The organism is Paenibacillus sp. MER 180 (genome assembly GCF_023713665.1).
In the GTDB taxonomy this organism is placed as follows: Bacteria; Bacillota; Bacilli; order Paenibacillales; family Paenibacillaceae; genus Paenibacillus_B; species Paenibacillus_B suaedae.
On sequence record NZ_JAMAVT010000025.1, the window covers coordinates 1 to 57,671 of the forward strand.

59 protein-coding genes, 1 rRNA gene and 1 other annotated feature (1 of these 61 running past the window's edge) are annotated in these 57,671 nt (G+C 47.0%); of the genes, 59 read left to right on the forward strand and 1 reads right to left on the reverse strand.

Features of this window, described 5'->3' with window-relative positions:
- Positions 1 to 8 precede the first annotated feature (8 nt).
- The 9 genes from rrf to pssA all read left to right on the forward strand — a co-directional run bounded on the left by rrf (position 9) and on the right by pssA (position 15,458).
- A 5S ribosomal RNA gene (gene rrf / locus M3661_RS26670) occupies positions 9 to 125 on the forward strand.
- Between the two features lie 249 nt (positions 126 to 374).
- Positions 375 to 6,746 (forward strand): type I pullulanase, encoded by a 6,372-nt coding sequence (gene pulA, locus M3661_RS26675; protein WP_251490009.1) that lies wholly within the window; start codon positions 375 to 377, stop codon positions 6,744 to 6,746.
- A gap of 560 nt (positions 6,747 to 7,306) precedes the next feature.
- Positions 7,307 to 7,768: a CtsR family transcriptional regulator gene (locus M3661_RS26680; protein ID WP_021252491.1), complete on the forward strand. Its 462-nt coding sequence runs from the start codon at positions 7,307 to 7,309 to the stop codon at positions 7,766 to 7,768.
- 50 nt (positions 7,769 to 7,818) lie between these two features.
- Entirely contained in the window at positions 7,819 to 8,364 is a 546-nt protein-coding gene (gene mcsA, locus M3661_RS26685) for a protein-arginine kinase activator protein McsA (protein ID WP_065291729.1), read from the forward strand.
- An 81-nt stretch (positions 8,365 to 8,445) separates the two neighbouring features.
- Positions 8,446 to 9,513 (forward strand): protein-arginine kinase McsB, encoded by a 1,068-nt coding sequence (mcsB, locus tag M3661_RS26690; protein ID WP_072732038.1) that lies wholly within the window; start codon positions 8,446 to 8,448, stop codon positions 9,511 to 9,513.
- A gap of 23 nt (positions 9,514 to 9,536) precedes the next feature.
- A complete protein-coding gene (gene clpC / locus M3661_RS26695; protein ID WP_021252488.1) occupies positions 9,537 to 11,984 on the forward strand; it encodes an ATP-dependent protease ATP-binding subunit ClpC in 2,448 nt (815 codons plus the stop codon).
- 233 nt (positions 11,985 to 12,217) lie between these two features.
- Complete coding sequence (radA, locus tag M3661_RS26700; protein ID WP_021252487.1) at positions 12,218 to 13,585, forward strand: DNA repair protein RadA; 1,368 nt, start codon at positions 12,218 to 12,220, stop codon at positions 13,583 to 13,585.
- Positions 13,586 to 13,601: 16 nt separating this feature from the next.
- On the forward strand, positions 13,602 to 14,675 hold the full coding sequence (gene disA, locus M3661_RS26705) for a DNA integrity scanning diadenylate cyclase DisA (RefSeq protein WP_021252486.1): 1,074 nt from the start codon (positions 13,602 to 13,604) through the stop codon (positions 14,673 to 14,675).
- A 54-nt stretch (positions 14,676 to 14,729) separates the two neighbouring features.
- Positions 14,730 to 15,458, forward strand: a complete 729-nt coding sequence (gene pssA / locus M3661_RS26710) for a CDP-diacylglycerol--serine O-phosphatidyltransferase (RefSeq protein WP_065291726.1) — start codon at positions 14,730 to 14,732, stop codon at positions 15,456 to 15,458.
- A 119-nt stretch (positions 15,459 to 15,577) separates the two neighbouring features.
- Here the strand turns inward: pssA and M3661_RS26715 are convergent, their stop codons facing one another.
- Positions 15,578 to 15,973 (reverse strand): nucleoside triphosphate pyrophosphohydrolase family protein, encoded by a 396-nt coding sequence (locus tag M3661_RS26715; protein ID WP_072732037.1) that lies wholly within the window; start codon positions 15,971 to 15,973, stop codon positions 15,578 to 15,580.
- 229 nt (positions 15,974 to 16,202) lie between these two features.
- Here M3661_RS26715 and M3661_RS26720 point away from each other — a divergent pair, with 229 nt between their 5' ends.
- The 50 genes from M3661_RS26720 to M3661_RS26965 form a co-directional block, all read left to right on the forward strand.
- Complete coding sequence (locus tag M3661_RS26720) at positions 16,203 to 17,288, forward strand: PIN/TRAM domain-containing protein (RefSeq protein ID WP_021252483.1); 1,086 nt, start codon at positions 16,203 to 16,205, stop codon at positions 17,286 to 17,288.
- Positions 17,289 to 17,330: 42 nt separating this feature from the next.
- Positions 17,331 to 18,029 (forward strand): 2-C-methyl-D-erythritol 4-phosphate cytidylyltransferase, encoded by a 699-nt coding sequence (gene ispD, locus M3661_RS26725; protein ID WP_251490011.1) that lies wholly within the window; start codon positions 17,331 to 17,333, stop codon positions 18,027 to 18,029.
- A 41-nt stretch (positions 18,030 to 18,070) separates the two neighbouring features.
- Positions 18,071 to 18,553, forward strand: coding sequence for a 2-C-methyl-D-erythritol 2,4-cyclodiphosphate synthase (gene ispF, locus M3661_RS26730; RefSeq protein WP_028532528.1), 483 nt, complete (start codon positions 18,071 to 18,073; stop codon positions 18,551 to 18,553).
- A gap of 43 nt (positions 18,554 to 18,596) precedes the next feature.
- Complete coding sequence (gene gltX, locus M3661_RS26735) at positions 18,597 to 20,045, forward strand: glutamate--tRNA ligase (protein WP_028532527.1); 1,449 nt, start codon at positions 18,597 to 18,599, stop codon at positions 20,043 to 20,045.
- 623 nt (positions 20,046 to 20,668) lie between these two features.
- On the forward strand, positions 20,669 to 21,415 hold the full coding sequence (cysE, locus tag M3661_RS26740; RefSeq protein ID WP_251490013.1) for a serine O-acetyltransferase: 747 nt from the start codon (positions 20,669 to 20,671) through the stop codon (positions 21,413 to 21,415).
- A gap of 29 nt (positions 21,416 to 21,444) precedes the next feature.
- Entirely contained in the window at positions 21,445 to 22,860 is a 1,416-nt protein-coding gene (cysS, locus tag M3661_RS26745; protein ID WP_142546703.1) for a cysteine--tRNA ligase, read from the forward strand.
- A 43-nt stretch (positions 22,861 to 22,903) separates the two neighbouring features.
- Positions 22,904 to 23,383, forward strand: coding sequence for a Mini-ribonuclease 3 (locus M3661_RS26750; protein ID WP_028532525.1), 480 nt, complete (start codon positions 22,904 to 22,906; stop codon positions 23,381 to 23,383).
- A 34-nt stretch (positions 23,384 to 23,417) separates the two neighbouring features.
- Positions 23,418 to 24,161, forward strand: coding sequence for a 23S rRNA (guanosine(2251)-2'-O)-methyltransferase RlmB (gene rlmB, locus M3661_RS26755; RefSeq protein WP_028532524.1), 744 nt, complete (start codon positions 23,418 to 23,420; stop codon positions 24,159 to 24,161).
- An 11-nt stretch (positions 24,162 to 24,172) separates the two neighbouring features.
- On the forward strand, positions 24,173 to 24,712 hold the full coding sequence (locus M3661_RS26760) for an NYN domain-containing protein (protein WP_021252475.1): 540 nt from the start codon (positions 24,173 to 24,175) through the stop codon (positions 24,710 to 24,712).
- 206 nt (positions 24,713 to 24,918) lie between these two features.
- A complete protein-coding gene (gene sigH / locus M3661_RS26765) occupies positions 24,919 to 25,578 on the forward strand; it encodes an RNA polymerase sporulation sigma factor SigH (RefSeq protein ID WP_021252474.1) in 660 nt (219 codons plus the stop codon).
- 475 nt (positions 25,579 to 26,053) lie between these two features.
- Positions 26,054 to 26,203 (forward strand): 50S ribosomal protein L33, encoded by a 150-nt coding sequence (gene rpmG / locus M3661_RS26770; protein ID WP_019420680.1) that lies wholly within the window; start codon positions 26,054 to 26,056, stop codon positions 26,201 to 26,203.
- A 38-nt stretch (positions 26,204 to 26,241) separates the two neighbouring features.
- Positions 26,242 to 26,433, forward strand: a complete 192-nt coding sequence (gene secE / locus M3661_RS26775; RefSeq protein ID WP_028532522.1) for a preprotein translocase subunit SecE — start codon at positions 26,242 to 26,244, stop codon at positions 26,431 to 26,433.
- A 23-nt stretch (positions 26,434 to 26,456) separates the two neighbouring features.
- Positions 26,457 to 26,990 (forward strand): transcription termination/antitermination protein NusG, encoded by a 534-nt coding sequence (gene nusG, locus M3661_RS26780; RefSeq protein ID WP_021252472.1) that lies wholly within the window; start codon positions 26,457 to 26,459, stop codon positions 26,988 to 26,990.
- A 76-nt stretch (positions 26,991 to 27,066) separates the two neighbouring features.
- Positions 27,067 to 27,492, forward strand: coding sequence for a 50S ribosomal protein L11 (gene rplK / locus M3661_RS26785; protein ID WP_021252471.1), 426 nt, complete (start codon positions 27,067 to 27,069; stop codon positions 27,490 to 27,492).
- A 62-nt stretch (positions 27,493 to 27,554) separates the two neighbouring features.
- Complete coding sequence (gene rplA, locus M3661_RS26790) at positions 27,555 to 28,247, forward strand: 50S ribosomal protein L1 (protein WP_021252470.1); 693 nt, start codon at positions 27,555 to 27,557, stop codon at positions 28,245 to 28,247.
- 104 nt (positions 28,248 to 28,351) lie between these two features.
- Positions 28,352 to 28,517: a sequence feature (ribosomal protein L10 leader region), on the forward strand.
- Between the two features lie 61 nt (positions 28,518 to 28,578).
- The gene (gene rplJ, locus M3661_RS26795; RefSeq protein ID WP_251490016.1) at positions 28,579 to 29,082 is read left to right on the forward strand and encodes a 50S ribosomal protein L10; all 504 of its coding nucleotides are present in this window, start codon (positions 28,579 to 28,581) and stop codon (positions 29,080 to 29,082) included.
- A 46-nt stretch (positions 29,083 to 29,128) separates the two neighbouring features.
- Positions 29,129 to 29,494 carry a 50S ribosomal protein L7/L12 gene (rplL, locus tag M3661_RS26800; RefSeq protein ID WP_021252468.1) on the forward strand — a complete coding sequence of 122 codons (366 nt, stop codon included), beginning with the start codon at positions 29,129 to 29,131 and terminating at the stop codon, positions 29,492 to 29,494.
- A gap of 181 nt (positions 29,495 to 29,675) precedes the next feature.
- Positions 29,676 to 30,290, forward strand: coding sequence for a class I SAM-dependent methyltransferase (locus tag M3661_RS26805; RefSeq protein WP_251490018.1), 615 nt, complete (start codon positions 29,676 to 29,678; stop codon positions 30,288 to 30,290).
- A gap of 366 nt (positions 30,291 to 30,656) precedes the next feature.
- The gene (rpoB, locus tag M3661_RS26810) at positions 30,657 to 34,199 is read left to right on the forward strand and encodes a DNA-directed RNA polymerase subunit beta (RefSeq protein WP_021252466.1); all 3,543 of its coding nucleotides are present in this window, start codon (positions 30,657 to 30,659) and stop codon (positions 34,197 to 34,199) included.
- A gap of 152 nt (positions 34,200 to 34,351) precedes the next feature.
- Positions 34,352 to 37,975, forward strand: a complete 3,624-nt coding sequence (gene rpoC, locus M3661_RS26815; RefSeq protein WP_021252465.1) for a DNA-directed RNA polymerase subunit beta' — start codon at positions 34,352 to 34,354, stop codon at positions 37,973 to 37,975.
- A gap of 185 nt (positions 37,976 to 38,160) precedes the next feature.
- Positions 38,161 to 38,415 carry a ribosomal L7Ae/L30e/S12e/Gadd45 family protein gene (locus tag M3661_RS26820; protein ID WP_021252464.1) on the forward strand — a complete coding sequence of 85 codons (255 nt, stop codon included), beginning with the start codon at positions 38,161 to 38,163 and terminating at the stop codon, positions 38,413 to 38,415.
- 135 nt (positions 38,416 to 38,550) lie between these two features.
- A complete protein-coding gene (gene rpsL / locus M3661_RS26825; RefSeq protein WP_005544563.1) occupies positions 38,551 to 38,970 on the forward strand; it encodes a 30S ribosomal protein S12 in 420 nt (139 codons plus the stop codon).
- Positions 38,971 to 39,002: 32 nt separating this feature from the next.
- Positions 39,003 to 39,473 (forward strand): 30S ribosomal protein S7, encoded by a 471-nt coding sequence (rpsG, locus tag M3661_RS26830; RefSeq protein ID WP_021252463.1) that lies wholly within the window; start codon positions 39,003 to 39,005, stop codon positions 39,471 to 39,473.
- Between the two features lie 62 nt (positions 39,474 to 39,535).
- A complete protein-coding gene (gene fusA, locus M3661_RS26835; RefSeq protein WP_021252462.1) occupies positions 39,536 to 41,611 on the forward strand; it encodes an elongation factor G in 2,076 nt (691 codons plus the stop codon).
- Positions 41,612 to 41,716: 105 nt separating this feature from the next.
- Positions 41,717 to 42,910 (forward strand): elongation factor Tu, encoded by a 1,194-nt coding sequence (tuf, locus tag M3661_RS26840; RefSeq protein ID WP_021252461.1) that lies wholly within the window; start codon positions 41,717 to 41,719, stop codon positions 42,908 to 42,910.
- 243 nt (positions 42,911 to 43,153) lie between these two features.
- Positions 43,154 to 44,488 (forward strand): globin-coupled sensor protein, encoded by a 1,335-nt coding sequence (locus M3661_RS26845; protein WP_251490019.1) that lies wholly within the window; start codon positions 43,154 to 43,156, stop codon positions 44,486 to 44,488.
- A 134-nt stretch (positions 44,489 to 44,622) separates the two neighbouring features.
- Positions 44,623 to 45,861, forward strand: coding sequence for a hypothetical protein (locus M3661_RS26850; protein ID WP_251490021.1), 1,239 nt, complete (start codon positions 44,623 to 44,625; stop codon positions 45,859 to 45,861).
- A gap of 321 nt (positions 45,862 to 46,182) precedes the next feature.
- Positions 46,183 to 46,491, forward strand: a complete 309-nt coding sequence (rpsJ, locus tag M3661_RS26855) for a 30S ribosomal protein S10 (RefSeq protein ID WP_005544556.1) — start codon at positions 46,183 to 46,185, stop codon at positions 46,489 to 46,491.
- Between the two features lie 87 nt (positions 46,492 to 46,578).
- Positions 46,579 to 47,202: a 50S ribosomal protein L3 gene (rplC, locus tag M3661_RS26860; protein ID WP_021252458.1), complete on the forward strand. Its 624-nt coding sequence runs from the start codon at positions 46,579 to 46,581 to the stop codon at positions 47,200 to 47,202.
- A gap of 25 nt (positions 47,203 to 47,227) precedes the next feature.
- Positions 47,228 to 47,851, forward strand: a complete 624-nt coding sequence (gene rplD, locus M3661_RS26865; RefSeq protein WP_251490023.1) for a 50S ribosomal protein L4 — start codon at positions 47,228 to 47,230, stop codon at positions 47,849 to 47,851.
- Positions 47,851 to 48,141 (forward strand): 50S ribosomal protein L23, encoded by a 291-nt coding sequence (gene rplW, locus M3661_RS26870; RefSeq protein WP_005544549.1) that lies wholly within the window; start codon positions 47,851 to 47,853, stop codon positions 48,139 to 48,141. The genes rplD and rplW overlap by 1 nt, the downstream gene beginning before the upstream one ends.
- A gap of 31 nt (positions 48,142 to 48,172) precedes the next feature.
- On the forward strand, positions 48,173 to 49,003 hold the full coding sequence (gene rplB, locus M3661_RS26875; RefSeq protein WP_021252456.1) for a 50S ribosomal protein L2: 831 nt from the start codon (positions 48,173 to 48,175) through the stop codon (positions 49,001 to 49,003).
- Positions 49,004 to 49,073: 70 nt separating this feature from the next.
- On the forward strand, positions 49,074 to 49,352 hold the full coding sequence (gene rpsS / locus M3661_RS26880) for a 30S ribosomal protein S19 (RefSeq protein WP_021252455.1): 279 nt from the start codon (positions 49,074 to 49,076) through the stop codon (positions 49,350 to 49,352).
- A 33-nt stretch (positions 49,353 to 49,385) separates the two neighbouring features.
- A complete protein-coding gene (rplV, locus tag M3661_RS26885) occupies positions 49,386 to 49,718 on the forward strand; it encodes a 50S ribosomal protein L22 (RefSeq protein WP_021252454.1) in 333 nt (110 codons plus the stop codon).
- Positions 49,719 to 49,731: 13 nt separating this feature from the next.
- On the forward strand, positions 49,732 to 50,397 hold the full coding sequence (rpsC, locus tag M3661_RS26890; RefSeq protein WP_021259841.1) for a 30S ribosomal protein S3: 666 nt from the start codon (positions 49,732 to 49,734) through the stop codon (positions 50,395 to 50,397).
- A gap of 2 nt (positions 50,398 to 50,399) precedes the next feature.
- Positions 50,400 to 50,834: a 50S ribosomal protein L16 gene (gene rplP / locus M3661_RS26895; protein WP_021252452.1), complete on the forward strand. Its 435-nt coding sequence runs from the start codon at positions 50,400 to 50,402 to the stop codon at positions 50,832 to 50,834.
- A complete protein-coding gene (rpmC, locus tag M3661_RS26900) occupies positions 50,824 to 51,024 on the forward strand; it encodes a 50S ribosomal protein L29 (RefSeq protein WP_005544540.1) in 201 nt (66 codons plus the stop codon). The genes rplP and rpmC overlap by 11 nt, the downstream gene beginning before the upstream one ends.
- 63 nt (positions 51,025 to 51,087) lie before the next feature.
- Entirely contained in the window at positions 51,088 to 51,354 is a 267-nt protein-coding gene (gene rpsQ / locus M3661_RS26905) for a 30S ribosomal protein S17 (RefSeq protein WP_005544539.1), read from the forward strand.
- Positions 51,355 to 51,389: 35 nt separating this feature from the next.
- Positions 51,390 to 51,758 carry a 50S ribosomal protein L14 gene (gene rplN / locus M3661_RS26910; RefSeq protein ID WP_021252451.1) on the forward strand — a complete coding sequence of 123 codons (369 nt, stop codon included), beginning with the start codon at positions 51,390 to 51,392 and terminating at the stop codon, positions 51,756 to 51,758.
- A gap of 39 nt (positions 51,759 to 51,797) precedes the next feature.
- On the forward strand, positions 51,798 to 52,148 hold the full coding sequence (gene rplX, locus M3661_RS26915; protein ID WP_005544537.1) for a 50S ribosomal protein L24: 351 nt from the start codon (positions 51,798 to 51,800) through the stop codon (positions 52,146 to 52,148).
- A gap of 27 nt (positions 52,149 to 52,175) precedes the next feature.
- Entirely contained in the window at positions 52,176 to 52,718 is a 543-nt protein-coding gene (gene rplE, locus M3661_RS26920; RefSeq protein WP_021252449.1) for a 50S ribosomal protein L5, read from the forward strand.
- A 90-nt stretch (positions 52,719 to 52,808) separates the two neighbouring features.
- A complete protein-coding gene (locus M3661_RS26925; protein ID WP_005544535.1) occupies positions 52,809 to 52,994 on the forward strand; it encodes a type Z 30S ribosomal protein S14 in 186 nt (61 codons plus the stop codon).
- 32 nt (positions 52,995 to 53,026) lie between these two features.
- Complete coding sequence (rpsH, locus tag M3661_RS26930) at positions 53,027 to 53,425, forward strand: 30S ribosomal protein S8 (RefSeq protein ID WP_005544534.1); 399 nt, start codon at positions 53,027 to 53,029, stop codon at positions 53,423 to 53,425.
- A gap of 31 nt (positions 53,426 to 53,456) precedes the next feature.
- Positions 53,457 to 53,999, forward strand: a complete 543-nt coding sequence (gene rplF, locus M3661_RS26935; RefSeq protein WP_021252448.1) for a 50S ribosomal protein L6 — start codon at positions 53,457 to 53,459, stop codon at positions 53,997 to 53,999.
- A gap of 64 nt (positions 54,000 to 54,063) precedes the next feature.
- A complete protein-coding gene (gene rplR, locus M3661_RS26940) occupies positions 54,064 to 54,432 on the forward strand; it encodes a 50S ribosomal protein L18 (RefSeq protein ID WP_021252447.1) in 369 nt (122 codons plus the stop codon).
- Between the two features lie 25 nt (positions 54,433 to 54,457).
- On the forward strand, positions 54,458 to 54,955 hold the full coding sequence (gene rpsE / locus M3661_RS26945) for a 30S ribosomal protein S5 (RefSeq protein WP_021252446.1): 498 nt from the start codon (positions 54,458 to 54,460) through the stop codon (positions 54,953 to 54,955).
- Between the two features lie 13 nt (positions 54,956 to 54,968).
- Positions 54,969 to 55,154, forward strand: coding sequence for a 50S ribosomal protein L30 (gene rpmD, locus M3661_RS26950; protein WP_005544529.1), 186 nt, complete (start codon positions 54,969 to 54,971; stop codon positions 55,152 to 55,154).
- A 94-nt stretch (positions 55,155 to 55,248) separates the two neighbouring features.
- Positions 55,249 to 55,689 carry a 50S ribosomal protein L15 gene (rplO, locus tag M3661_RS26955; protein ID WP_021252445.1) on the forward strand — a complete coding sequence of 147 codons (441 nt, stop codon included), beginning with the start codon at positions 55,249 to 55,251 and terminating at the stop codon, positions 55,687 to 55,689.
- Positions 55,689 to 56,987, forward strand: a complete 1,299-nt coding sequence (secY, locus tag M3661_RS26960; protein WP_065291715.1) for a preprotein translocase subunit SecY — start codon at positions 55,689 to 55,691, stop codon at positions 56,985 to 56,987. Before rplO ends, secY begins: the two co-directional genes overlap by 1 nt.
- 142 nt (positions 56,988 to 57,129) lie before the next feature.
- Positions 57,130 to 57,671 carry the 5' portion of an adenylate kinase gene (locus M3661_RS26965; protein WP_021252443.1) on the forward strand. Its footprint extends 103 nt past the window's final position, so 542 of the gene's 645 nt are visible here — the first part of the coding sequence; its start codon is at positions 57,130 to 57,132; its stop codon lies off the right edge, out of view.

Sequence of the window (57,671 nt, forward strand, 5' to 3'; positions counted from 1 at the left end):
CAATGCTGTTTGGTGGCGATGGCGGAGGGGTTCCACGCGTACCCATCCCGAACACGACCGTTAAGCCCTCCAGCGCCGATGGTACTTGGACCGCAGGGTCCCGGGAGAGTAGGACGTCGCCAAGCAACGAAAGACCACTGTTGAGATATCTCGACGGTGGTCTTTTTGTATATAAGGACTTAGGCTAGGTCTTAAGGATGGTTGACAGGGAATAAACGAACCAGTATGCTTGATTTTGCAAGCGTTTACATTAAGGGTGATTTATCTATGGAGGTATTGCACCACTACATAATTAGGTAAAGACAATCAATCTAGCATCATTATTCTTTGTTATTTATGCAAACGTTTGCATTTATTTGGAGAGGAGTAATGTCATGAGGAAATGGAAGGCTTCGATCTCTGGTATGTTAATTGGTGTCATGCTAATCAGCTTGATGCCAGTATGGGGAGGAGGGATGACTTATGCATTTTCTACATCTACAGTCCAAGACTCCTTAGGCGAGAAGAAGCAGCAACTACAGCCCCAATCAGCAGAAAAGACAACGGCAGAAGATGCATTGAAGGCTGTTGATTGGAATATGGTGAAGCCATTAGGCTCGTCATCGACAGCAGGCTGGAATAGTGCCAAGTTGGATCAGATGAAATTGACAAGCGATGCAAAGTATTTGTATTTCCGTGTCGATGCAGCTCATGCTGAGTCATGGCAGTATCTTGATATCGCTTTGCAGATCAATGATTTTGATTCCGGAGTCGCAACCAATCCTTATCAACGACAATTCAATTATAACCATACACAGCTGAAGCCGAAGTTCCATATCGTGATGGAAGCGAAACAAGGCGGCGAGGTGGCTGTATATGAGAGTGCCTCATCAACGCCTTTGCTTCATACAGGAGATTTGCAAGGGGCTTCCTTCCAAGTTACAGACCAAGCCAAAGTGATGACAGGGGCAATTCCTCTGAACAAGCTTCAATTGAAGCTGAATGACACCGTCAAAGCGATTGTTGTTCTTAGCGGTGATCGCGCGGATGAGCATGGTGTATTCGATGTCATTCCCGAAACGGCAGACAATGAAATTGCGACAGGCTGGAATATGAAACAGAACCCGAACGGCTTATCTACCTATTGCGAGCCATTTACGGTTACTTTTGCTCCAATCATTGATGGGGTTAAAGACAGTCTCTGGGACGATGTGGCGGCACTTGGGACATCTGTAACAGAGAGCACATATGGCGATACGAAACTAGGTGCAATCAAACTGATCAATGATAGTAAGAAGCTGTATATATGGGTAGATGCACAATTGCCGAATTGGGGAGATAAGGGGCAGTATATTGATATTGCCCTCAATGTGAATCAGGTTGATTCAGGCAATGCGGACAACCCATGGAAAGCGAAATATAATTTTAGCGGTACAACAGAGAAGCCGCAGTATCATCTTATGATGCGTTTGAAACAAGACAATGAAATAGAAGGCGCTGCTTTATATGAGGCCTCGGATTACAATACCCCCATTTTATCCACATGGGGAGATCGTAAAGGAGCAGAATTCGCTGTATCCAGACAGTCAGGATTTGAAGCGTCTATACCACTGCATCAGCTCAAGCTAAAAAATCATGACGTTTTGCGTCCAATTGTTGTTCTAAGCGGAAATGAGGACACGCATGGTGCATTCAATGTAATACCAGAAGATCCGGGGAATACACGAGCAAGTAGTTGGAATGAATCATCGAACCCGAATGTACAACGTGTATATGCCGGAAATTACGAGATAAAGGGGATGAGTGACACTCTGGAGCTGATTAGCACAGATCCGGCTAATAAACAGCAGCATGTAGCAGTTAATAAGCCGATTATCGTCACCTTCTCCGAACAAATTGAGATGAATGGGCAAGGCATCACACTTGAGGATAAGCTAGGTGCGGCCCAACCAATAGATGTGACGATAAAGGAGCAGCAGTTGGTCGTTACACCGAGTCAACCGCTGCGCTATGATACAGAGTATAAGGTTGTTATACCAGCGGGAGTGGCAACGGGGAAAGACACGAATACACCGAACACAGCATATGAGTTTTCCTTTACAACGAAGGCTCAGCCTTCTATGCATGCTGCATGGATGGATCAGGATCATGAAGTTCGCGTTACATTGAAGGACATTGTTCCGAACTTGGATTACTCCGCATTTGCCGCATATGAAGGTACAACCAAATTGGAGGGCATATCCTCTCAGGGCGCAGATGAGAAATCTGTGAAGATCCATTTGTCCAATCCGGTTGATGATGTGTCAAAGGCATATACAGTACGCTATGAAGGAAATACACAGAACATGTATCGGGATATGCCGATCAAGATGCGTGGTATTTTGGATAGCTACGTATATGCTGGGGATGACTTAGGTGTTACGTATCATTCGACTTCAAGCAGCTTCAAAGTATGGGCGCCTACGGCTGCACAAGCTTCGTTAGCCTTGTACGATAGAGCGGACATGGCGAATGACGTGCCTAGCAGGGAAGTCTCGATGCGTAAGGATGCAGCTACAGGGGTATGGGCCGCTAACGTGAATGGCAACTTGCATGGAACCTATTACATGTACAAGCTGCAATTCCCGGATGGCAGTATTGCGTATGCACTTGATCCATATGCGAGATCGGCATCGGTGAATAGTGGGAAATCGGCAATTATTGATCTTGCAGCAACCAATCCGAAGAACTGGGACGGAGATCGGAAGCCCCCATTCCTGAATCCAACAGACGCTGTCATATACGAATTGCATGTCCGTGATTTTTCAATTCATGAGAATTCAGGAGTATCCCCAGCAAGTCGAGGCAAGTTTACTGCCTTTACGGAAACGGGAACGACTTTGCCTGGAAAGCCAGATATAAAGACAGGGATCGACCATTTGAAAGAGCTTGGTATCACGCATGTTCACTTGCTTCCGACCTATGACTTCGGTTCGGTAAATGAGAAGCTGGTGGATGATCCAAGTTCGAAAGAACGAAAATTCAATTGGGGCTATGATCCGGTAAACTATAACATGCCTGAGGGTTCCTATACGACCAATGCAGAACAGGAGGACCCAGCGAAGCGAATTCGTGAGTTCAAGGCAATGGTGCAAGCGCTTCATGACCAAGGCATTCGGGTCGTGCTGGATGTCGTGTACAATCATACATTTGTAACCGGCCTGGAATCGGATATGTCGGTATTTGATAAGATTGTACCGGGTTATTTCTATCGGAGCGATGAGCAAGGCAACTTCACTAACGGCTCCGGTGTAGGGAATGAAGTAGCAACAGAGAGACCGATGGTTAGCAAATACGTGCAGGACTCCGTGAAATACTGGGCTGAGGAGTACAATGTAGACGGATTCCGCTTCGACTTGATGAAGCTAGTCGATCTGCAGACAACACGCGCCATCGTGCGTGAGCTGAGAGAGATTGATCCAAGCATCATAATCTATGGCGAGCCGTGGTCGGGAGGCAGCACACCGCTTGCTGCGGAATTGCAGATTGAGAAAGGCAAGCAGCGCGGAGAAGGATTCGCTGTATTCAATGACAATATTCGCGGGGCAATAAAGGGTGGAAGTGACGACGCTTCCAAAGGATTCGCAACAGGAGCCGAAGGCAAAGAAGCGGATGTGGTGAAAGGTCTGCTTGGTGCAATCACAGACTTTACGGCCTCTCCGACAGAGACGATTAACTATGTAACCGCACATGATAACTTGAATTTGTGGGATAAGGTGCTGAAGACGCAGGGGAAAGATATTGATATAAAACGCAATCCGTTCGCAACCTTGACGGAGTCAAATGTAATGGATAACGAGACCGTTAAGCGTTCTTTGCTTGCAAATGGCATTGTTCTTACGGCACAAGGCATTCCGTTCCTTCATGCAGGAGATGAGCTGCTTCGCAGCAAGTTCGGAGATCATAACAGCTATGAGAGCCCAGATGAGATTAATCAGATCGTATGGAAACAGAAGGCGGAGTACAAGCCAGTATTCGATTATTTGAAAGGTCTTATCGAGCTGCGAGCAGCACATCCAGCATTCCGCATGACAACGAAGGATGAGGTGAAATCGAACTTACAAGTGTATCGCCAAGAAGGTCAAGTTATCGCATTCAAGCTGAATAACTATGCAAATGGGGATACGTGGCGCAATATCGCCGTCATTTATAACGGTTCGTCTGCTCCACAAGAAGTTGCACTGCCTACTGCGGAAGAATGGAGTGTGGTTGTTGACCATACGTCAGCTGGTGTGGAGACGATACGTACGGTGAAGGGCGGCAAGGTAGAAGTAGCCGGATTGTCCATGATGGTGTTGTACGATCAGGAGAATGGCTATACACCGATAGCGTCAAAGCTTGAAGTAGCGCCTGCTACGCTTGGGTTAGAGCCAGGCACAAGCACTCGTTTGACAGCAGTGGTGCGTGATCAGAAGGAACGTCCAATGTTTACTGAGAATGTATCATGGTCAACATCCGATGCTGCTGTGGCTGTCATCAACAGTGGAGGCAAAGTAACGGCAGTGAAGGAAGGAGCCGCAGTTCTTACCGCAACCTCGGGCAATTTGAAAGCACAGGTAAATGTGACAGTAGCGAAGCTTGTTCCTACGACGCTGTCCATTAACGGTGCAGATTCAATTTTTGAGGGTCGCACATCACCATTTACAGTTGCTATCAAGGATCAATTCGGACAGACGATGTCTGGTGCAGCTGCGGAGTGGAGTACGTCGGATGCATCAGTGGCTAGAATAGACCGTGCTGGGAAGGTAACAGGCGTGAAGGAAGGAACAGCGGTCATTACAGCTCGGGTTGGAACAGCAGAGGCCTCGAAGAAGGTAGTGGTTAAGCCTTTCCTGAAGCGCTATGTACAAATCAACTATGTTCGTCCAGACGCGAAATACGACAACTGGGGATTATGGGTATGGCAGACAGGTGTAAAAGATGACGGTCATGAGTTCCAGCATTTTGACAAAGGAATGGCGACTGCCATGATTGAAATCGCTCCAGAGTCTGAATCGATTGGGTTTATCGTCAAACGGGGCAACTGGGAAGAGAAAGATATCGATGCCAATCGCTTCATTAAGACGAGTGTGGATGACACGCTAACCAAGGTGTATGTATATAGTGGGCAGGAATCATTTCGGACGCTGCCTTCAGTAGCTGGCCCGGTTCAAGGGAAGAGTCAGGTTGCGTTCTATTATCGGGATGAAGCGTTGTTTGCGAGTGGAGCGCAGGATCGGATCACGCAGGCTGATATTGCGATCAACGGCAAGTCTTACTCGATGACGTACGATGCAGAAAACGAATGGTTCATCTACGTAATGAAGAACGCAGCGAAAGGCGATTATACGTACAAATTCTTCATTACCAAGGATGGAGTAACAAACGAACTGAATGATCCGCACAATACTGTAAACGGGCGCTCGATTGTCGTCGTGAGAGACCCAGGAACAGACCCAGGTACGAAGCCAGAAACGGGCACTGACACAGGAAGCGGCTCTGAAAACGAAAATGGCAGCAATGAACGAAACGGCGGGGCTGCTCAAGGGGGAACAGAAGAGTCATTTAAGGGAATGACCGTCACGAAAGATGGCGTTCGTTATGAGCCAACAACGTTGAATCTTCTGAAGAATGCTGACGGAACGACGACAGTTGAGCTGTTCATTCGAAATGAAGATATGGAAGAGATGTCTCGTTTGACGGGTTCGGCAACAGGAATGAGAACTTGGACAATTGCAGCGCCGTCGGAGTCAGAAGACGTTCGTATTCGAATCCCGATGAAGAAATTGAGTCAGGCAATGAAGGAACATACGCAATTGAACATTGTGGTACGCTCGGGAGCAGGCAGCTATCAACTTCCGATGAAACAGCTAGCAGATCTGAGCAATGGGAATGCATCACAATTGCTGACCGTGCACATGATGAAGCCTTCGGCTGAATTGCTGAAGGTGCTTACATCTGCAACATCCACACAGCCAGGTGCTCATTTGATGGCAGCTGTTCAGTTCCAGTTGCGTTTGGAGCAGGATGGGAAGCAGGAGCCAATTGCTGATCGTGCAGGCATTCTTACAACGGGCTCTATCCGACTGCCGAGCAGCCAAAGTGCTGGGAAGATGACAGCTGTAAAGTATAATGCAAAGACAAAGACATTCTCATTCGTTCCGTCCTGGATGGAGCGCACTGAGGGCGAATCGAATTCGATAATGAACATGAAGCACGATTATAACGGTATCTTCGCAGTACTCAAGTATGGACCGAGCTTCCATGATTTGAATGGCCATTGGGCGAAAGAAAATATGGAGCTGCTAGCTTCTAAGTTCATTATTCAAGGCAGAGGAAATGGACAGTTTGCCCCGAATGATATGGTAACTCGAGCAGAATTCACGTCCATGCTTGTGCGGGCGTTAGGCTATGGCGATGTCCAAGGACAGAAACTGTCCAAGGATGCCTTCATGGATGTGCCAGCATCAGCTTGGTATGCAGATGCACTTGTGACTGCGGTGCAACTGAAGCTTGTTGAGGGGGATGGTGACGGATCATTCCATCCGAATGCATCCATTACTCGAGAGGAATTGGCACAAATGCTTGTCAATGCTGCTCGTCTTGAAGGTCATCATCTGGAACTCTCAACTGGGTTCCTTAATGGCTACCAAGACCGCACGCTGCGTCCTAGCGGCAACGCTACACGAGCAGAAGCGGGAGTTGCATTGACCAGACTTCTCCTTGCTCTACAATATATTGCTGAATAGCACGACCATCACTCCCGTGTCATCCGTAAGGACGGCAGCGGGAGTTTTTATACTGGAACGAACGCAGGCATTCATTAGCTTGTTTCAATATGTTATTCACATGTGCATAATTGGACGAACATTGCGGTAAAATGTACACCATGCATATTTCTCAATGAACAAGCTGTGGAGAAGGGATAAATGAGTCTCCTTATGCACATTTAACCCATCATTTATCCACGAGTGTGGAGAAGTTCCCAGGTATCCACATATAGAGTTTCACGAATAGGGCTTACCATCAACCGTGTAATTGAATATATTGCGTAATTGAGATGGAATGAGCGTGTGCTTTTTAACCAAGAAGAAGGTTATCCACATCATCGTGTAGAATAGCTGATGAAATCGATCTAAAATAGTTGCAAAATCAAACGAGTGCGCTATAATAAAAATAAAGTCAAAGAAAGTCAAAGTCAGATTAATAGTCAAAAAAGTTCAAAATATTGCGCCAAACTAGAATAAGTGAGGCTTATATTTGGTTAAACCTAATATAGAGACTGCTGCAGGCGGAAAGGGGGGAGAAGATGCGCAACATTTCCGACCTAATCGAGCACTACTTGAAGCATATATTACTTGAGAGTTCGGAAGGTGCCGTTGAGATTCAGCGCAATGACTTGGCAGAACAATTCTCTTGTGTTCCATCGCAGATTAACTATGTGATCAGCACACGCTTTACGTTGGAGAAGGGTTATGTTGTTGAGAGCAAACGTGGAGGTGGAGGGTATATTCGCATTCAGCGAATTGACTTGCCAGCCCATCAAGCGATTCATAATCATTTGTGCGAATCCATTGGGGAGCAGATTGAGCAGAGCGCCGCTGAAGGTCTTATCTATCAACTAGAAGAAGCGGAATTCATCTCCCGCCGGGAAGCGAATCTGCTGCGGGCTGCTGTTTCTCGGGACAATATAACAGTAAAGCTTCCCTACCGCGACGAGATACGTGCCCGGCTGCTAAGGTCGATGCTGCTGGCACTGCTTAGCAAGTAGAGATGTAAGTATGTAAGATGGATGCTACCTATAAAGGAGGAGAGACGGTTATGGTGTGTCAACAATGTGGTCAGAAACCGGCTACCCTGCATTTTACGAAAATCATTAATGGACAGAAGACGGAGTTTCACATTTGTGAATCATGTGCCCGGGAAAAAGGCGAATGGATTCCAGGCACGGCGAACGGATTCTCCATCCATAATTTATTGTCGGGATTGCTTGATTTTGATCTGACAGGCAGCAAACAGGGAGCTAAGGAAGATGCGAAGCCACAGCCTATGCGCTGTGAGAAGTGCGGACTGACTTATGCACAGTTCGGTAAGCTCGGCCGCTTTGGCTGTGATGAATGCTACACCTTTTTCGGTGAGCGCTTAGATCCGCTATTGAAGCGGGTACATGGCAATACCGTTCACGTTGGCAAAATTCCGAAGCGTGGGGGAGGCCGAATTCAGCGCAGACGCGAGCTGGAAGAATTGAAGAAGCAGCTGCAGTTCAGTATTTTGCGTGAAGAGTTCGAAGAGGCCGCAACCTTGCGTGACCGTATTCGCGAGTTGGAGAAGCAGCCGCCAAGCGGTTCGGAGAGAAGCAGTTCATAGCAGTTCATAGCACCTAGGATACAAGCGCTATCGAGAGAGTAAGATGACAATAAGCAGTGCGAATTGGAAGGAGATGACGAGATGACAGAGCGACGATTTATTGAAGAAGCCCTAAGCGATTGGATGCGCGGCACGGGTCCAGATTCCGATATCGTCATCAGCAGCCGTATCCGTATAGCACGGAATATTAGCGGACTGCCGTTCCCACTCTTGGCTACGAATCAACAATCGGCCGAGGTGTTGGATCGTTTGTCAGCAGTCATGAAAGACCCGGAATTTGCGCAATTGAATCACTTTCATGAATTAGAGCTGGCAGAGCTTAGCGATACAGAGAAGCAAGTTCTAGTAGAGAAGCATTTGATATCCCCGAGTTTGGCAAATGAGTCCCGCAATGGCGCGGTCATTGTCAGTGAGGATGAGTCGATAAGCATCATGATTAACGAGGAAGATCATCTTCGTATTCAATGCCTATCTCCAGGGCTGCAAATTCGTGAGGCTTGGGAGCAGGCTAACCGCATCGATGATGTGTTTGAATCGCAAATCGACTACGCCTTCGATGAAAAGAGAGGTTTCTTAACGAGCTGCCCGACGAATGTGGGAACAGGAATACGGGCATCGGTGATGATGCATTTGCCAGCATTGGTAATGACACAGCAGATTAACCTCATGCTTCAGGCCGTTACCCAAGTTGGATTGGCGGTTAGAGGCATATACGGAGAAGGAAGCGAAGCGATCGGCAACCTGTTCCAAATATCAAATCAGATTACATTAGGCCAATCCGAATCTGAGATTATTGATAATTTGTACAGTGTTGTGAAGCAATTAATCGAGCATGAGAAGGCAGCTCGTGAACAGCTGCTGACAAGCAATAGCATGCGGCTTACGGATCGCATTTGCCGCTCATATGGAATTTTGAAGCATGCAGTTATTATGGATTCAAAAGAAGCCGCACAGCGGTTGTCCGACATTAGGCTTGGTTCTGACCTTGGCATCCTGCAGCATATTCAATCGTCACAACTGAATGAATTATTGGTCATGACACAGCCAGGCTTCTTACAATATAAATACAACACGACATTATCTCAAGAAGATCGGGATTCATATCGCGCGAAGATGATTCGCGAGACGTTATCCAAATCTAAATCATAATGTAATATGGAGGTGCAACACTTATGATGTTCGGTAGATTCACAGAACGTGCGCAGAAAGTATTGGCTTTGGCACAAGAAGAAGCAGTACGACTCGGGCATAACAATATCGGAACGGAGCATATTCTGCTTGGACTTATTCGCGAAGGGGAAGGCATCGCAGCTAAGGCACTTGTAGCGCTTGGCCTTGGATTGGAGAAGATTCAGGACGAAGTCGAAACCTTGATCGGGCGCGGTCAAGAACAGCCACTCAATATTGCATATACCCCGCGTGCGAAGAAAGTGATTGAGCTGTCCATGGATGAAGCGCGCAAGCTTGGCCACACTTATGTGGGTACAGAGCACATTCTGCTTGGCTTGATCCGGGAAGGAGAAGGCGTAGCAGCACGGGTGTTGAACAACCTTGGCATTAGCTTGAACAAGGCACGCCAACAAGTGCTGCAGCTGCTTGGAAGCAGCGAAGCGGTATCCAGCCATCATGGACAGTCGCAAAATGTAAGCACACCGACACTGGACAGCTTAGCTCGTGATCTGACAGCAGTAGCGAAGGAAGGCAATCTTGATCCGGTTATCGGCCGTTCGAAGGAAATTGAGCGCGTCATTCAAGTGCTTAGCCGCCGTACGAAGAACAACCCCGTACTTATCGGAGAGCCTGGGGTTGGTAAGACGGCCGTAGCAGAAGGTCTGGCACAGAAGATTATTAACAATGAAATTCCAGAGACGCTTCGCGATAAGCGTGTTATGACGCTTGATATGGGTTCGGTTGTAGCCGGAACGAAATACCGGGGTGAATTCGAGGATCGCCTGAAGAAGATCATGGATGAAATCCGCCAAGCAGGCAATGTCATCCTGTTCATCGATGAATTGCATACGCTCATCGGTGCCGGCGGTGCTGAAGGCGCCATTGATGCATCGAACATTTTGAAGCCTGCATTGGCTCGTGGAGAGCTGCAGTGCATTGGGGCGACAACACTTGATGAGTACCGCAAATATATCGAGAAGGATGCAGCGCTCGAACGCCGCTTCCAGCCGATTACGGTTGACCAGCCTACTCCAGAGGAAGCAATCCAGATCTTGACTGGGCTGCGTGATCGTTATGAAGCCCATCACCGTGTGAAAATTACTGATGAGGCAATTGAGCAAGCGGTGAAGCTCTCGGATCGGTATATTACAGACCGCTTCCTGCCGGATAAGGCAATTGACTTGATTGATGAAGCGAGCTCGAAAGTTCGCCTTCATTCGTATACAGTACCACCAAATTTGAAAGAGCTTGAAGCACGTTTGGAAGACATCCGCAAAGAGAAGGACGCATCTGTGCAAAGCCAAGAATTCGAGAAGGCTGCTGCGCTGCGTGATACGGAGCAGAAGATGCGCGAAGAACTGGAGACCGTTCGCAACCAGTGGAAAGAGAAGCAGGGACGCGTGGATTCTGAAGTTACGCCAGAGGATATTGCTCAAGTCGTAGCGAGCTGGACCGGGATTCCGGTATTGAAGCTGAAGGAAGAAGAGACAGAGCGCTTGCTCAAGATGGAAGAGATTCTTCATGAGCGTGTCATCGGCCAAGATGAAGCGGTGAAAGCAGTGAGTCGTGCAATCCGCCGTGCGCGTGCAGGGTTGAAGGATCCGAAGCGTCCGATGGGCTCCTTCATCTTCCTTGGCCCAACTGGGGTAGGTAAGACTGAGCTTGCTCGTGCCTTGGCCGAATCTTTGTTCGGTGATGAGAATGCGGTAATCCGAATTGATATGTCCGAATACATGGAGAAGCATTCGACAGCTCGTCTCGTCGGAGCACCTCCGGGATATGTCGGCTATGAAGAGGGCGGCCAATTGACGGAGAAGGTTCGCCGTAAGCCATACTCAGTCGTCTTGTTGGACGAAATCGAGAAGGCACATCCAGAAGTATTCAACATTTTGCTTCAAGTGTTGGAAGATGGCCGTCTCACCGATTCGAAGGGACGTGTAGTTGACTTCCGTAACACGCTTATTATCCTGACATCCAACGTAGGTGCCGAAGCAATTAAGCGTAATTCTACGCTTGGCTTCACTGCAGTTGATGATGCAGGCAAAGACTACAACAACATGAAGGATAAAGTGATGGGTGAATTGAAGAAGAGCTTCCGCCCAGAATTCTTGAACCGGATTGATGAAATTATCGTGTTCCACTCCTTGGAGCAGAAGCACATCGCTGAAATCGTATCCTTGATGGCTGGTGAGCTTCGCAAGCGTCTGAAGGAACAGGATGTTGATTTCCAATTGACAGACAATGCGAAGAATTTCCTCGCGAAGGAAGGCTTTGATCCAGCGTATGGCGCCCGTCCATTGCGTAGAGCGATTCAGAAGCATATCGAGGATCGCCTGTCAGAGGAATTGTTGAAGGGTAATGTCAGCAAGGGCGATGCCGTCGTCATCGACGAGAAAGATGGCGAGCTGCTCGTCCTGCGCAACAACGAGGTTAACACAGCACATGTATAATGAACTGTAGTATTTAGGAAAGAATCGTACTTTCTCCCTCCCGGAGGAAGGTACGGTTCTTTTTTTCTTCGTTATTTATTGCTCCACATATGCCTGTTTCTGCTTGCGATATGCTAAAGCACTTTATCCTCCTTCTTAAAAATGGTAAACTAATGAGTAATGAGTAACGAGGTACCTGTTTGCGGACATGGCGACCGACGACTTGCAGCATATTGATTAGGAGTGTCGGCTTCATGGCCAAAGTGAAAACGAAATTTTTCTGTACGGAATGTGGATACGAAACACCGAAATGGATGGGGAAATGCCCTGGCTGCGGTGAGTGGAATACGATGGTGGAAGAGCGGGAGACAGTCATTAAGACAGCAGGTGTGCATTCTTCCTTGATTCAAACGAAAGAAAAGCCGCAATCTATCATACACATAGAAAGTGGACGCGAACCTAGACTCACTACGACACTTAGTGAGTTGAACCGCGTACTGGGCGGCGGTGTTGTTCCTGGATCACTTATTCTAGTGGGGGGCGACCCGGGTATCGGGAAGTCAACACTTCTACTGCAGACTTCCAATGCACTGGCTGCCAGCGGCCTCAAGGTGCTGTACGTATCTGGTGAGGAATCGATGCGTCAGACGAAGCTGCGGGCAGATCGTCTTGGTGTCTTGTCGGAGAACTTATTCGTCCTCAGTGAGACGAATCTGCAATATATCGAGGAGGCGCTTGAGGCGGCGCAGCCTGACTTCCTCGTTATCGACTCCATCCAGACCGTCTTTCAACCTTCGGTGGAATCAGCTCCCGGCAGTGTTGCACAAGTACGCGAATGTACAAGCACATTCATGCGCATCGCTAAAGGGAAGGGCATCGCAACTGTCCTTGTTGGACATGTGACGAAGGAAGGTGCGATTGCCGGTCCACGGCTGCTGGAGCATATGGTCGATTGTGTCCTTTATTTCGAAGGAGAGCGGCATCATTCCTATCGCATTTTGCGGGCTGTAAAGAACCGGTTCGGTTCGACCAATGAGATAGGAATCTTCGAGATGACGGAGGGCGGACTTGTCGAGGTGAAGAACCCATCCGAGATGTTCCTGCAGGAGAGACCGCTAGGCGTTGCAGGATCCACGGTTGTAGCCAGCCTTGAGGGAACCCGTCCCGTCCTTGTTGAGATGCAGGCGCTCGTATCGGCGACGAACTTCCCTTCTCCGCGGAGGATGGCGACAGGGATTGATCATCATCGTCTGGCGCTTATTATTGCGGTGCTGGAGAAGCGAATGGGAATGTTCCTGCAGAATCAGGATGCATACGTGAATGTAGCGGGTGGAATTAAGCTTGATGAGCCAGCTGTTGACTTGGCTATGGCGGTTGCAATTGCTTCGAGCTTCCGAGATATGCCGACACAACCATTCGATGTTGTCTTTGGCGAAGTGGGGTTAACCGGTGAAGTGCGTGGGGTATCTCGTGCAGAACAGCGAGTGAAGGAAGCAGAGAAGCTTGGATTCAAGCGCATTATATTACCAGAGAAGAGCTTGCGCGGCTGGAAGCCGCCTGCCAATATTGAGATTATTGGAGTAAATACGGTTGCTGAAGCATTAGCTGTGGCGTTAGGTTAGGGGGCATAGATATAGAATGAAGGAAAGCCAACTGGATATTATGAACGACCTGCTGCGGATGGTCGCACCAGGAACGCCTTTCCGCGACGGGCTTGAGAATGTGCTGCGCGCGAAGACAGGGGCACTTATTGTCGTTGGATACAGTCCAGAAGTAATGGAAGTTGTAGACGGGGGATTCTCCATTAACTGTGACTTCTCACCGAGCTACTTGTACGAACTAGCCAAGATGGACGGCGCCATTATCTTGAGTGAAGACATTAAGCGGATATTATATGCGAACACACAGCTCATTCCGGATTCCTCCATTCCATCTACGGAGACAGGCATCCGGCACCGGACAGCGGAGCGGGTAGCGAAGCAGACGGGGAAGCTGGTAGTCTCCATCTCCCAGCGCCGGAATGTCATTACACTGTACCAAGGCAGTCTGCGTTATGCACTTAAGGAGATTGGCGTTATTCTCACGAAGGCGAACCAAGCGATTCAGACATTGGAAAAATATAAGGTTGTGCTTGTACAAGGCATGACAAATTTAACTGCATCCGAGTTCGAAGAATTGGTTACCTTATACGATGTCGTAAACGTTGTGCAACGTATTGAGATGGTGTTACGTATTAAGATGGAGATCAAGCGTTACATCAACGAACTGGGAACAGAGGGACGTCTTATCAGCATGCAGCTCGAAGAGCTTGTAAGCAACACCGAAGAAGACGCTTGGCTGCTGTTGAAGGATTATGCCCGGGACGGAAGCGATGAGAAGGTACGTGAGATCATAGCCCAACTTAAGAAATGCACGGCAGATGAACTGCTTGATACCCATCATTTAATAAGACTGCTCGGTTACCCGACGACGAGCACGATTCAGGAAGAATCCGTTTCGCCGCGCGGTTACCGCGTTCTTAGCAAGATACCAAGACTTCCTAATGTCATTATTCACAACTTAGTCGAAACCTTCCAATACCTCCCTCATGTCATGATGGCAACGATTGAGGAATTGGATGAAGTAGACGGCATTGGCGAAGTTCGCGCTCGTGCGATTAAGGAAGGGCTTAAGCGGATTCAGGAGCAGGTCTTCATTGACAGGCAAATTTGATTTTCCTACAATGAAAGGACGTACGTTGGGCATAGTAAAATTAGAGGTGAACCTATGATTACAAAGTCCATTCCGAGCTTGTTTACGATCGGTAACTTGTTTCTCGGAATCATTTCCATCATGCTTGCGTTTCACGATGACTACAACTTAGCAGCTCTTATGATTATTATTGCCATGTTGCTCGACGGATTGGATGGGCGTGTAGCAAGAGCATTGAACGCACAGAGTGAATTCGGCAAGGAGCTTGACTCCCTATCCGATGTGATTTCATTCGGTGTAGCGCCAGCCTTTATTATGTATGCCGTCGCTTTTACAGATAGTAACCCGGTGCTGGCTTGCATCGTTACCGCAATCTTCCCGATTTGTGGTGCGCTGCGACTTGCACGCTTCAACGTTAAGGATGGTATTCCGGGGTATTTCATCGGCTTGCCAATCCCAGCGGCTGGCGGTGTGGCATGTACACTTGCCTTGTTCCATGAGAACATCCCAGCGGCTTATCTTATGATAGCGATGATTTTATTATCTTACTTAATGGTTAGTACTGTGAAATATCCGAACTTCAAGAAAGTCGGTATTCCGAAGAAGGCCATCTGGATTACGCCTTTTGTTATTGCAGGGGCAGTAGCGATCGCGGTATGGCAGCCAGAACAGACACCGAAGCTGATTTTTGTGCCGTTGGTACTGTATGCGCTGCTTGGTTTAAAAAAAAACGTTAGAATGCTGAATCGCCGCCGCAAGAAACAGCTTGATGCGGAAGAGTGGTACCAGTCGAAGCATTCTTAAGCGAATAAACCCAAAAGAAAAGCACTTGCAGTCCATAATTGGGCGGCAGGTGCTTTTTGTGTTGTATATGATTTCCGTTCCAATTATCTTGTATCAATTTTCAGTTCTTCTTCATTCCATTAGGACAGGTTGAATATCCCGAGAGTTTGGCACTTGCTCGATTCCTGTTTGACGACATCGTCAAGATCAATATCAAGCAGATTGCACAGGGCAGACATATAGAATAGGTGCTTGCCAAGCTCGCTCTTCACAACATCCTTGCAGTTCTCGCATAAGTGACCTTGAACATGTGATTCAAGAGATTGCTTCGCTTGATCCATATCCATGTCGTCATGGTAGGGCTGCCGCTTCGCATGCAGCTCCAAGCAGCCACATTCTGTTATGGCTTTCGTTACCGCGCGGTTTACCGAGGCGTCAGACTGTCCGTATTTCGAAAGAATGTCCAGCAAGCTTCGGTGTCTTAACAATAAATCGCCAACTTGATCCTGCAAAGATTGCAAACTGGAAGTACTCATTACTCATCCACCTCTATTCATGGAATCGTGGTTCGGCCCGAGCCATACTGCTCAAGGGACTCACGTTATTTCAGCTCTCCCCATTCCGTACTACTCCCCTATTATACGACTAGGATTTCCTACATTTCAACTTCGCCTCGAATTTAAAAATGTAAGAATGGACGATTAGGAGCGAGAGGGTTGGGCCATAATTGTAAAGATATTCAAATTAGATAAGGAGGTGGACTTCGTGTTCAGACGATTATTTTATGCGGTTGCAGGATTGATCGGAGCATGGAGTGGGACAGAGTTCCATCGGTATTGGAATATGCAGACAATGGAGTTTTCGTCATTATCCAACCCTGGAATAACTTCTAACGGACTGTTATGGGCACTTGGCGGGGCATTTTGCTTTATTGTGATGGGTCGTGCACTTTTTACGCCATTGGCACGGTTATGGGGCAGCTTGGAAGAACGCATGGTAAATATGTCAGCAGGGATGCTGGTGATTGGAGCTTCTGGCGCATTGATGGGACTGTCCTTTGGGGGGTTGCTTGTACCGCTATTTGAGCCGTTTGGGACAGTAGGGCGTATGGTATCGGTTTGTATGATTGTCCTGCTGTCAGCAGCAGGGTTGCAAGCAGCACTTATGAAGCAGGATGAGATTGTAAAGTGGGTCTCCGCCTTCCGCATGCCTGAACGAGGTGAAGAGAAGAGCAGAGGAATGGAAGAACATAAGATCTTGGATACAAGCGTCATCATTGATGGTCGCATCGCAGATATATGCAAGACCGGATTCATTGAAGGGACAATCGTCATTCCTGAATTCGTCTTAGAGGAGTTGCAGCATATCGCGGATTCGTCGGACTTGCTCAAGCGGAACCGTGGACGCAGAGGGTTGGACATTCTGAATAAAATTCAAAAAGAACTGGAAGTAAAAGTACTCATTTATGAAGGAGACTTTGACGAAATCTCGGAGGTAGACAGCAAGCTGGTTAAGCTCGCGAAGCTGCTAAAGGGGAAAGTCGTAACGAATGATTTCAACTTGAACAAGGTATGTGAGCTGCAGGGAGTATCAGTGCTCAATATTAACGATCTAGCCAACGCTGTGAAGCCAGTGGTTCTCCCAGGAGAAGAGATTGTTGTTCAAGTCATCAAGGATGGTAAGGAACATGGTCAAGGTGTAGCCTACTTGGATGATGGTACGATGATCGTCGTTGAGGGCGGCAGAGATTATATCGGCATGACGATGGAGGTTCTGGTGACCAGTGTACTTCAGACGTCAGCAGGACGAATGATATTTGCTAAGCCAAAACTGTTGGAAAAAGCCCAATAAACAGGTATGATGGGGATACTACCATCATGGGGGTTAGTAAGGATGGACAGAGGGTTTGGCGTGGTCATAGTCGCTGCTGGCAGAGGCACGCGCATGGGCACGGAAGAGAGTAAGCAGTATTTGCATTTACAGGATAAGCCAGTAATCATCCATACCGTAGAGCGGTTTCAGTCCATGGAGGAGTGCGAATCGATCGCATGGGTAACCACGGAACAGGATTATGCGCGCTGCGAAGCATGGGTGAAACAATACGGATTGCATAAGGTTCAAGACATCGTTACAGGAGGCAAGGAACGTCAGCATTCAGTATATGCTGGCTTGCAGGCTCTGAAAGCGCGTGGACTCGAATATGTGTGCATCCATGATGGTGTACGGCCCTTTGTAGAGCCGGGCAGAGTAAGCGCATGTTACGATGCGGCCCGGCAGCACAGAGCGGCCGTATTGGCCGTTCCGGTCAAGGATACCATTAAGCAGGTGGACAAGTCCGGTATTATTACGGCAACACCCGATCGCAGCAGCTTATGGGCGATTCAGACACCACAGGCTTTCCGGCTTGCTGATGTAATGGCTGCTCATGAGCTCGCGGAGCAGGAGCAATTCGTGGGAACGGATGATGCGATGCTTGTTGAGCGGATGGGAATTGCTGTTCACGTAGTGGAGGGGAGCTACACGAACATTAAGCTAACGACGCCGGATGATCTGGATTGGGCTGCATGGTGGCTGTCTCGTCTTGAAGCTTAGCGAAATTGAATGTTGAGGCAGAAGGAGAGGGAGGCTTACGTATGATTAGAGTGGGACAGGGATTCGACGTGCACCAGTTAGTAGAGGGACGGCCGTGCATTATTGGCGGCGTTCATATTCCTTACGAGAAGGGATTGCTTGGGCATTCAGATGCTGATGTGCTTCTGCATACGGTAAGTGATGCAATTCTGGGCGCACTAGGATTAGGGGATATCGGCAAGCATTTTCCAGATACGGATCCTGCATTCAAGGATGCGGACAGCATGAAGCTGTTAGAGCATGTATGGCAGCTAGCTGTTGAGCGCGGTTATCGACTTGGCAACATCGATTGCACGATTATTGCACAGAAACCGAAGATGCTGCCGCATATTCCAGCGATGGTAGCGAATATCGCTCGCGCGCTCGGCGCAGAGGATTCGCAGGTGAATGTGAAGGCTACGACAACGGAACAATTAGGATTTGCTGGACGCGGTGAGGGAATTGCCGCACAGGCTGTTGTCTGCTTATTTCACAATATGGTATGATGAAATGATTAATGGAAAGACAAAGTACGGGAGTGAAGCAATCATGAATAACGATATTCGAGTTCGTTACGCACCAAGCCCTACAGGACACTTACATATTGGTAATACGCGTACGGCATTGTTTAACTATTTGTTCGCACGCCACCATGGGGGCAAGTTCATCGTTCGCATCGAGGATACGGACGTGAAGCGCAATGTGGAAGGCGGAGAAGAGAACCAATTTACGTATATGAAGTGGCTCGGCATGGATTGGGATGAGAGCATTGATGTAGGCGGGGATTTCGGCCCGTACCGTCAGACGGAGCGCTTGGATATCTATAATAAATATGTGGACGAGCTTCTAGAGCGCGGGCTTGCCTATCGCTGCTATTGTACGGAAGAAGAGCTTGCAGCGGAGCGGGAAGCACAAGTTGAACGCGGTGAAACACCGAAGTATTCCGGCAAGTGCTGCAGCTTGTCCGCTGAGGATCATGCACACCTGGAGGCAGAAGGCCGCAAGCCTAGCATCCGCTTCCGCGTGCCGCAAGGACGCTCGTATACCTTTAATGATATGGTTAAAGGTGAAATTACGTTTGAATCCGATACAACAGGCGACTGGGTTATCGTGAAGAAGGACGGTATACCGACTTATAACTTCGCGGTTGTCATCGATGACCATTTGATGCGGATGTCTCACATTCTGCGTGGAGAAGATCATGTGACGAATACGCTTCGCCAATTGATGATCTTTGAAGCGTTTGGATGGGAAGCGCCTGTATTTGGACATATGACGCTCATCGTAAATGAGAATCACAAGAAGCTCAGCAAACGGGATGAGTCGATCATTCAATTTATTGAACAATATGAGCAGCTCGGCTACTTGCCAGAGGCAATGGTTAACTTCATCGCATTGCTTGGCTGGTCACCAAAAGGGGAAGAAGAGATCTTCTCAATGGAGGAGCTCATCTCGATCTTTGACGAGACGCGCTTGTCCAAGAGCCCTGCTGTATTTGATACGAATAAGCTGACGCATATTAATAATACGTATATGAAGAAAGCAGAACCTGATCGCATTGCGGCATTGTCGATTCCTCACCTCCAGCGTGCAGGACGGTTGCCAGAGCAGCTGAATGAAGAGCAGCAAGCTTGGGCGGCTGCACTTGTGAAGCTGTATCAGGAGCAAATGAACTGTGCATCCGACATTGTGGAATTGTCGGAGATGTTCTTCCGTGAAGAACTTGTCATCGACGAAGAAGCTAAGGCAGTGCTCGCTGAAGAGCAGGTTCCTACCGTATTGGCAGCACTTCGTGCGAAGCTGGAAGCTGCAACGACTTGGGATGCAGATACGATCAAGGTATCCTTGAAGGAAGTTCAGAAGGAAACAGGCGCCAAGGGCAAAGGTCTGTTCATGCCGGTTCGTGTTGCAGTATCTGGGCAAATGCACGGCCGTGATTTGAATGAGACGATTGTTCTGCTTGGTAAAGAGAAGGTCCTAGCTCGCTTGAATGGATAGATCAGATTTGATGTTTTTGGATAGGATTTGATTCGAATGCACATGCGGATAACTTTCATCGATTGTTATTGTCATGCAGTAGGAGCTTCGAATATACTTAACGATAGAATCCTTTTCATTATTTCGTTCTGAAGGAAAGTCATGCTTCGTACAGTATGATTGAGCATACTAATAATAGCGTTGAACGGGAGAGTATAAGCGGGATAAAAATGAACAGAGAGAACGATCGAGATAAGGTAGACTATGGATCTGGTGTCCATCGCTCCTTACAGGCTGTGAGTCGTTCCATTTTTAAGCTTATGCGATGCACCCGGAAGCTCCGTCCTTGAGCATGTACCTGGTACATGGGTAGGGGGTGGCGAATCATCCGCGTTAAGGATGTTCAAGAGGGGCAACAAGTATTTGGCTATGTCATGGTTCTGTATCCGGTGTAAGTGGAGGATAGATAAACGATGGCAATAGCGGAGATATGATGTTGTCCAAGCAGAGTGGAACCGCGCATCGCGTCTCTGCAGCATCATGCTGCAGGGGCGTTTTTTATTGTGATGAATTTATGTATCCGCTTGTGTGTATGAGAGAGAGGAATGCTAACTCAATTCGCTGAGTTCCGGGGGGGACAGAGCATGTGGCGTGTCATTCGAAGAATGAAATCCGATGTGCAGGCGGTGTTCGATAACGACCCGGCGGCGCGCAACCGATTCGAAGTAATCTTTACCTATTCAGGCCTGCATGCCATCTGGGCGCATCTCATTGCACATCGGTTCTATCGTTGGCGCTGGTTTACGACTGCGCGCATTATTTCGCAAATAAGCCGGTTCATGACGGGAATTGAAATACATCCTGGAGCGAGGATTGGCCAAAGACTGTTTATTGACCATGGCATGGGAGTTGTCATTGGTGAAACCTGTGAGATTGGCGATGATGTAGTCATTTACCAAGGCGTAACACTTGGAGGTACGGGGAAAGAGAAGGGGAAGCGGCATCCGACGATTGGGAACAATGTCGTCATTGCTTCTGGATCGAAAGTGCTTGGCTCCTTCACTATTGGAGACAATTCAAGCATTGGAGCCAATTCCGTCGTGCTCCGGGAAGTGCCGCCGAACTGTACAGTCGTGGGCATTCCGGGACGTGTAGTGAAGCAGGATGGAGTGCGCATTGACCGCTTGAACCATGCCCAACTGCCTGACCCAGTGATTGATATGCTTCGAAGCATGCAGATTGAGATGGATGCATTGAGAGCTGAACTGCACCAACTTAAGCATCCCCAAGGCAGCGACGCTGATATTGCAGAGACTGAAAGTCAAAAAAGCCTGCCAGTTGAGGAGTCTGTCCAACAACCAAGGAAAGAACTTGAGAAAGTGAACAAATAATGCCCGAACATCAAGGAGGAGTGACTTGCATGACCTTGCACATTTATAATACGCTGACACGTACGAAAGAGCCGTTTCAGCCGATAGATCCGGATCGCATCACGATGTATGTATGCGGGCCAACTGTGTATGACTATATCCATATCGGAAATGCGCGGCCTGCGATCTTTTTTGACGTTGTCCGCCGTTATCTAGAGACGCTGGATTATGAAGTAAACTACATCGTGAACTTCACAGATGTTGATGATAAGCTGATCCGCAAAGCAGCTGAACTTGGATCTACGGTACCTGAGGTATCGGAGCGTTTTATTCAGGCTTTCTATGAGGATAATGATGGTCTTGGCATTCGTCGTGCATCGAATAACCCGCGTGTAACGGAAAATATGGAGGAAATCATCACCTTCATATCGGAGTTGGTAGCAAGCGGCAGGGCTTATGAGTCGGGTGGCGATGTATACTTCCGTACCAGAGAGTTTGCGAAGTACGGTCAGATCTCCCGTCAGAACGTGGATGAGCTCCAATTGGGTATTCGTATCGAAGTTGATGAGCGCAAGGAAGATGCTGCTGACTTCGTATTGTGGAAAGCAGCCAAGCCAGGCGAAATCTCATGGTCTAGCCCATGGGGAGAAGGTCGCCCTGGTTGGCATATTGAATGCTCTGCGATGTCGCGCAAGTACTTGGGTGACACGATTGATATCCATGGCGGTGGCCAGGATCTGCAGTTCCCACATCATGAATGTGAAGCAGCGCAGTCCGAATCCGTAACAGGCAAGCCGTTAGCCAATGTGTGGATGCATAATGGATACATTAATATTGATAATGAAAAAATGTCGAAGTCCCTTGGCAATGGAGTGACGGTTCAACAACTGCGTAAGCAATATGATCCAGCTGCGCTGCGCTACTTCATGTTGTCGACACACTATCGCAACCCACTGAACTTCAATGCAGAAGCGATGGAACAGGCGGAGAAGAGCGTCAGTCGCATAGCGAATGCAGTTGCGAATGTCCGCCATGCATTGGCATCTCTGAATACAGATCCATCTGTGCAGGAAGATGCGAACGAGGCACTTCAAGTGAAGATAGCTTCCATTCTAGAGACCTTTGATGCGAAGATGCAGGATGACTTCAATACGGCAGATGCCATTACTGCTGTATTCGAATGGGCAAGTGAGGCGAATTCGTATTTGCAGCAAGCTGATTCGCTTGCAGCTGGGGACTTGGAAGCATTGCTGGATGCCTTTGAAGCGATGAACGAGGTGCTTGGACTGGTATTGGAGAAGGAAGAGGAATTGCTGGATGAGGAAATCGACCAACTTATCCAAGAACGCAACGATGCTCGCAAAGCGAAAAACTGGGCGAGAGCCGATGAAATTCGTGATCTGTTAACCGAGCAGGGGATCGTTCTGGAAGATACGCCTCAGGGTGTGCGCTGGCGCCGAAAATAGTCGCAGCGGCATTACGGTCGACGAAGGAGCTTATGCATACGCAATGAATGATAATCAACAGGAACATCAATCGACAACAATAGAAGCAAGGTCAGGGGATGCTGGAACATGGCTGTTCCCTTTCGCCCCGACCAAGCGGCCGCAGCAACTTAATCCGATTGTACTCGCTTATATAGGCGATGCAATCTTCGAAGTTGCCATCAGACAATATCTTATATCACAGCCGAATCATCGGCCGAACCACCTGCATCGTGAAGCGACGGGGTATGTATCTGCCAAGGCGCAGGCGCGTGCGCTATCGCTTCTGATGCCGATATTAACAGATGAAGAAGCAGACGTCGTTCGTCAAGGACGCAATACGAAGTCCAGTGTGCCGAAAAGTGCGAACGTAAGTGAATATAGACAGGCTACAGCGCTTGAATCTTTATTCGGCTATTTATATCTGAATGAAAATTTTGAACGGATGCGGCAATTCGTTACTATGATTGTTCAAGCACATGGGACAGAACAGCAGCAAAAGTAAAAGGGAAACATCTAGACGGGAGGCACACTTACGCATGCATGAAGAAGAATATATTGCCGGGAAGCATTCGGTAACCGAGGCGCTCAAATCCGGGAGAACGATAAATAAAGTATGGATTGCGGAAAATGCACAAAAACATTTAACAGGGCCGATTATTGCAGAAGCCAAGAAAGCTGGCGTCGTGATTCAAATGGTCGATAAGCGCAAGCTCGATCAAATGGTCGAGGGGGTTCAGCATCAAGGAGTTGTCGCACAGGTTGCAGCTTATCATTATGTAGAAGTGGAAGATATTTTAGCTCAAGCTGAGGCTAAAGGAGAGACTCCGTTTCTGATCCTACTGGATGAGATCGAGGATCCGCACAATTTGGGTTCCATTCTTCGTACAGCGGACTGCACAGGTGCGCATGGCGTAGTTATTCCGAAGCGCCGCTCAGCTGGACTGACTGCTACGGTATCTAAGACTTCTGCTGGAGCTGTCGAGTATGTGCCGGTAGCCAAGGTGACGAATTTGGTTCAGACGATGCAGCAGCTTAAAGACCGTGGAGTGTGGATCGTAGGTACAGATGTAACAGCAACTCAAGACATTTATGAAGCGGATGTATTCAATCTTCCAATCGCGCTTGTCATCGGTAACGAGAATAAAGGAATGGGCAGACTTGTTCGGGAAAATTGCGATATGTTGTATAAGCTTCCAATGGCAGGGCAAATTAACTCGCTTAATGCGTCGGTAGCTGCAGGCATCTTCATGTATGAGGTCGTGCGCCGACGTCGCGGCTGAGGCTGCCCGGTATGGATCGGCAGGATTGGCGCGATGTGCTTCTTGTTGACGGCTACAACATGATCGGGGCGTGGCCGGAATTAAGAGAGCTGAAAGATAAAGACTTAGATGAAGCAAGAGAACGACTGTTAAATATGCTTGCAGACTATCTAGCATATTCCGGCCGAAGAGTAATTGTGGTATTCGATGCATATCGCGTTCCTGGCCTAGGCGCCAAATACACCCAGGGTAAAGTCTCTGTACAGTTTACGAAGGAGAAAGAGACAGCGGATGAATGCATCGAGCGTCTTGCCAGGGAACTTGGGCATCGCCGCCGTCAAATCTACGTAGCAACATCGGACATGACAGAACAGAACGTAGCTTTTGCACAAGGTGCACTTCGTATTTCGGCACGCGAGCTGAGGCTCATTATTGTACAGGCCCGGCGTGAGGTGGAGACGAAGATTCGTGAACAGGCGCTGCAGCCGATCAAGCGTAACCCGATTGAAGGCAAGCTTAAGCTGGATCAACTGCTTAAGCTTGAACGGCTGCGCCGTGGGGAAGAAGATTGAGTAGCGTAGGACAGGAGCATGAGCGTCATTTTCAACGTTATTATTGGCGTATGCAGTCAAATGCATAGACTTATTTTGGAATAATGCTCAAATTCCGCACAGGATAAGGCTTCCTTTGGTTGACGATGATAGATAGATTCATATATACTGAATCTATCATTTGTGATGTAACGGGTGGATTGCGTTGCAGGCCGGAGGGATTGCTAGTGAGTGTTGACCTCAAAGTATTAAGCACCTCCTCATACGATCGTTCGTCGGATGAACAGCTAGTCGACGCGGTCAGGGAGGGAGATAGCGAAGCGCTCGAATACTTAATTAACAAGTACCGCAATTTCGTTCGAGCAAAAGCACGCTCATATTTTCTAATCGGCGCTGACCGTGAGGATATTGTTCAAGAGGGCATGATCGGATTATACAAGGCAATCCGTGATTTTAAGGGAGACAAGCTGGCATCATTCAAGGCATTCGCCGAACTGTGCATTACGAGACAGATTATTACTGCGATTAAGACGGCGACGCGCCAGAAGCACATACCATTGAATTCTTATGTGTCGTTGGATAAGCCGATATATGACGAAGATTCAGATCGCACCTTGCTAGATGTGATTGGTGGCTCGCGGGTGTCTGATCCAGAAGAATTGATCATTAATCAAGAAGAATTCGTTGGGCTCGAGGACAAGATGTCTGAAATTTTGAGCGATTTGGAACGGAAAGTGCTCATGTTGTACTTGGATGGGCGTTCCTATCAGGAAATTGCCGTTGATCTGGATCGCCACGTCAAATCGATAGACAATGCGCTGCAGCGAGTCAAGCGAAAGTTGGAGCGATATTTGGAATTACGGGATGGCGGGGATAGCGGATGTTAATTAGTCGAATACAGATGTAGGAGCTTATCAACCTAGTATGGGAGATAGGCTCTTTTTCATTGTGTACATAGGGAAGTAACTGTCCCCGGTTGAAGGCAACTAATTTTACATCGAAAGTTTACGAGAATGAAGGTTTAGATTGCGTAATATTCCACCATACTGATAGCGACTAGGAACATTAGTGATCTTTTCCTTTGTCAAGCAGCTGTCGGATATGATAGAGTGAATGACATCGCCCCCCACGGCGTCAACATCTTATCATTGACATCATTTGCCCCTTGTGATAAAGTGTTTTAGGTAGCCCTAAATATGCGTACGTATTTACTGAATAAGAAATGATTGGTTATTAGACTGAGAGTGGATTATTCAGCGAACAAGAGACGATTTGTCCCCCTGTAGAAGGATGGTCAATCCGTTTCTGCTTGGGGAAATTCGACGCTTCTTATCATTAAGGTGTCTTCAGGAGGTGTACTACATGCGGGTAATCGTTACGATGGCTTGCACGAACTGCAAACAACGCAACTATACGACAACAAAGAACAAACGTAATCACCCAGACCGCATTGAGTTGAAGAAATTCTGCAAGTTCTGCAACGAGCATACTTCTCATCGCGAAACGAGATAAGTCTGATGGAGGTGTAGTCCGTGGCTTTCTTCGGGAAACTGAAACAAAGTTTCGGTTCGATGTTTTCCTTCTTTGCCGACAGCTGGGGTGAATTAAAAAAGGTTCGCTGGCCCAGTCGTAAAGAACTGACAAGCTATACGATCGTCGTTTTAGCCACGGTTATCTTTATGACGCTTTATTTCTGGGTCCTTGATATCGGAATTTCCGCGATAGTCGAAGCGATTATTTAATAAAGTCCCAAGGTGGCTTAGTTATGGAAAAAAGATGGTACGTTGTTCATACCTACTCAGGTTATGAGAACAAAGTTAAAGCCAATTTGGAAAAGCGCGTTGAATCCATGGGCATGGAAGACAAAATATTCCGCGTTCTTGTTCCGATGGAAGAAGAAATGGTAAACAAGGATGGCAAAAAGAAAGTTGTCATGCGTAAAGTTTACCCGGGTTATGTTTTGGTTGAAATGATTCAGACGGATGAGTCTTGGTATGTTGTTCGCAACACGCCAGGGGTTACCGGATTCGTCGGATCTACCGGCTCTGGTTCAAAGCCTATTCCACTGTTGCCTGAAGAGGTCGATCAGATCTTAAAGACAATGGGCATGGAAGATCCGAGAGCAAAAGTCGATTTCGACTTGAAGGAATCGGTTCGCATTATGGTAGGGCCTTTCGCAAACTTCGTCGGTACGGTCGAAGAGATCATTACAGACAAGCAGAAGCTTAAGGTTCATGTCAACATGTTTGGAAGAGAAACCCCTCTTGAGTTGGATTACCACCAAGTGGAGAAGATCTAATACATCTTTCTATTGGTTTCTACTGTGAGATAGGGCAACCTGAACCTCACATAACTAGCGCAAGGAGGTGTTTGAAATGGCGAAAAAGGTCATTAAAGTCGTTAAATTGCAAATTCCAGCGGGTAAGGCGAATCCAGCGCCTCCGGTAGGTCCAGCATTGGGTCAAGCGGGTGTCAACATCATGGCGTTCTGTAAGGAATTCAATGCGAAAACAGCTGATCAAGCAGGTTTGATTATTCCTGTAGAAATCTCTGTATTCGAAGATCGTTCCTTTACGTTCATCACGAAGACTCCACCGGCTGCAGTATTGTTGAAAGTAGCGGCTAAGGTCGAAAAAGGTTCCGGTGAACCGAACACGAAAAAAGTTGCAACAGTGAAACGCGACGTTGTACGTCAAATCGCTGAGCAAAAAATGCCTGACCTGAACGCAGCATCCGTTGAATCGGCTATGCGTATGGTTGAAGGTACAGCTCGCAGCATGGGCTTTGTCGTAGAAGACTAATACGTTCTTCTTTGGCGCATGTGGGAGGTTAATCCGTTAAAACCACAAAGGAGGAAATAATCATGGCAAAACGTGGCAAGAAATATGTCGAAGCTGCAAAGCTTATCGATAGAGATGCTGCTTATGAGTCGATGGAAGCCATTGAGTTGGTTAAGAAATCGGCTACAGCAAAATTCGACGAAACAGTTGAAGTTGCTGTTCGCTTGGGTGTAGACCCTCGTAAACAAGACCAAGCTGTTCGTGGGGTAGTTGTACTTCCACACGGTACAGGTAAAACAAAACGCGTTCTCGTCTTTGCAAAAGGCGAAAAAGCAAAAGAAGCAGAAGCAGCTGGTGCTGATTTTGTAGGCGATCAAGATATGATCAACAAAATTCAACAAGGCTGGTTCGACTTCGATGTCTGCGTAGCTACGCCAGACATGATGAGCGAAGTAGGTAAATTGGGACGTATCCTCGGTGGTAAAGGTCTCATGCCTAACCCTAAAGCTGGTACGGTTACATTCGACGTTACTAAAGCTGTTCAAGAGATCAAAGCTGGTAAAATCGAGTACCGTCTGGACAAAGCAGGACAAATCCACGCACCAATCGGTAAAGCTTCTTTCGATGCAGACAAGTTGCATGACAACTTCAAAGCGTTGATCGATGCATTGAACCGTGCGAAGCCAGCAGCGGCTAAAGGCGTGTATTTGAAAAACATCGCGGTTTCTTCCACGATGGGCCCTGCAGCACGTGTGAACACAGCATCTTTCCGCTAAGATTTATTCTTTAGTGGGAATCTGTTGGCAAGTTTTGTGAGTGGTTGACATGGTTCAACTGTCCATGCTATGCTAATAGAGTTGCTAACACATGATGTGCAATTAACTTTTGAATAATCGTACCGTAGACAGTAGGTGCCGAAAGGCTTAATCTCCTACCGAGGTGTTCGAAATAGACTGAGTGCTTGGAGCGTGTCGTTGACACGTCTGCGCACCAAGTGCTATCGTGATGCCTCTGTAGTAAACTGCAGAGGCTTTTCTTATGCTGAAGTAGGTAGAAGATCTCGGACAGGATGCGGTGTTAAGTAGAACCTTGTAGGAGGTGGAACGAGTGGCAAACGCAAAAGTAATCGAAGCGAAACAGCAAGCTGTACAAGATATCGCTGAGAAATTCCGTAGCAGCGCTACAACGGTTGTTGCTGACTACCGTGGATTGACAGTATCTCAAGTTACTGAACTTCGTAAGCAACTGCGCGAAGCAGGCATCGAATTCCAAGTATTGAAAAATACATTGGTACGCCGTGCGACAGCAGCAGCTGAGTTGTCTGAACTTGATGAAGTATTGTCTGGTCCGACAGCTATCGCATTCAGTCGTGAAGACGCAGTAGCACCTGCGAAAATCTTGAACGACTTTGCAAAGAAAAACGAAGCTCTTGAAATTAAGGGTGGAGTAGTTGAAGGTCGCGTCGTTGACGTGGATCAAATCAAAGCCTTGGCAGCATTGCCTTCCCGCGAAGGTTTGTTGTCCATGTTGCTCAGCGTGCTCCAAGCACCAATGCGCAACTTCGCATTGGCTGTCAAAGCCGTTGCAGAGAAGAACGAAGCGGAAGCGTAAGCTTAATCGCGTAACATACACTTTATTAAATATGGAGGTTTAACAAATGAGCAAAGAGCAAATCTTGGAAGCCATCAAAGGCATGTCCGTATTGGAATTGAACGACCTTGTTAAAGCAATTGAAGAAGAATTCGGCGTAACTGCAGCAGCTCCTGTAGCTGTAATGGGTGGCGCAGCTGGTGATGCTGGCGCAGCTGAACAAACTGAGTTTGACGTAATCTTGACTGCACCAGGCGCAGGCAAAATCAACGTTATCAAAGTTGTTCGTGAAATCACTGGTCTTGGCTTGAAAGAAGCTAAAGACTTGGTAGACAACTGCCCGAAACCATTGAAAGAAAAAGTAAGCAAAGAAGAAGCAGAAGCAGTAAAAGCGAAGCTCGAAGAAGCTGGCGCATCTGTAGAAGTGAAGTAATCTCTGCTTGCAAAGTGCGAACCCCTTGGAACTTGTTTTCAAGGGGTTCGTTGTCTAAGATACGACTTACCGATTTAGCTTAGGTGTCATCGAATACGAAGTGTAAATAGGGAACTCGACGCGCATCTTAGCCAATGAACGATAGCACTTTTTATTTTTACCATGACAGGAAGGGATCAAGATGGCAGGGCATTATTACAGCAAGCGTCCAGATGTAGAGCATAATCGCAAGAAATGGACGGTATCCTTGCGAGGTATGCAGCTAGCATTCGTGTCGGATGCCGGTGTATTTTCCAAAGGTGGTGTCGATTACGGCAGTCGAGTGCTGATTGATTGCATGGACATTCCTGAAGACGCCACCGTTCTTGATGTCGGCTGTGGCTATGGGCCGATTGGATTAACAGCTGCAAAACTGGCTAAGCGCGGACGAGTAACGATGGTAGATGTGAATGAGCGAGCCTTAGATTTAGCGAGAGAGAACGCTCTTCTAAATGGAGTCCATAACGTCACGATTCAAGAGAGTGATGGCCTCAATGCGCTAGGTAGTGAGCATTATTCTGTTATTCTCACCAATCCGCCGATTCGTGCAGGCAAAGAGGTTGTTCATCGCATCTTTGAACAATCCTATGAGCATTTAGCAGACGGAGGTTCTCTATGGATTGTCATTCAGAAGAAACAGGGAGCGCCATCAGCGGAAGCGAAGCTGCAGCAGTTGTTTGGAGAAGATAACGTAGAGTTAGTTGTGAGGGACAAAGGGTATCGGATCTATCAAGCGAAGAAATCATTTCCAAGTTGACTCTGAGTGCCCAATATGGTATTATTATAAAATGTCAGTATTAGGATGGACTCCATGTCTACACATGGCCCAAATGTCAAGCCTTTTTTTGAAAGGATGCATACATTTTTGCGAAATGACGTATAATGTTTACATTTTGGGCAAGTCTATCGGATATGTAGTTGTATCGTCAACAGGAAACGGCGACACGGGGGAAAACGGCGTCCATCGCATTTGCGTTTTGCCGTGAACGTGCGTTTTTCTTTTTTCTGACATTTTGTACTATATTATTTGTTTTTAGAGTCTCTTTCGTGGACTTTATTATAAAGGATACCGAAAAGGATTCGCAATCCATTTTTGTGAGTAGACATGAGGGGTGAGTTAAAGTTGGCAGGACATCTTGTTCAATATGGACGACGCACTCGGCGCAGTTATGCGCGCATCAAAGAGGTACTCGAAGTTCCGAACTTGATTGAAATCCAACAGAAATCGTATCAATGGTTTTTGGACGAAGGATTGCGCGAAATGTTCCAAGATATTTCGCCGATTCAGGATTTCACAGGTAATTTGGTTTTGGAATTTATCGATTACAGCTTGGGTGAACCCAAATATACAGTCGATGATTCGAAAGAACGCGATGTAACTTATGCGGCGCCGCTCCGCGTCAAAGTGCGCCTTCTTAACAAAGAGACCGGAGAGGTCAAAGAGCAGGAAGTGTTTATGGGTGATTTCCCGCTCATGACGGAAACGGGCACGTTCGTCATTAATGGTGCTGAACGTGTAATTGTCAGCCAGTTGGTTCGCTCTCCGAGTGTCTATTTCAGTACTAAAGTTGACAAGAACGGGAAGAAAACTTACACGGCGACAGTTATTCCGAATCGTGGTGCATGGCTGGAACTTGAGATGGATGCGAAGGACATTATCTATGTTCGTATCGACCGTACTCGTAAAATTCCAGTTACAGTATTGCTGAGAGCACTCGGATTCGGTACAGACGAGCAAATCTTAGATTTGCTTGGCCATGATGAGTATATCCGCAATACGCTGGACAAAGATAATACGGATTCAACAGAGAAGGCTCTGATTGAAATCTACGAGCGTCTGCGTCCGGGCGAGCCTCCTACACTCGAGAATGCAAGAAGCTTGCTGATTGCACGTTTCTTCGATCCGAAGCGCTATGATCTAGCGAATGTAGGTCGTTACAAGATTAATAAGAAGCTTCACATTAAGAACCGTTTGTTCAATCAACGCTTGGCGGAATCGCTTGTTGATACAGAAACAGGCGAAATCATTGCTGAAGCAGGTCAAGTTGTTGACCGTCGTCTCTTGGACGAAATTCTGCCTCGTCTTGAAAGCAATGTAGGTTTCAAAACCTATCATGTGGCAGGCGGAGTTATGGAGTCGGAAGATATTCCGGTTCAAGTCATCGACGTGTTCTCGCCAATTGAGGACGGTAAAGTTACTAAAATTATTGCAAACCGCAATATCGACAAGTCCGTGAAGAACATTACTCCAGCGGATATCATTTCGTCGATCAACTACTTTATTAACTTGCTGCACGGAATTGGTAGCACAGATGATATCGACCACTTGGGTAACCGTCGTCTGCGTTCCGTTGGTGAATTGCTGCAGAACCAGTTCCGTATCGGTTTGTCCCGTATGGAGCGCGTTGTGCGCGAGCGGATGTCCATTCAAGATGCGAACGTGATTACGCCACAGGCGCTCATTAACATTCGACCGGTTATTGCATCCATTAAAGAGTTCTTCGGTAGCTCGCAGTTGTCTCAGTTCATGGATCAGACGAACCCACTTGCGGAACTTACGCATAAGCGTCGTCTGTCTGCACTCGGACCTGGTGGTTTGACGCGTGAGCGCGCGGGCTTTGAAGTTCGTGACGTCCATCCATCCCACTATGGCCGTATGTGTCCGATCGAGACTCCAGAGGGTCCGAACATCGGTTTGATCAACTCCTTGTCTACGTTTGCTCGAGTGAACGAGTATGGCTTCATTGAAGCACCATATCGTTGGGTCGATCCGAAGACAGGGCAGGTTACAGAACAAATCGATTACATGACTGCTGACGAAGAAGATAACTATGTAGTCGCACAGGCGAATGCACCGCTGAATGAAGACGGCACATTCCGTGACGAAACAGCTATCGTTCGTTACAACAAGCAATCAGATAACATCTTGACGATGCCTACGGATCGTGTTGACTACATGGACGTATCGCCGAAGCAGGTTGTGTCGGTAGCGACAGCGCTCATTCCGTTCTTGGAGAACGATGACTCCAACCGTGCGCTCATGGGATCGAACATGCAGCGGCAAGCGGTGCCTTTGCTCATACCAGAAGCTCCGTTTGTTGGTACAGGAATGGAATACAAGTCTGCAAAAGACTCTGGTGTATGTATCGTCTCCAAAGTAGACGGTGTCATCGAGCGTGTTACAGCGAATGAAGTTCAAGTTCGCAAGGTTGAAGTGATTGATGGTAAAGAGGTCAGAGGTGACCTCGTCAAATATAAATTGCAGAAGTTTATGCGTTCCAACCAAGGAACATGCATTAACCAACGTCCACTTGCCAAGAAAGGCGATATCGTTAAGAAAGGCGACATCTTGGCGGACGGCCCTTCCACAGAGGTCGGTGAATTGGCCCTTGGACGCAACGTTGTTGTCGCGTTCATGACATGGGAAGGTTACAACTACGAGGATGCGATCTTGCTCTCCGAGAAGATGGTGAAAGAGGATGTATACACGTCCATTCACATCGAAGAGTACGAGTCCGAAGCTCGTGATACGAAACTTGGGCCAGAAGAGATTACTCGTGATATTCCGAACGTCGGCGAAGAAGCGCTCAAGAACTTGGATGAGCGCGGAATCATTCGCGTCGGTGCGGAAATTAAAGACGGTGACATTCTCGTTGGTAAAGTAACACCTAAAGGGGTTACGGAACTGACAGCAGAAGAACGCCTCTTGCATGCAATCTTCGGCGAGAAGGCGCGTGAAGTACGTGATACTTCCTTGCGTGTGCCTCACGGTACTGACGGTATCGTCGTTGATGTTAAAGTATTTACACGTGAGAACGGGGACGAACTCCCTCCAGGTGTGAATCAACTCGTTCGTGTTTATATTGCCCAAAAACGTAAAATTTCCGAGGGTGATAAGATGGCGGGACGCCACGGTAACAAGGGTGTCATCGCACGTATCTTGCCTGAAGAAGATATGCCGTTCCTTCCGGACGGTACGCCTGTTCAAGTCGTCTTGAACCCACTAGGGGTACCATCGCGGATGAACATCGGTCAGGTACTCGAGGTTCACTTGGGTATGGCGGCACGTTATCTTGGTATGCACATGGCTACTCCGGTATTCGACGGTGCTACAGAGTATGACGTGTTCGATACGATGGAAGAAGCAGGCATGCAGCGCAACGGTAAGACAATCTTGTACGATGGTCGTACAGGTGACCCGTTCGAGCGCGAAGTTACGGTTGGTGTCATGTACATGATCAAGCTCGCACACATGGTTGATGATAAGATCCATGCTCGTTCTACTGGACCATACTCTCTCGTTACGCAGCAGCCGCTCGGTGGTAAAGCACAGTTCGGTGGTCAGCGCTTCGGGGAGATGGAGGTATGGGCACTCGAAGCCTATGGTGCAGCTTATACATTGCAAGAGATTCTTACAGTCAAGTCCGATGATGTCGTCGGCCGCGTGAAGACGTATGAATCGATTGTGAAGGGCGAAAATGTTCCTGAGCCAGGTGTTCCTGAATCGTTCAAGGTTCTTATCAAAGAGCTGCAAAGCTTGGGTATGGATGTCAAGATCTTGACAGAGAACGAAGAAGAAATTGAGATGCGTGAAATCGATGAAGATGACGATATTCCGCAGGATAAGTTGAATCTCGGCATGGATGACGAGTACGTCACCGAGTAAGCTGCCGAAGTCGTATAACGTTGGATCGGACGGTGGCCGTTAGCGAATTGCTATACGGCCACCGCCAGCCCATATATGGTTCGAACACAGAATTCCGCTCCTGTGTACTGACAGAGCGGTACACTCAAGTACAGATTAAGGAGGGTCGCTCCTTGATGGACGTCAACAATTTTGAATTTATGAAAATCGGGCTTGCCTCTCCCGAAAAGATTCGTTCTTGGTCCCGTGGCGAAGTCAAGAAGCCGGAAACGATTAACTATCGTACGCTCAAACCGGAGAAAGAAGGTTTGTTCTGCGAGAAGATTTTCGGACCGACGAAGGACTGGGAGTGTCATTGCGGTAAATACAAGCGTGTACGTTACAAAGGCGTTGTCTGTGATCGATGCGGCGTTGAAGTAACACGCCAGAAGGTGCGCCGTGAACGGATGGGCCATATTGAATTGGCTGCTCCTGTATCGCATATTTGGTACTTCAAGGGAATTCCAAGCCGCATGGGCTTGGCGCTGGACATGTCTCCACGCTCCTTGGAAGAGATCATTTACTTTGCTTCTTATGTTGTAACAGAGCCTGGGGATACACCTCTTGAGAAAAAGCAACTGCTTTCCGAGAAGGAATATCGCAGCTACCGTGAGAAATATGGTCATGCATTCCAAGCAGGTATGGGTGCTGAAGCAGTTAAGAAGCTGTTGCAAGATTTGGATGTTGAGAAAGAACTTGAAGTGCTGAAGGAAGAGCTTCGTACGGCACAAGGCCAACGCCGCAACCGTGCGATCAAGCGACTAGAAGTAATCGAGGCATTCCGTAACTCTGGCAACCAACCAGATTGGATGATTCTCGATGTTCTTCCGGTTATTCCTCCAGAGCTTCGTCCAATGGTACAGCTCGATGGCGGTCGCTTCGCGACGTCTGACTTGAATGACCTGTATCGCCGTGTTATCAACCGGAACAACCGCTTGAAGCGTTTGCTTGATTTGGGTGCTCCAGACATTATCGTGCAGAATGAGAAACGCATGCTGCAAGAAGCAGTAGACGCCTTGATTGATAACGGACGCCGTGGTCGTCCAGTAACAGGCCCTGGTAACCGTCCATTGAAATCGCTCAGCCATATGCTTAAAGGTAAGCAAGGTCGCTTCCGTCAGAACTTGCTCGGTAAACGGGTTGACTACTCTGGTCGTTCCGTTATCGTCGTAGGTCCTTACTTGAAGATGTACCAATGCGGTTTGCCGAAGGAAATGGCGCTTGAGCTGTTCAAACCTTTTGTCATGAAAGAACTCGTGAATAAAGGTTTGGCACACAACATTAAGAGCGCGAAACGTAAAGTAGAGCGCATTAGCCCGGAAGTATGGGACGTTCTCGAAGAGGTTATTCGTGAGCACCCAGTCTTGCTTAACCGTGCACCAACACTTCACCGTCTCGGTATCCAAGCATTTGAACCGATTCTGGTAGAAGGGAAAGCAATCCGTCTTCACCCACTCGTATGTACAGCCTACAACGCTGACTTCGACGGTGACCAAATGGCGGTTCACGTTCCGTTGTCTGCAGAAGCACAAGCAGAAGCTCGTCTTCTTATGCTCGCTTCCGGCAACATCTTGAACCCGAAAGACGGTAAGCCAGTTGTAACACCATCTCAGGATATGGTTCTTGGATCCTTCTACTTGACGATGGACAACAAGGAAGCTAAAGGAACAGGCATGATCTTTGGCTCCGTCAATGAGGCTGTATCTGCTTATCAACGTGGTTCAGCATCCTTGCATGCACGTGTTGCAATTCCAGTACGTGAATTGGGCAAGTCTGACTTTACTGAAAAACAACAAGATGCGTTCCTCATTACAACGGTTGGACGTATCATTTTCAACGAAATATTCCCGGCAGATTTCCCGTACATCAATGAGCCGACGAAGCGCAATTTGTTCGAGGGAACACCGGATCATTATTTCGTATACGAGAAAGGCGCGAATATTAGAGAGATAATCGAAAATATTCCGCAAACAGGTGGGGTAGGTAAAGACTATCTTGGTCAAATTATCGCCCGCTGCTTCGATGTATTCCATACAACGAAGACTTCGGTTATTTTGGATCGAATCAAGGAGATCGGCTTTACGTATTCCACAAAAGCAGGTATCTCGATTGCTGTATCCGACGTTATCGTACCGCAAGAGAAAGTGGATATCTTGAAGGAATCCGAAGAGAAGGTACGTGTCATTACAAATCAGTATCGTCGTGGTCTGATTACGAATGAGGAACGTTACGATCGTGTTATCGAGGTATGGTCGAACACGAAAGATCGTATTACCGAGATTTTGATGAAATCGATGGAACGCTACAACTCCATCATGCTCATGGTTGACTCCAAAGCACGGGGTAACAAATCGCAGATTACTCAGCTGGGTGGTATGCGTGGTTTGATGGCCAACCCGTCCGGTCGAATCATCGAGTTGCCAATTAAATCGAACTTCCGTGAGGGCCTGACGGTCTTGGAATACTTTATTTCCACTCACGGTGCGCGTAAAGGTCTCGCGGATACGGCTCTTCGTACGGCGGACTCGGGTTACTTGACTCGTCGTCTCGTGGACGTTGCACAAGACGTTATCGTTCGTGAAGAAGATTGCGGTACGGATAAAGGCTTCTTAGTAGCAAACATCTCCGACGGTAAGGAAGTTATCGAAGGCTTGTATGACCGTATCGAAGGTCGCTATTCCGGTGAAACGGTTCGTCATCCGGAGACAAAGGAGATCCTTGTTAACCGCAACGAACTGATTGATACGGATAAGGCTGAATTGATCGTCAATGCTGGCGTCAAGAAGATGATGATCCGTTCCGTACTCAGCTGCCGTGCTCGTCACGGTGTATGTAAAATTTGTTATGGTCGCAACCTAGCGACTGGTAAGCACGTTGAAATTGGTGAATCTGTTGGTATCATCGCGGCTCAGTCCATCGGTGAACCAGGTACACAGCTCACCATGCGTACGTTCCATACCGGTGGTGTCGCGGGTGACGATATTACACAAGGTTTGCCGCGTATCCAAGAGTTGTTCGAGGCGCGCAATCCGAAAGGGCAAGCGATTATTTCCGAGATCGATGGTGTGGTTAAAGAAATTCGCGAAGCGAAAGATCGTCGCGAAATCGAAGTCCAAGGTGAGGCAGAGTCCAAAGTGTACTCCGTCACATACGGTTCTCGTGTCCGCGTAAGCGAAGGCATGGCAATCGAAGCCGGCGATGAGATTACAGACGGTTCTATCGACCCTAAAGAAATGCTCCGCATTAAGGGTATCCGTGGCGTTCAGAACTACATCTTGCAGGAAGTTCAACGCGTATACCGGAACCAAGGGGTAGAAATTAACGATAAGCACGTTGAAGTTATGATCAAGCAAATGCTTCGCAAAATCCGTATCATCGATGCGGGTGAAACGACATTGCTTCCAGGGTCATTCGTTGACATGCATGAATATGAAGCAGCGAACAAAGAAGCGATCCTCTCTGGCAAGGAACCTGCTGTTGCGAAACCGATCTTGCTCGGTATCACGAAGGCATCCTTGGAGACAGACTCCTTCTTGTCTGCAGCATCCTTCCAGGAGACGACTCGCGTTCTTACTGATGCAGCGATCAAAGGTAAAGTCGACCAATTGCTCGGCTTGAAAGAGAACGTTATTATCGGTAAGTTGATTCCTGCAGGTACAGGTATGAACCGTTATCGCAGCGTTAAAGTGATTAATCCGCTTGACGAGGAAGTAACGGAAGAATCCTTAGATGCAGCAGGAGTTGGCGCTGCGGAGTAAGCTCTACTATAGAGGTTTCAAATGAGGTGGTTGGCGCTGTCTAGATGGCGCCAACCTCCATTTTTGTGACAAATATATCGTTTTAAAAAAGAAGTTATGAAATTGCTTGACACTGGGTAAACGAAGTGCTATTATGTCGTAGTGTGCCCAAGACAAAGACCTGTACTTTTGGAGGAACATGCATCATGTGTAATGAAAAAGGTTTACAGGATGCAACAATTCGTATTGGGACGAAGCAAACATTGAAGATGGTTGAACTTGATAAAGCCATCGAGGTGTACATTGCCGAAGACGCTGATGAACACGTTACATCGAAAGTCGTAAGCTTATGTGAGAAGAAGGGCATCAAATTGACATATGTCAGCACGATGCGCGACCTTGGCAAGGCATGCGGCATTGAAGTAGGTGCAGCCGTCGCAGCTGTCGTTGAAGAAGAATAAGGAAGCCATTGTTTTTGTAACAGAAGAAATTCTGGGGCAAAGACATTTCATTTGTTCATTTATGAACCACCTGGATCTGTGGACTTAGATGAATGATTTGTGAAGGTGTCGATAATATGGGAAGGGGGTGCCAACATGCCAACAATTAACCAATTGGTACGTAAGGGCCGCAAAGATAAAGTAACTAAATCCAAATCCCCAGCTTTGCAAAAAGGTTTCAACGCGTTGAAACGCGAAGAAACGGATTTGAGCGCGCCACAAAAACGCGGTGTCTGCACTCGTGTAGGTACAATGACTCCGAAGAAACCGAACTCCGCGCTTCGTAAATATGCTCGTGTTCGCTTGACGAACCGTGTAGAAGTTACAGCGTACATCGGTGGTATCGGCCACAACTTGCAAGAGCACAGTGTTGTTCTCGTTCGTGGTGGTCGTGTAAAAGACCTTCCGGGTGTTCGTTACCACATCGTTCGCGGTGCATTGGATACTGCAGGTGTAAACAATCGTATGCAAGCTCGTTCCAAATACGGTACGAAGCGTCCTAAAGCTAAGAAATAAGAAGTTAATGCTACTCAGAAAGGGGGATTCACATGCCACGCAAAGGTCCTGTTACTAAGCGCGACGTGTTGCCGGATCCGGTGTATAACAGCAAGCTTGTTACTCGCTTGATCAACCGCATCATGCTCGACGGTAAACGTGGTGTTGCTCAATCGATCTTGTACAACTCTTTCGAAATCATTCGTGAGCGTACAGGCAACGATCCTATGGAAGTATTTGAAGCAGCACTGAAAAACATCATGCCAGTCCTTGAAGTTAAAGCTCGCCGTGTAGGTGGTTCTAACTATCAAGTACCTATCGAAGTTAAACCTGAGCGCCGCACATCCTTGGGATTGCGCTGGTTGGTTAACTACTCCCGCAACCGCGGTGAGAAAACGATGGAAGAGCGTTTGGCAGCAGAGATTATCGATGCTTCCAACAACACTGGTGCAGCAGTTAAAAAACGCGAAGATACGCACAAAATGGCTGAAGCGAACAAAGCGTTTGCTCACTACCGTTGGTAGGATAAAGCTGTTTTGGTCTCGATATTCGAGTAACCAAACCCAATTTGAAGGGAGACCATACCATGGCAAGAGAGTTCTCCTTAGCAAATACGCGTAACATCGGAATCATGGCTCACATCGATGCCGGTAAAACAACAACTACGGAACGTATCTTGTTCTACACAGGCCGTACTCACAAAATCGGAGAGGTGCATGAAGGCGCCGCTACGATGGACTGGATGGAACAAGAACAAGAGCGTGGTATTACGATCACTTCCGCTGCGACTACAGCGCAATGGAAGGGCCATCGTGTAAATATCATCGACACTCCGGGGCACGTTGACTTTACGGTAGAGGTTGAGCGTTCCCTTCGCGTATTGGACGGAGCAGTAGGCGTGTTCTCCGCTAAAGAAGGCGTAGAACCGCAATCTGAAACGGTATGGCGTCAAGCTGACAAGTACAGCGTACCTCGTATCGCTTACGTTAACAAAATGGACATCATCGGCGCTGATTACCTCAACGTTATTGAGTCCATGAAGGATCGTTTGCAAGCGAACGCTGTTGCAATTCAGCTGCCTATCGGTGCAGAAAACGACTTCACAGGTATCATTGATTTGATGGAAGAGAAAGCTTACATCTTCAAAGATGACTTGGGTAAAGAAGTTGATGAAACAGAAGTTCCTGCTGAGTTCAAAGACAAAGTCGCTGAACTTCGTATGGAAATGATCGAGAAAATCGCAGAACTCGACGAAGAGTTGATGATGAAATACCTCGAAGGAGAAGAGATTTCGGTTCCAGAACTGAAAGCTGCTCTTCGTAAAGGGGTATGTAATGTTCAAATCTTCCCAGTAGTATGTGGTTCTTCTTACCGTAACAAAGGCGTACAGCTCATGATTGACGCTGTCGTTGACTACTTGCCATCCCCACTTGATGTACCTGACATTAAAGGTCATCTTGAAGATGGTGAAGAAGAAGTTCGTCATTCTTCGGACGAAGAGCCGTTCTCGGCACTTGCGTTCAAGATCATGACTGACCCTTATGTTGGTAAGTTGACGTTCTTCCGCGTTTACTCTGGTGTATTGAACTCCGGTTCTTACGTCTTGAACGCGACAAAAGGCAAACGTGAACGTATTGGCCGTATCCTTCAAATGCATGCGAACAGCCGTGAAGAAATCGCTACAGTACATGCTGGCGATATCGCTGCTGCCGTTGGTTTGAAAGATACCGGTACAGGCGACACACTCTGCGATGAGAAGTCTCCGATCATCTTGGAATCCATGAACTTCCCAGATCCGGTTATCAGTATCGCAGTTGAGCCGAAGACAAAAGCAGACCAAGATAAAATGGGTACTGCTTTGTCGAAATTGACAGAAGAAGACCCAACACTCCGTGTTTACACTGATGAAGAGACAGGTCAAACGATCTTGTCCGGTATGGGTGAGCTTCACCTTGATATCATCATCGACCGTATGCGTCGTGAGTTCAAGGTTGAGACGAACGTAGGTAGCCCACAGGTTGCTTACCGTGAGACATTCCGTCAACAAGCTAAAGTTGAAGGTAAATTCGTACGTCAGTCCGGTGGTCGTGGTCAATACGGTCACGTATGGATCGACTTCGAACCTCTCGAAGCAGGATCAGGATTCGTGTTCGAGAACAAAATCGTTGGTGGCGTAGTCCCTCGTGAATACGTTCCTGCGGTTCAAGCTGGTATTGAAGAATCGATGAAGAACGGTGTCTTGGCAGGCTTCCCATTGGTTGACCTCAAGGCTACTATCTTCGACGGTTCCTACCATGATGTTGACTCCAATGAAATGGCGTTTAAAATCGCTGGTTCCATGGCGCTTAAAGCTGCTAAGGACAAGTGTAAGCCAGTATTGCTTGAGCCAATCATGAAAGTAGAAGTTACAGTACCAGAAGAGTATATGGGCGACGTTATGGGTATGTTGAACTCCCGCCGTGGTCGTATCGAAGGTATGGATACTCGTGCAGGTGCACAAATTATCCGTGCTAAGGTACCTCTCTCCGAGATGTTCGGTTACTCCACAACATTGCGTTCCGGTACTCAAGGACGCGGTGTGTTCTCTATGGAACTCTCTCACTATGAAGAAGTTCCTAAGAATATCTCCGAAGAGATTATCGCGAAGAACAAAGGCGAATAATTTCGCTTCTGATTCATTTGCTATCGGCTGAGCGCATGACTTGTCATGTGTCTCGGCTGCTTATAACATATATCTATTCCACTTATTGAAGGAGGACTAGTTCAAATGGCAAAGGCTAAGTTTGAACGTACGAAACCGCACGTTAATATCGGTACAATTGGTCACGTTGACCATGGTAAAACAACTTTGACAGCGGCTATCACAACAGTTCTGTCTAAAAAATATGGTAACGGTGCAGCTGTAGCATTCGATCAAATCGATAAAGCTCCAGAAGAGCGCGAGCGCGGTATCACAATCTCCACGTCCCACGTAGAGTATGAGTCCGCTAACCGTCACTATGCACACGTTGACTGCCCAGGTCACGCCGACTATGTTAAAAACATGATCACTGGTGCTGCTCAAATGGATGGCGCGATTCTCGTAGTATCCGCAGCTGACGGCCCAATGCCACAAACACGCGAGCACATCTTGTTGTCTCGCCAAGTAGGCGTACCTTACATCGTCGTATTCATGAACAAATGCGACATGGTTGAAGACGAAGAGTTGTTGGAATTGGTTGAAATGGAAATTCGCGATTTGCTTAGCGAATACGAATTCCCTGGCGATGACACTCCAGTTATCCGCGGTTCCGCTCGTGAAGCTCTTCAAAACCCAGACGGAGAATGGGCTGACAAAATCGTTGAATTGTTCACACAAATCGACGAGTACATCCCAACTCCAGAACGTGACACTGACAAGCCATTCTTGATGCCAGTCGAGGACGTATTCTCCATCACTGGTCGTGGTACAGTTGCTACTGGCCGTGTAGAGCGTGGTACTGTTAAAGTCGGCGACGAGATCGAAATCGTTGGTATCCAAGAAGAGACTCGTAAGTCCGTAGTAACAGGCGTTGAAATGTTCCGTAAACTTTTGGATTCCGCTCAAGCTGGTGACAACATCGGTGCGTTGCTTCGTGGTGTAGACCGCAGCAACATCGAGCGTGGTCAAGTATTGGTTAAGCCAGGTTCGGTTAAACCACATACTGAGTTCACTGCTCAAGTTTACGTTTTGACTAAAGAAGAAGGTGGCCGTCATAAGCCATTCTTCACAGGCTACCGTCCACAGTTCTACTTCCGTACAACGGACGTAACTGGTATCATCAACTTGCCAGAAGGTACTGAAATGGTTATGCCTGGTGACAACATCACAGTTACTGTACAATTGATCGCTCCAATCGCGATCGAAGAAGGTACACGCTTCGCGATCCGCGAAGGTGGCCGTACAGTAGGTGCTGGTGCGGTTGCAACTATCATTAAATAATGATAGTACCGACAATAGTCGGTAATAAGAGCCCCTTATCCTTACGGATAAGGGGCTTTTTGCTTTACAAAAAACTCAGTTTTTGTTCAATATTCTTTCAAGAAGTCCCTTTCAGATCACTGTACATGATTTCTGTTATAGCGCTATAATATGTAACAATATAAGCTTACATATAGGTATGTAGAGCTAGTGATATAGGGATTTAGGCCGATAAGTGAGGCGCAGGAAGGAAGAGCGACTGAAATGAGCAAAAAGCTATTAGGATGGGCAGGAAAGTGGAATAAGCAACAAGCTTTGGATAGAATTGCAGCAATATCCGAAGAAGATAAATTAATGGTGCATGGTATGATTCATTTATCCACAACTCATCCTATACATAAACAGATCGAAGTGATCGGATTGACAACAGAAGACTTAACCTTACTGCGTCAGCTCAAGCCATATTTATTGCCGCACATGAAATCATTAACGGAGGCATTTTATTCGGTTATTTTGAGTATAGAGCATTTAAAGCAACTCATAACAAAACATAGTACAATCGAACGATTGCAGTTAACGCTCGAGCGTCATATCGAAGAAATGTTTGATGGAAAGATAAATGAGGAATTTGTAGGGAAACGAATTCGGATTGCAGACGTTCATCGCCATATCGGTCTCGAAACGAAATGGTACATGGCAGCTTTTCAGAATATGCAGAACCGGCTTCTTGATCTGATTGCAGCGGAGATCCGCAATGCAGAAGATCGAATGAAGGCGATCTTGGCTGTGAATAAAATATTGAACTTGGAACAACAGCTTGTCCTTGAGGCATATGAAGAACGAAACCGATTAGAACGAGAAGAACAATATCAACAGGTCAAGAATGAACTGAAGGGGAGTATCGCACAACTTAGTAATCAACTTGAACTGTTAACTACGGAAACAAAGCATACAATTGAACAACTGGTCGAACGAGGCAAGAGTGTAAAAAATATCATTGAACATACAGCTTCTACTGTACGGCATGCTCAACTAGAGGCAGATGAGGGGGAGCGAATGATGCGTACGTATATCGAGCGTATTCAGGACATTGACCACAACGCTTTGCTGATGAAGGGGCATGTTGATCAGTTGAAGGACACGTCTGCTCAGATCAGGACAATTGTTAGTGCTGTAAAGGAAATTGCAGGTCAAACGAAACTGCTGTCGCTTAATGCATCTATTGAAGCAGCGCGTGCAGGTGAACATGGTGCAGGCTTTGCCGTGGTAGCCAAAGAAGTGAACAAGCTGGCTGATCATACAAAGGATACCGTAGCTCATATTGAAGAACTCGTCGGCAATTCGAATTTGGCAACGAATGCAGTTGTATATAATATTGAAGTTGTGAAGTCGAGTGTAGGAACAGTTCGGGGACAAGCAGATGCTGCCGGAAACGCGTTCCAGCAAATTGTTGATCATGTTGAGCACAGTACATCGAATATGGAGCATATCCAAGGAGAGATGAGCGATTTGCTGCAAATGATCAGTCATATCCATGAGGCGACAGCTGAAGTTGCGGCATCTGCAGAGCAGCTCAATCGAACGACGAAGCATTTATAATATGTACATGACAGTGGGAAAGTAAACCATAATGGAAAAGACTAGCGGAATCGGCTAGTCTTTTTCTACGTTTTGGAAAGCTAGCGTGTTAAGATAACGGACGTGACATGTATATAGAGAATAGGGGGAGAAACATGAAAAAGTGGATAAAGCCTATCGTATTAGCGGCAATCGCATGTAGCATGCTGCTTGCTCCAGTGGTCTGTACTGTAATGGCAAGATCGAATTTTATATCAGAAGGTTATGTTCTCGGTGAAACAGTTGCAGAACAGATGAAAGCTACGATTAATGGAAAATCAATACCGGGATATACTTTCCGCAATGCATTCTGGGTACCTGTAAAGCATTTGACTCAATATGGCTTCGATGTAGCAATCAACGGCAATTCTACTCCAATACGAATTACGCGGAATGTTAGCAAAGAAGTAAAAGGTGTTACTGACCTGCAGTCAAATAAACAAACGCAAGTTAAATTCACACAGAGAGATGTGTATGTAGGCAACCGGAAGCTTACTTCTTATCAGATCGATAATACAACAGTTATTCGCTTAAGTGATTTGGCTATGTTCGGCGGGATCACTTGGGAGGCCAAGAGCAAGACGATTCAATTGAAGCTTGGGAACTTTGATTATCAAAATAAGATGAATGTATGGCTGACAGACGACAAGGTATACAACCGAACCGGCCATAAGCTAAATGAGGTAGGATTAAAACATTACTACTTTGAAAAAGGCGTTCTCAAGAACGAAGTGGAGACATTATCTTATGTTAGCGAAAGCGCGGAGATTTTAGGGAATAAAGATACAGATAATAAAAGGCTAATTATAGGATACGTTGGAACTGTACTTAATTATATAGAAACGCAAGATTATGAAAAGATCGTCAATCCATATGTGCAGCAAGATATCGAGTACTATAAAAGCGATACACGAGCAGACGATATTTTGTTTCAACTGCAAAATGAGGATAAAGTGCTCAAAAAAGAATACTCAAAGAAATTGAAAGTGTTCAAGAGCAATTTAAAAAATGAACTGATTAAAAATAACTACCGGCCATTAAAAGTTATCGGTACGTTGGTAAAATATGATTCCATTGGAACCCCAGAAGTGAGTATTGAAGTTTGGAACTTAACTGAAAAGCGCATTATTGCATTTGAAACGACCATTACAGGTTATGATGGTTATGATCGTGTTGTTCGCAATAGTATATCAGGGGAGTCTACCTTTAAAGGGATTGCCCAAGACTTTGTACTGGATTCGGGAGAGAGCGGCGTGCTTACCTGGGATATGTATTTCCACGATAACACGATTAAAATTAATCCGAAGATTACTTCTGTTCGCTTCTCAGACGGTACAGTATGGAGAGCGAAGTAATTCAGGCAGCATACGGAGGCTGGAACAACATCCAGAACCTTCAACTTTTATTATATATATAAACTGTGATAGACTCTAACAAGTGCCTAATAGAATCGATTTATGTAGTGTCCTGGCTGTCTGCAAGCATCGTCAAAAAGAGTTACGAAAAAAACTTGCAATAGTCGGGACATTTATATATAATAGTGAATGTTGTTCGTCGACGTTGCGATGAAGTGAGAGGTTACCGACACACCCGGCCCCTTTGCCATGGCGATGTGTTAGGAAAATTTTCACGGAGTATGTCCGATGCAAAATTGGGCGATAAAAGGAGGGACTAAAATGGCAAAGCAAAAAATTCGTATCCGCTTGAAAGCATACGATCACAGAATTCTTGACCAATCCGCTGAGAAAATCGTTGAAACGGCTAAACGTTCCGGTGCTGGAGTATCCGGTCCAATCCCGTTGCCAACGGAGAAGCAAATCATTACGATTCTTCGTGCGGTGCACAAGTATAAGGATTCCCGCGAGCAGTTCGAAATGCGCACTCATAAGCGCCTTATCGACATCGTGAATCCAACGCCGCAAACGGTGGACGCGCTGATGCGCTTGGACTTGCCGTCCGGTGTAGATATCGAAATCAAATTGTAAGACAGTTGAAACGGTTATCCACATGTGGATAGCGAAGCCGTTTCTACTTTATTATGAACGGACTAAGGAAAGAAAAGAGGTGTCAACATGAAAGGTATCTTAGGTAAAAAGCTCGGCATGACTCAAGTATTTACCGCTGAAGGTAATGTACTGCCGGTAACTGTTATCGAAGCTGGCCCTTGCGTCGTTCTTCAAAAGAAAGACGTTGAGAACGATGGCTACGAAGCTATTCAAATCGGCTACGCTGATAAGAAAGAAAAGCGTGCTACGAAACCAGAAATCGGTCACGCGAAAAAAGCTAACGCAACACCTAAGCGCTACGTTAAGGAACTTCGTGGTGTGGATCTTTCTCAATATGAAGTTGGCCAAGAATTGAAGGCTGATTTGTTCGCTGAGGGAGAATTCGTTGACGTTACAGGTATCTCGAAAGGTAAAGGCTTTGCCGGCGTAATTAAGCGTTGGGGACAAAGCACGGGTCCTATGTCTCACGGTTCCCGTTACCATCGTGGACCAGGTTCCATGGGTTCCATTCAAGCGAACCGCGTACCGAAAGGCAAACGCCTTCCAGGTCATATGGGTACTGACACAGTAACAATTCAAAATCTTGAAGTTGTTAAAGTGGATGCAGAACGCAATGTTATCCTCGTTAAAGGTTCTATTCCAGGACCTAAAAACAGCTTCGTTAACGTTAAATCTGCAATTAAAAAGTAATTGGTGAGGAAAGGAGGAGCACATTATGCCTAAAGTAGCAGTTTACAACATGAGCGGTGCGCAAGTTGGTGAGATCGAATTAGCCGACAGCGTATTCGGCATTGAACCAAACAAACACGTACTTCATGATGCAGTTGTGATGCAGCTTGCATCTATGCGTCAAGGTACTCATAAAGTTAAAGGCCGTTCCGAAGTTCGCGGCGGCGGTCGTAAACCATGGAAACAAAAAGGCACAGGTCGTGCGCGTCAAGGTTCCATTCGTTCGCCACAATGGGTTGGCGGCGGTACAGTATTTGGACCGACACCACGTAGCTATGCTTTCAAGCTTCCTAAGAAAGTTCGTCGTTTGGCGATTAAATCCGCATTGTCTTCGAAAGTGTTGGCAGAGCAAATTATCGTAATCGATAGCCTTGCTTTGAACACGCCGAAAACGAAGGAATTCGCGGCAGTATTGAACAACCTAAAAGTGGATCGCAAAGCGCTTGTCGTGCTTCCTGAGTACAACGACAACGTAGCACTTTCCGCTCGCAACATTCCTTCTGTGAAGCTTGTTGCAGCTGATGGTGTTAACGTATATGATGTTCTTCGCCATGAGAAGCTCATCATCACGAAGGATGCGGTTCAGAAGGTAGAGGAGGTGTTCGCATAATGAAAGACCCTCGCGATATCATTAAGCGTCCGGTTATTACTGAGCGTACAGCAGACATGATGAATGACTTGAAATACGTATTCGAAGTTGATATGCGTGCTAACAAGACTGAAATCAAATTGGCTGTAGAGCAAATCTTCAAAGTGAAGGTAGCGAACGTGAACACGCTTCGTATGCCTGCTAAGCCAAAACGCTATGGCCGTCACTCCGGCTACACTTCCGAATGGAAGAAAGCGTTCGTCACTTTGGCAAAAGACAGCAAGCCACTCGAGTTCTTCGAGACGGTTTAATATAGACTTCTGAAGTAAGGAGGGAAAACAAGTGCCTATCAAAAAGTACAAACCGACATCCCCGGCTCGTCGTAATATGAGCGTGTCCACGTTCGAAGAAATTACAACGAATGTACCGGAGAAATCGTTGCTGGCGCCTTTGAGCAAAACTGCTGGCCGCAACAACCAAGGTAAAATTACGGTTCGTCACCACGGTGGTGGACACAAACGTAAATACCGTATCATCGATTTCAAACGTAACAAGGATGGCATTCCAGGCCGCGTTGCTACAATCGAGTACGATCCAAACCGTACTTCCAACATTGCGTTGATCAACTATGCTGATGGTGAAAAGCGTTATATCATCGCTCCTAAAGGATTGAAAGTAGGCGACGTTATCGAGTCCGGTACCGGCGCAGACATCAAAATCGGTAACGCATTGCCAATGGAAAACATTCCAGTAGGTACAGTTATCCACAACATCGAATTGCAACCAGGCAAGGGTGGTCAGTTGGTTCGCGCCGCTGGTACGGAAGCTCAATTGCTTGGTAAAGAAGAAAAGTACGTAACAGTACGTTTGTCTTCTGGCGAAGTTCGTAAATTGTTGAAAGTGTGCCGTGCTACAATCGGTTCCGTAGGTAACGGTGACCATGAGCTTATCAAAATCGGTAAAGCAGGCCGTAACCGCTGGTTGGGCAAACGTCCAGTCGTTCGTGGTGTGGTAATGAACCCGGTTGATCACCCTCACGGTGGTGGTGAAGGTAAAGCTCCAATCGGTCGTAAGTCTCCTATGTCTCCATGGGGCAAACCGACACTTGGTTACAAAACGCGTAAAAAAGGTAAACATTCCGATAAATATATCGTTCGTCGTCGCACGAAATAATATGTTTCCATTTGATTGCGCAGCAGCGTAATCACAAACGAATCAGTTCTGTCGAAGGGAGGATTCATATATGGGTCGCAGTTTGAAAAAAGGACCATTCGTTGATGGTCACCTGATGAAGAAAGTTGAAGGATTGAACGATACAAGTAAGAAAGTTGTTATCAAGACTTGGTCCCGTCGTTCTACAATTTTCCCTCAATTTATCGGTCATACGTTCGGGGTATATGACGGACGTAAACATGTACCAGTATACGTAACGGAAGATATGGTTGGGCATAAGCTTGGCGAATTCGCACCAACACGTACGTACAAAGGTCATGACGATGACAGAAAAACAGGCAAACGCTAATTATTGATATAGCATTCGAGGGGAGGTACTTCCATGCAAGCAAAAGCACATGCGAATAACATTCGCATCGCCCCACGCAAGGTTAAGCTGGTTATTGACTTGATCCGCGGTAAACAAGTGGGCGAAGCAATCGCAATTTTGCGCCACACGCCGAAGTCAGCTTCGCCAGTGGTTGAAAAATTGTTGAACTCTGCAATTGCCAATGCAGAACACAACCATCAAATGGACGTTAATAGTCTCGTTATTTCGGAAGTCTTCGTAAACCAAGGACCAACGATGAAACGTTTCCGTCCACGCGCTATGGGACGTGCGAGCCGCATTAACAAAAGAACAAGCCACATCACGCTTGTAGTATCTGAAAAATAAGGAGGGACAACGTGTGGGTCAAAAGGTAAATCCAGTCGGACTTCGAGTGGGCGTTATCCGCGATTGGGAATCCAAGTGGTATGCCGAAAAAGATTTCGGTACATTGCTCATCGAAGACGTGAAGATTCGTGAATTCCTTAAGAATAAATTGAAAGAATCCGCCGTATCCCGCATTGAGATTGAACGTGCAGCTAACCGCGTGAACGTTACAATCCACACTGCGAAACCGGGTATGGTAATCGGTAAGGGCGGTTCCGAAGTTGAAGCACTTCGTCGTGAAGTAACGAAAATTGCTAACGGCAAAAAAGTACACATCAATATTTCGGAAATCAAAACTCCAGATTTGGACGCAACTCTCGTTGCAGAGAGCATTGCACAACAACTGGAACGCCGCGTTTCTTTCCGCCGCGCTTTGAAACAATCAATTCAACGTTCCATGCGCTCTGGTGCGAAAGGGATTAAGACACAAGTTAGCGGTCGTTTGGGCGGTGCTGAAATCGCTCGTACAGAAGGTTACAGCGAAGGGACAGTGCCACTTCATACGCTTCGCGCCGACATCGACTACGGCACAGCTGAAGCTCATACAACTTACGGCCGTATCGGCGTAAAAGTATGGATTTATCGTGGAGAGGTACTTCCTACGGCTAAGAAAAAGGCTGTTGAGGAAGGAGGCAACTAATCATGTTGGTACCTAAACGTGTAAAACACCGGAAGCAGCAAAAAGGACGCATGAAGGGTCAAGCTAAAGGTGGCACGACAGTTCACTTCGGTGAATACGGGTTGCAAGCATTGGAGCCTACATGGATTACGAATCGTCAAATCGAGGCTGCTCGTATTGCGATGACTCGTTACATCAAACGTGGCGGTAAAGTATGGATTAAAATTTTCCCAGATAAACCAGTAACGGCTAAGCCGCTTGAGGTTCGTATGGGTAGCGGTAAAGGTAACGTTGAGAAGTGGGTTGCTGTAGTTAAGCCTGGTAAAGTAATGTTCGAACTTTCCGGTGTACCTGAAGAGGTAGCTCGCGAAGCTATGCGCCTTGCTGCTCACAAACTGCCTATCAAGACTAAGTTTGTGAAACGTGAAGAAATGGGTGGTGAAGCAAATGAAAGCTAGTGAATTCCGCAACTTGACCACTGCCGAAATCGAACAAAAGATTGCCGGATTCAAGGAAGAACTTTTCAACCTCCGTTTCCAATTGGCTACCGGACAGCTTGACAACCCAACTCGCATTCGTGACGTGCGTAAAGCGATTGCTCGTGCACATACGATTCTGCGTGAAAGAGAACTTGGTATTACTAGCTAATACACCAAGATGTCAGTTTCGGAAAAATAGACATCCTGTATCCAGGAAGGAGGCAGAACACTAATGAGTGAAGTACGTAACGCTCGTAAAGTGCAAATTGGTAAAGTTGTCAGCGATAAAATGGACAAAACAATCGTAGTAGCGGTTGAGACATACAAAAAGCATGATTTGTATCACAAACGCATCAAATACACGAAGAAGTTCAAAGCGCATGACGAAAATAACGAAGCCAAAATTGGCGATACTGTAAAAATCATGGAGACGCGTCCGTTGTCGAAAGACAAGCGCTGGAGACTCGTTGAAATCGTTGAGAAAGCAGTTATCGTTTAATGAACGGATAGTTTCACCGAAAGGAGGACATTCGAATGATTCAAGCATTTTCACGTTTAAATGTAGCAGACAACTCTGGTGCGAAAGAACTGATGTGTATTCGCGTGTTGGGCGGTACTGGCCGTAAATCAGCTCACATCGGTGACTTGATCGTATGCTCTGTCAAACAAGCAACACCAGGCGGCGTTGTCAAAAAGGGTGACGTAGTCAAAGCGGTTATCGTTCGTACGAAGCGTTCTGTACGCCGTAAAGACGGTTCTTACATCGCATTTGACGAAAACGCAGCGGTTATCGTGAAAGAAGATAAGGGCCCACGTGGGACTCGTATTTTCGGACCTGTCGCTCGCGAGCTTCGCGAAAAAGACTTCATGAAAATCGTTTCCCTGGCACCGGAAGTTATCTAATCAGCTTGCCCGCCAGGCAAGACTCAGGAGGTGTGACACATGCCACGATTGAAAAAAATTCTCGAGTCGCATAACAACAAATTGCACGTGAAAAAAGATGACACTGTCATCGTAATCACGGGTAAAGATAAAGGCAAAAAAGGCCGTGTTATTGCAGCATTCCCTCGTGAAAACCGCGTTATTGTGGAAGGCGTAAACATGGTGAAGAAGCATCAGAAGCCTAACGCTAAGAACCCACAAGGCGGTATCGTTGAGCAAGAAGCAGCAATTCATGCATCTAACGTTATGCACGTGGATCCAAAGTCGGGTAAAGTAACGCGCATCGGTTACAAAGTGGAAAACGGTAAAAAAGTGCGCGTAGCTAAACGCTCCGGCGAAATTATCGACTAATCGCTTCGGAAAGGAGGTCCATTCTACATGGCAGCTCGTTTGAAAGAACGTTATTTAAACGAAATTACTCCTGCGCTAGTGCAGAAGTTCAACTATACATCAGTAATGCAAGCACCAAAAGTGGAGAAAGTCGTCATCAACATTGGTATGGGTGAGGCTGTTCAAAACTCCAAAGTTTTGGATGCTGCAGTAGCTGAATTGCAACTAATCGCTGGTCAAAAGCCAGTAATCACTCGCGCGAAGAAGTCTATCGCAGGCTTTAAACTTCGTGAGGGAATGCCGATTGGTGTGAAAGTCACATTGCGTGGTGAGCGCATGTATCACTTCTTGGACAAATTGTTCAATGTCACGCTTCCTCGTGTCCGCGATTTCCGCGGTATCTCGAATAAAGCGTTTGACGGCCGCGGCAACTACACACTCGGTTTGAAGGAGCAAATTATCTTCCCTGAAATCGAGTATGATAAAATTGACAAGGTTCGTGGTATGGATATCGTCATCGTTACAACAGCGAAGACGGACGAAGAATCCCGCGAATTGTTGACGCAACTCGGCATGCCTTTCACGAAGTAATTCGTTTTAAAGGTCGGTTACGTTTGAGATACGGACTGAGCAATCAGTTCTGAATCCATCGACACAAATCTCTAGGAGGTGTCAACTCACGTGGCAAAAACTTCGATGAAAATCAAGCAACAACGCAAACCGAAGTTTGAAGTACGGGCATATACGCGCTGTGAGCGCTGCGGACGTCCGCATTCCGTATTACGTAAGTTCAAAATTTGCCGGATTTGTTTCCGCGAATTGGCATATAAAGGCCAGATTCCTGGCGTTAAAAAAGCAAGCTGGTAATCAACCCTGTTGCGGGAAGGAGGTTTACACTAATGGTTATGTCCGATCCGATTGCAGATATGCTTACACGCATTCGCAATGCTAATACAGTGCGTCATGAAACGGTGGAAATGCCTGCTTCTACTATGAAGAAGCAAATCGCAGAAATCTTGAAGCGTGAAGGCTTTATCCGTGACGCTGAATATATCGATGACAACAAACAAGGGATCATTCGCGTGTTCCTGAAGTACGGTGCAAACAACGAGCGTGTTATCACAGGCTTGAAGCGCATCAGTAAACCAGGACTGCGCGTGTACACGAAGGCTAATGAGGTTCCTCGCGTACTCGGTGGTCTCGGTATCGCAATCATCTCGACGTCCAAGGGCGTCATGACTGACAAAGAAGCTCGCCAGTCCAAATCCGGCGGCGAGGTAATCTGCTACGTTTGGTAAACCATTCGCATAAGATTGGAGGTGCAACAACATGTCCCGTATTGGTCGCAAACCAATTGAGGTACCAGGTGGCGTAACTGTCACTTTGGAAAACCACGTTATTACAGTAAAAGGACCGAAAGGAACTTTGACTCGTGAACTTCACAAAGACATGAAAGTGTCTGTAGAAGAGAACGTCATTTCCGTAGAACGTCCTTCTGAAAATAAACTTCATCGTTCGTTGCACGGTACAACACGCAGCGTAATCAACAACATGGTTAGCGGAGTAACTGATGGTTTCTCCAAAACCCTTGAGTTGGTCGGTGTAGGTTACCGTGCAAACAAATCCGGCGACAAGCTTGTCTTGAACGTTGGTTACTCCCATCCGGTTGAAATTACACCGGAAGCTGGTATTGAATTCGAAGTGCCTGCTCAAACGAAAATCATCGTTAAAGGCATTGATAAAGAGCGCGTTGGTGCTTATGCAGCGAACATTCGTGCAGTACGTGAGCCAGAACCTTACAAAGGTAAAGGTATCAAGTACGAAGGCGAACGCATCATTCGTAAAGAAGGTAAAGCAGGCAAGAAGAAGTAAGATCTTGCCTAGCTCACTTACCTTAGCAGCTTAATGGTTAAACTGAAGGGAGTGAAACAATCCGATGATTACCAAAGGCGATAAGAACAAAGCTCGGTTGAAAAGACACCTGCGTGTCCGTAAAAAAATCGAAGGTACAACGGAACGTCCTCGCTTGAACGTATTCCGTTCTTCTAAACATATTTACGCTCAACTTATCGATGACGTGAAAGGCGTAACAGTCGCTTCCGCTTCGACTATGGACAAAGAGCTTCGTGAAGATATCAAAAATGGTGGTAACGTAGAATCCGCTCGCAAAGTTGGCGAATTGATCGCAAAACGTGCAAAAGAGCAAGGATACGAGACAATCGTATTCGATCGTGGCGGTTACTTGTACCATGGACGTATTCAAGCTTTGGCTGACGCAGCACGCGAAGCTGGTCTTGAATTCTAATTTTTAATCGAAGGAGGTAAACGACTTGCGAGTTGATCCAAACACGTTAGAACTTTCTGAAAAAGTTGTTCAAATTAACCGCGTTGCTAAAGTTGTTAAAGGCGGACGTCGCTTTAGCTTTAGCGCTCTCGTGGTTGTCGGCGATGGCAAGGGCTGGGTTGGCGCTGGAATCGGTAAAGCATCCGAAGTACCAGACGCAATCCGCAAAGGTATCGAAGACGCTAAGAAAAACCTGATTCATGTTCCGTTTGTTAACACGACAATCCCTCACCAAGTAATTGGTCAGTTCGGCGCTGGTAAAGTTCTTTTGAAGCCAGCATCCGAAGGTACTGGGGTTATCGCAGGCGGTCCTGTTCGTGCCGTTCTTGAGTTGGCTGGTGTAGGCGATATCTTGACGAAATCGCTTGGTTCCTCTAACTCCATGAACATGGTTAACGCTACATTGGAAGGTTTGTCTCGTTTGAAGACAGCTGAACAAGTAGCTAAATTGCGCGGTAAAACCGTTGAAGAACTGTTAGGTTAAGGAGGGGACGAAGATGGCGAAATTGCAAATTACCCTCGTTCGCAGTCTGATCGGTCGCCCGGAAACTCATCGCCAAACGGTGAATACTTTGGGTTTGCGCAAGTTGAATCAGACGGTTGTTCATAACGACAACGTTGCGATCCGCGGAATGGTAAACCAAGTTAAACACTTGGTTGAAGTCAAAGAGATCGAAGCGTAAGGGTAAAACCATACGACTTCTGTAATCAGTTATAGATTACATGATACAATACAAAAGATTAGAGTCATAAATATTAAAGGAGGTGCGACGAACGATGAAGTTGAATGAACTTTCTCCGGCACCTGGTTCCCGCCAAACACGTAACCGTGTAGGCCGTGGTATCGCGACAGGAAACGGTAAAACATCTGGCCGTGGTCACAAGGGTCAAAATTCCCGTTCCGGCGGTGGTGTTCGTCCGGGCTTCGAAGGTGGACAAAACCCACTTTACCGTCGTCTGCCAAAACGCGGCTTTGTAAATCCAACTCGTAAAGAGTATGCGGTAGTTAACGTAACGGATTTGAACCGTTTTGAGGCTGGTACGGAAGTAACTCCGGAATTGTTGATGGAACAAGGCATCGTGAACAACCCAATGAGCGGAATCAAAGTATTGGGCAATGGCGATTTGTCCGTCAAATTGACGGTCAAAGCTAACAAGTTCTCTCAATCTGCGGTAGAGAAGATCGAGGCTGCCGGCGGTAAATCCGAGGTGATCTAATGTTCAAGACCGTATCGAATATATGGCGAGTCGAGGACTTGAGACGTAAGATTTTGTTTACGCTCATGGTTCTGATCGTTTATCGCGTCGGGTCCTTTATACCGGTTCCCGGCGTCGATACGTCGGTCTTTGCTACAGCAAGCCAAAACACGGACTTGTTCAGCATGCTGAACACTTTCTCTGGTGGTGCGCTGTTTAAATTCTCTATCTTTGCTCTAGGAATTATGCCGTACATTACGGCCTCGATCATCGTACAGCTTCTGTCGATGGACGTTATTCCGAAATTTACACAATGGGCAAAAGAAGGAGAAGTCGGCAAACGTAAGCTTTCCCAAATTACGCGCTACGGCACAGTAGTATTGGGATTGATTCAAGCTTTCGGTACGGCGATTGGGTTTAATCGCATGTACGGTGCGCAGCTGGTTCCAGGTGCAACATATGCGGATTATATCCTAATCGCGATTGTCTTGACTGCTGGTACGGCGTTCTTGATGTGGATCGGTGAACAAATCACGGAAAAGGGTATCGGCAACGGTATTTCGATTCTGATCTTCGCAGGTATCGTCGCAGCTATCCCGATTCATATTGGGGAAATTTATCGTAGTCAATTTGCCGATGCAAGCGGACAATTGTTCCTCAACATCGTCAAAATGATCGTTATCGTATTGGTTATCGTGCTGATTGTGATCGGTGTTATCTACATCCAGCAAGGGAACCGTAAAATCCCGGTACAATACGCTAAACGTGTTGTGGGTAACAAAATGTATGGTGGACAGAACACACACATTCCGCTTAAAGTAAATGGTGCAGGCGTTATTCCGGTCATCTTTGCATCTTCGCTCTTGATGTTCCCGGCTACAATTGCACAATTCTGGGCGGATAAGCCGTGGGCTCGCTGGATCATTGAACATATGGGATTGAACAAGCCGCTGGGCATGTTCTTATACGTTCTTCTGATTATCGGGTTTACGTTCTTCTACACGTTCGTACAGTTGAATCCACAACAAATGGCAGATCAAATGAAAAAGAATGGCGGATATATCCCAGGAATTCGTCCGGGGAAAGCAACAGCAACGTACTTGACTCGAGTTATGTCTCGTATCACACTTGCAGGTGCTATCTTCCTCGCTGGCGTATCCATCTTGCCAGTGTTCTTCGGAGCACTAGCTGGATTGCCGCAATCTGTTCAAATTGGCGGTACTTCGATTCTGATCGTTGTCGGCGTTGCGCTTGACACAATGAAGCAAATCGAAAGCCAGTTGATCAAACGTCATTACAAAGGTTTCATTAATAAATAGGCAATAGGTTCCGGTGAGACCATCTAGGCTCATTGGCACCTATTGTGCTGTTCTTGTAGAGCAGAGGCTTAACGAATGGCATCGAAGCACCCCACTTCCGACGAAGTTAAGCCTGTGCTTACCATAAAGGGAGTGACATTCGATGAACATTCTATTCATGGGGCCTCCTGGGGCAGGAAAAGGAACACAGGCCGAGCGCATCGTAGAACAATTCGGCGTTCCTCATATCTCGACAGGAGACGCATTCCGCAAAGCAATTGGAGAAGGCACTCCTATCGGATTGAAGGCTAAAGAGTACATTGATCAGGGTCTGCTCGTTCCAGATGACGTGACGGTAGGCATCGTGCGAGAGCGCCTTGCACAACCTGATTGCGAGAAAGGGTTCCTTCTGGATGGTTTCCCGCGCACATTGGCGCAAGCTGAAGCGTTGAATAGCATCTTGGTAGAACTGAATCGCAGTCTTGATCATGTCATCAACCTGAGCGTTGACCGCGATTTACTGCTGGCGCGTCTTACAGGACGACGCATTTGCAAGTCTTGCGGCGCGACGTACCATGTCATCTACAACCCGCCTAAACAAGAGGGCGTTTGTGATAAGTGTCAAGGCGAGCTGTACCAACGTTCGGATGATTCCGAAGAGAAAGTCGGCACACGTCTTGATGAGTACATCAACAAAACGGCACC

Excerpts from the sequence above, each read along its gene's own strand:
- pulA (WP_251490009.1), top strand. The coding sequence starts at position 375 with ATGAGGAAATGGAAGGCTTCGATCTCTGGTATGTTAATTGGTGTCATG.
- M3661_RS26680 (WP_021252491.1), top strand. The coding sequence starts at position 7,307 with ATGCGCAACATTTCCGACCTAATCGAGCACTACTTGAAGCATATATTA.
- mcsA (WP_065291729.1), top strand. The coding sequence starts at position 7,819 with ATGGTGTGTCAACAATGTGGTCAGAAACCGGCTACCCTGCATTTTACG.
- mcsB (WP_072732038.1), top strand. The coding sequence starts at position 8,446 with ATGACAGAGCGACGATTTATTGAAGAAGCCCTAAGCGATTGGATGCGC.
- clpC (WP_021252488.1), top strand. The coding sequence starts at position 9,537 with ATGATGTTCGGTAGATTCACAGAACGTGCGCAGAAAGTATTGGCTTTG.
- radA (WP_021252487.1), top strand. The coding sequence starts at position 12,218 with ATGGCCAAAGTGAAAACGAAATTTTTCTGTACGGAATGTGGATACGAA.
- disA (WP_021252486.1), top strand. The coding sequence starts at position 13,602 with ATGAAGGAAAGCCAACTGGATATTATGAACGACCTGCTGCGGATGGTC.
- pssA (WP_065291726.1), top strand. The coding sequence starts at position 14,730 with ATGATTACAAAGTCCATTCCGAGCTTGTTTACGATCGGTAACTTGTTT.
- M3661_RS26715 (WP_072732037.1), bottom strand. The coding sequence starts at position 15,973 with ATGAGTACTTCCAGTTTGCAATCTTTGCAGGATCAAGTTGGCGATTTA.
- ispD (WP_251490011.1), top strand. The coding sequence starts at position 17,331 with ATGGACAGAGGGTTTGGCGTGGTCATAGTCGCTGCTGGCAGAGGCACG.
- ispF (WP_028532528.1), top strand. The coding sequence starts at position 18,071 with ATGATTAGAGTGGGACAGGGATTCGACGTGCACCAGTTAGTAGAGGGA.
- gltX (WP_028532527.1), top strand. The coding sequence starts at position 18,597 with ATGAATAACGATATTCGAGTTCGTTACGCACCAAGCCCTACAGGACAC.
- cysE (WP_251490013.1), top strand. The coding sequence starts at position 20,669 with ATGTGGCGTGTCATTCGAAGAATGAAATCCGATGTGCAGGCGGTGTTC.
- cysS (WP_142546703.1), top strand. The coding sequence starts at position 21,445 with ATGACCTTGCACATTTATAATACGCTGACACGTACGAAAGAGCCGTTT.
- M3661_RS26750 (WP_028532525.1), top strand. The coding sequence starts at position 22,904 with ATGAATGATAATCAACAGGAACATCAATCGACAACAATAGAAGCAAGG.
- rlmB (WP_028532524.1), top strand. The coding sequence starts at position 23,418 with ATGCATGAAGAAGAATATATTGCCGGGAAGCATTCGGTAACCGAGGCG.
- M3661_RS26760 (WP_021252475.1), top strand. The coding sequence starts at position 24,173 with ATGGATCGGCAGGATTGGCGCGATGTGCTTCTTGTTGACGGCTACAAC.
- rpmG (WP_019420680.1), top strand. The coding sequence starts at position 26,054 with ATGCGGGTAATCGTTACGATGGCTTGCACGAACTGCAAACAACGCAAC.
- nusG (WP_021252472.1), top strand. The coding sequence starts at position 26,457 with ATGGAAAAAAGATGGTACGTTGTTCATACCTACTCAGGTTATGAGAAC.
- rplK (WP_021252471.1), top strand. The coding sequence starts at position 27,067 with ATGGCGAAAAAGGTCATTAAAGTCGTTAAATTGCAAATTCCAGCGGGT.
- rplA (WP_021252470.1), top strand. The coding sequence starts at position 27,555 with ATGGCAAAACGTGGCAAGAAATATGTCGAAGCTGCAAAGCTTATCGAT.
- rplL (WP_021252468.1), top strand. The coding sequence starts at position 29,129 with ATGAGCAAAGAGCAAATCTTGGAAGCCATCAAAGGCATGTCCGTATTG.
- M3661_RS26805 (WP_251490018.1), top strand. The coding sequence starts at position 29,676 with ATGGCAGGGCATTATTACAGCAAGCGTCCAGATGTAGAGCATAATCGC.
- M3661_RS26820 (WP_021252464.1), top strand. The coding sequence starts at position 38,161 with ATGTGTAATGAAAAAGGTTTACAGGATGCAACAATTCGTATTGGGACG.
- rpsL (WP_005544563.1), top strand. The coding sequence starts at position 38,551 with ATGCCAACAATTAACCAATTGGTACGTAAGGGCCGCAAAGATAAAGTA.
- rpsG (WP_021252463.1), top strand. The coding sequence starts at position 39,003 with ATGCCACGCAAAGGTCCTGTTACTAAGCGCGACGTGTTGCCGGATCCG.
- fusA (WP_021252462.1), top strand. The coding sequence starts at position 39,536 with ATGGCAAGAGAGTTCTCCTTAGCAAATACGCGTAACATCGGAATCATG.
- tuf (WP_021252461.1), top strand. The coding sequence starts at position 41,717 with ATGGCAAAGGCTAAGTTTGAACGTACGAAACCGCACGTTAATATCGGT.
- M3661_RS26845 (WP_251490019.1), top strand. The coding sequence starts at position 43,154 with ATGAGCAAAAAGCTATTAGGATGGGCAGGAAAGTGGAATAAGCAACAA.
- M3661_RS26850 (WP_251490021.1), top strand. The coding sequence starts at position 44,623 with ATGAAAAAGTGGATAAAGCCTATCGTATTAGCGGCAATCGCATGTAGC.
- rpsJ (WP_005544556.1), top strand. The coding sequence starts at position 46,183 with ATGGCAAAGCAAAAAATTCGTATCCGCTTGAAAGCATACGATCACAGA.
- rplC (WP_021252458.1), top strand. The coding sequence starts at position 46,579 with ATGAAAGGTATCTTAGGTAAAAAGCTCGGCATGACTCAAGTATTTACC.
- rplD (WP_251490023.1), top strand. The coding sequence starts at position 47,228 with ATGCCTAAAGTAGCAGTTTACAACATGAGCGGTGCGCAAGTTGGTGAG.
- rplW (WP_005544549.1), top strand. The coding sequence starts at position 47,851 with ATGAAAGACCCTCGCGATATCATTAAGCGTCCGGTTATTACTGAGCGT.
- rpsS (WP_021252455.1), top strand. The coding sequence starts at position 49,074 with ATGGGTCGCAGTTTGAAAAAAGGACCATTCGTTGATGGTCACCTGATG.
- rplV (WP_021252454.1), top strand. The coding sequence starts at position 49,386 with ATGCAAGCAAAAGCACATGCGAATAACATTCGCATCGCCCCACGCAAG.
- rplP (WP_021252452.1), top strand. The coding sequence starts at position 50,400 with ATGTTGGTACCTAAACGTGTAAAACACCGGAAGCAGCAAAAAGGACGC.
- rpmC (WP_005544540.1), top strand. The coding sequence starts at position 50,824 with ATGAAAGCTAGTGAATTCCGCAACTTGACCACTGCCGAAATCGAACAA.
- rpsQ (WP_005544539.1), top strand. The coding sequence starts at position 51,088 with ATGAGTGAAGTACGTAACGCTCGTAAAGTGCAAATTGGTAAAGTTGTC.
- rplN (WP_021252451.1), top strand. The coding sequence starts at position 51,390 with ATGATTCAAGCATTTTCACGTTTAAATGTAGCAGACAACTCTGGTGCG.
- rplX (WP_005544537.1), top strand. The coding sequence starts at position 51,798 with ATGCCACGATTGAAAAAAATTCTCGAGTCGCATAACAACAAATTGCAC.
- rplE (WP_021252449.1), top strand. The coding sequence starts at position 52,176 with ATGGCAGCTCGTTTGAAAGAACGTTATTTAAACGAAATTACTCCTGCG.
- rpsH (WP_005544534.1), top strand. The coding sequence starts at position 53,027 with ATGGTTATGTCCGATCCGATTGCAGATATGCTTACACGCATTCGCAAT.
- rplF (WP_021252448.1), top strand. The coding sequence starts at position 53,457 with ATGTCCCGTATTGGTCGCAAACCAATTGAGGTACCAGGTGGCGTAACT.
- rplR (WP_021252447.1), top strand. The coding sequence starts at position 54,064 with ATGATTACCAAAGGCGATAAGAACAAAGCTCGGTTGAAAAGACACCTG.
- rpmD (WP_005544529.1), top strand. The coding sequence starts at position 54,969 with ATGGCGAAATTGCAAATTACCCTCGTTCGCAGTCTGATCGGTCGCCCG.
- rplO (WP_021252445.1), top strand. The coding sequence starts at position 55,249 with ATGAAGTTGAATGAACTTTCTCCGGCACCTGGTTCCCGCCAAACACGT.
- secY (WP_065291715.1), top strand. The coding sequence starts at position 55,689 with ATGTTCAAGACCGTATCGAATATATGGCGAGTCGAGGACTTGAGACGT.